This window comes from Banduia mediterranea (assembly GCF_031846245.1).
Classification (GTDB): domain Bacteria; phylum Pseudomonadota; class Gammaproteobacteria; order Nevskiales; family Nevskiaceae; genus Banduia; species Banduia mediterranea.
Genome location: NZ_JAVRIC010000027.1, coordinates 1 through 55,620 on the forward strand (window position 1 = coordinate 1; position 55,620 = coordinate 55,620).

General features: G+C 63.7%; 57 protein-coding genes and 3 pseudogenes. 27 read left to right on the forward strand and 33 right to left on the reverse strand.

The genetic code is table 11. From position 1 onward, the window contains the following. Nucleotides 1-65 precede the first annotated feature (65 nt). Together RM530_RS15675 and RM530_RS15680 are read left to right on the forward strand one after the other, a co-directional pair. A complete protein-coding gene (locus RM530_RS15675; RefSeq protein ID WP_311366201.1) occupies nt 66-347 on the forward strand; it encodes an antitoxin of toxin-antitoxin stability system in 282 nt (93 codons plus the stop codon). Then, nucleotides 344-645 (forward strand): annotated as a pseudogene (locus RM530_RS15680) (type II toxin-antitoxin system RelE/ParE family toxin). The gene RM530_RS15675 and the pseudogene RM530_RS15680 overlap by 4 nt, the downstream one beginning before the upstream one ends. Before the next feature lie 10 nt (nt 646-655). Here the strand turns inward: RM530_RS15680 and hslU are convergent. The 5 genes from hslU to dapF form a co-directional block, all read right to left on the reverse strand. Beyond that, nucleotides 656-1,981 carry an ATP-dependent protease ATPase subunit HslU gene (gene hslU, locus RM530_RS15685; protein WP_349256261.1) on the reverse strand — a complete coding sequence of 442 codons (1,326 nt, stop codon included), beginning with the start codon at nt 1,979-1,981 and terminating at the stop codon, nt 656-658. A 97-nt stretch (nt 1,982-2,078) separates the two neighbouring features. Beyond that, a complete protein-coding gene (gene hslV / locus RM530_RS15690) occupies nt 2,079-2,636 on the reverse strand; it encodes an ATP-dependent protease subunit HslV (protein ID WP_311366204.1) in 558 nt (185 codons plus the stop codon). A 71-nt stretch (nt 2,637-2,707) separates the two neighbouring features. Next, a complete protein-coding gene (xerC, locus tag RM530_RS15695; protein WP_311366205.1) occupies nt 2,708-3,601 on the reverse strand; it encodes a tyrosine recombinase XerC in 894 nt (297 codons plus the stop codon). Next, nucleotides 3,598-4,260 carry a DUF484 family protein gene (locus RM530_RS15700; RefSeq protein WP_311366206.1) on the reverse strand — a complete coding sequence of 221 codons (663 nt, stop codon included), beginning with the start codon at nt 4,258-4,260 and terminating at the stop codon, nt 3,598-3,600. The genes xerC and RM530_RS15700 overlap by 4 nt, the downstream gene beginning before the upstream one ends. Nucleotides 4,261-4,289: 29 nt before the next feature. Continuing rightward, nucleotides 4,290-5,129 carry a diaminopimelate epimerase gene (gene dapF, locus RM530_RS15705; RefSeq protein WP_311366207.1) on the reverse strand — a complete coding sequence of 280 codons (840 nt, stop codon included), beginning with the start codon at nt 5,127-5,129 and terminating at the stop codon, nt 4,290-4,292. 23 nt (nt 5,130-5,152) lie between these two features. Here dapF and RM530_RS15710 point away from each other — a divergent pair, with 23 nt between their 5' ends. Together RM530_RS15710 and RM530_RS15715 are read left to right on the forward strand one after the other, a co-directional pair. Next, on the forward strand, nt 5,153-5,560 hold the full coding sequence (locus RM530_RS15710) for a GFA family protein (RefSeq protein WP_311366208.1): 408 nt from the start codon (nt 5,153-5,155) through the stop codon (nt 5,558-5,560). A 117-nt stretch (nt 5,561-5,677) separates the two neighbouring features. After that, on the forward strand, nt 5,678-6,688 hold the full coding sequence (locus RM530_RS15715) for a ParM/StbA family protein (protein ID WP_311366209.1): 1,011 nt from the start codon (nt 5,678-5,680) through the stop codon (nt 6,686-6,688). 16 nt (nt 6,689-6,704) lie between these two features. On the opposite strand, the gene RM530_RS15720 is transcribed toward RM530_RS15715, so the two are convergent. Beyond that, the gene (locus RM530_RS15720) at nt 6,705-7,286 is read right to left on the reverse strand and encodes a Uma2 family endonuclease (protein WP_311366210.1); all 582 of its coding nucleotides are present in this window, start codon (nt 7,284-7,286) and stop codon (nt 6,705-6,707) included. Next, entirely contained in the window at nt 7,286-8,137 is an 852-nt protein-coding gene (locus tag RM530_RS15725; RefSeq protein ID WP_311366211.1) for an HAD family hydrolase, read from the reverse strand. Before RM530_RS15725 ends, RM530_RS15720 begins: the two co-directional genes overlap by 1 nt. Nucleotides 8,138-8,309: 172 nt before the next feature. Here RM530_RS15725 and RM530_RS15730 point away from each other — a divergent pair, with 172 nt between their 5' ends. Continuing rightward, the gene (locus RM530_RS15730) at nt 8,310-9,770 is read left to right on the forward strand and encodes an aldehyde dehydrogenase family protein (protein ID WP_311366212.1); all 1,461 of its coding nucleotides are present in this window, start codon (nt 8,310-8,312) and stop codon (nt 9,768-9,770) included. 4 nt (nt 9,771-9,774) lie between these two features. Here RM530_RS15730 and RM530_RS15735 read toward each other — a convergent pair whose 3' ends face one another. Further along, on the reverse strand, nt 9,775-10,455 hold the full coding sequence (locus RM530_RS15735; protein ID WP_311366213.1) for a response regulator: 681 nt from the start codon (nt 10,453-10,455) through the stop codon (nt 9,775-9,777). After that, a complete protein-coding gene (locus RM530_RS15740) occupies nt 10,452-11,921 on the reverse strand; it encodes an ATP-binding protein (RefSeq protein WP_311366214.1) in 1,470 nt (489 codons plus the stop codon). The genes RM530_RS15735 and RM530_RS15740 overlap by 4 nt, the downstream gene beginning before the upstream one ends. Nucleotides 11,922-11,992: 71 nt before the next feature. Here RM530_RS15740 and RM530_RS15745 point away from each other — a divergent pair, with 71 nt between their 5' ends. From RM530_RS15745 to RM530_RS15755, 3 genes are read left to right on the forward strand one after another with little or no spacing between them, the layout of a single operon-like run. After that, nucleotides 11,993-13,147 (forward strand): efflux RND transporter periplasmic adaptor subunit, encoded by a 1,155-nt coding sequence (locus RM530_RS15745; RefSeq protein ID WP_311366215.1) that lies wholly within the window; start codon nt 11,993-11,995, stop codon nt 13,145-13,147. Beyond that, a complete protein-coding gene (locus tag RM530_RS15750; RefSeq protein WP_311366216.1) occupies nt 13,144-15,075 on the forward strand; it encodes a MacB family efflux pump subunit in 1,932 nt (643 codons plus the stop codon). The genes RM530_RS15745 and RM530_RS15750 overlap by 4 nt, the downstream gene beginning before the upstream one ends. Then, nucleotides 15,072-16,445 carry an efflux transporter outer membrane subunit gene (locus RM530_RS15755; protein WP_311366217.1) on the forward strand — a complete coding sequence of 458 codons (1,374 nt, stop codon included), beginning with the start codon at nt 15,072-15,074 and terminating at the stop codon, nt 16,443-16,445. Before RM530_RS15750 ends, RM530_RS15755 begins: the two co-directional genes overlap by 4 nt. A 15-nt stretch (nt 16,446-16,460) precedes the next feature. On the opposite strand, the gene RM530_RS15760 is transcribed toward RM530_RS15755, so the two are convergent. The 3 genes and pseudogenes from RM530_RS15760 to arsC form a co-directional block, all read right to left on the reverse strand. Then, a complete protein-coding gene (locus tag RM530_RS15760; RefSeq protein ID WP_311366218.1) occupies nt 16,461-17,282 on the reverse strand; it encodes a class I SAM-dependent methyltransferase in 822 nt (273 codons plus the stop codon). A gap of 299 nt (nt 17,283-17,581) precedes the next feature. Beyond that, a pseudogene (locus RM530_RS15765) lies at nt 17,582-17,719 on the reverse strand (transposase); the annotation flags it as partial. A 76-nt stretch (nt 17,720-17,795) separates the two neighbouring features. Next, nucleotides 17,796-18,146 (reverse strand): arsenate reductase (glutaredoxin), encoded by a 351-nt coding sequence (gene arsC / locus RM530_RS15770; RefSeq protein WP_311366219.1) that lies wholly within the window; start codon nt 18,144-18,146, stop codon nt 17,796-17,798. 95 nt (nt 18,147-18,241) lie between these two features. Here arsC and RM530_RS15775 point away from each other — a divergent pair, with 95 nt between their 5' ends. Beyond that, nucleotides 18,242-19,216 (forward strand): SPFH domain-containing protein, encoded by a 975-nt coding sequence (locus RM530_RS15775; protein WP_311366220.1) that lies wholly within the window; start codon nt 18,242-18,244, stop codon nt 19,214-19,216. Next, a complete protein-coding gene (locus RM530_RS15780) occupies nt 19,213-19,647 on the forward strand; it encodes an NfeD family protein (protein ID WP_311366221.1) in 435 nt (144 codons plus the stop codon). The genes RM530_RS15775 and RM530_RS15780 overlap by 4 nt, the downstream gene beginning before the upstream one ends. Before the next feature lie 23 nt (nt 19,648-19,670). Here RM530_RS15780 and RM530_RS15785 read toward each other — a convergent pair whose 3' ends face one another. Next, complete coding sequence (locus tag RM530_RS15785; protein ID WP_311366222.1) at nt 19,671-21,008, reverse strand: MFS transporter; 1,338 nt, start codon at nt 21,006-21,008, stop codon at nt 19,671-19,673. Nucleotides 21,009-21,176: 168 nt separating this feature from the next. Between RM530_RS15785 and RM530_RS15790 the strand changes: the two genes are divergently transcribed. Beyond that, the gene (locus RM530_RS15790; protein ID WP_311366223.1) at nt 21,177-23,174 is read left to right on the forward strand and encodes a CocE/NonD family hydrolase; all 1,998 of its coding nucleotides are present in this window, start codon (nt 21,177-21,179) and stop codon (nt 23,172-23,174) included. Between the two features lie 143 nt (nt 23,175-23,317). Then, complete coding sequence (imuA, locus tag RM530_RS15795; RefSeq protein WP_311366224.1) at nt 23,318-23,932, forward strand: translesion DNA synthesis-associated protein ImuA; 615 nt, start codon at nt 23,318-23,320, stop codon at nt 23,930-23,932. A 72-nt stretch (nt 23,933-24,004) separates the two neighbouring features. On the opposite strand, the gene RM530_RS15800 is transcribed toward imuA, so the two are convergent. Further along, the gene (locus RM530_RS15800) at nt 24,005-25,663 is read right to left on the reverse strand and encodes a long-chain-fatty-acid--CoA ligase (RefSeq protein ID WP_311366225.1); all 1,659 of its coding nucleotides are present in this window, start codon (nt 25,661-25,663) and stop codon (nt 24,005-24,007) included. 96 nt (nt 25,664-25,759) lie between these two features. Next, the gene (locus tag RM530_RS15805; RefSeq protein WP_311366226.1) at nt 25,760-27,076 is read right to left on the reverse strand and encodes a YihY/virulence factor BrkB family protein; all 1,317 of its coding nucleotides are present in this window, start codon (nt 27,074-27,076) and stop codon (nt 25,760-25,762) included. Nucleotides 27,077-27,194: 118 nt separating this feature from the next. Here RM530_RS15805 and recQ point away from each other — a divergent pair, with 118 nt between their 5' ends. The 6 genes from recQ to RM530_RS15835 all read left to right on the forward strand — a co-directional run bounded on the left by recQ (nt 27,195) and on the right by RM530_RS15835 (nt 31,640). Continuing rightward, on the forward strand, nt 27,195-29,051 hold the full coding sequence (gene recQ / locus RM530_RS15810; RefSeq protein ID WP_311366227.1) for a DNA helicase RecQ: 1,857 nt from the start codon (nt 27,195-27,197) through the stop codon (nt 29,049-29,051). Nucleotides 29,052-29,268: 217 nt separating this feature from the next. Then, nucleotides 29,269-29,799, forward strand: a complete 531-nt coding sequence (locus RM530_RS15815) for a hypothetical protein (protein WP_311366228.1) — start codon at nt 29,269-29,271, stop codon at nt 29,797-29,799. Nucleotides 29,800-29,850: 51 nt separating this feature from the next. Continuing rightward, nucleotides 29,851-30,201 carry a hypothetical protein gene (locus tag RM530_RS15820; protein ID WP_311366229.1) on the forward strand — a complete coding sequence of 117 codons (351 nt, stop codon included), beginning with the start codon at nt 29,851-29,853 and terminating at the stop codon, nt 30,199-30,201. Between the two features lie 355 nt (nt 30,202-30,556). Continuing rightward, a complete protein-coding gene (gene tnpA / locus RM530_RS15825; protein ID WP_311366230.1) occupies nt 30,557-30,874 on the forward strand; it encodes an IS66 family insertion sequence element accessory protein TnpA in 318 nt (105 codons plus the stop codon). Continuing rightward, entirely contained in the window at nt 30,858-31,226 is a 369-nt protein-coding gene (gene tnpB, locus RM530_RS15830; protein ID WP_311366231.1) for an IS66 family insertion sequence element accessory protein TnpB, read from the forward strand. Before tnpA ends, tnpB begins: the two co-directional genes overlap by 17 nt. A 69-nt stretch (nt 31,227-31,295) precedes the next feature. Then, a complete protein-coding gene (locus tag RM530_RS15835; protein WP_311366232.1) occupies nt 31,296-31,640 on the forward strand; it encodes an IS66 family transposase in 345 nt (114 codons plus the stop codon). A 486-nt stretch (nt 31,641-32,126) separates the two neighbouring features. Here RM530_RS15835 and RM530_RS15840 read toward each other — a convergent pair whose 3' ends face one another. The 5 genes from RM530_RS15840 to RM530_RS15860 form a co-directional block, all read right to left on the reverse strand. After that, nucleotides 32,127-32,246, reverse strand: a complete 120-nt coding sequence (locus RM530_RS15840) for a DUF2474 family protein (RefSeq protein WP_311366233.1) — start codon at nt 32,244-32,246, stop codon at nt 32,127-32,129. Between the two features lie 10 nt (nt 32,247-32,256). Then, on the reverse strand, nt 32,257-33,255 hold the full coding sequence (gene cydB, locus RM530_RS15845) for a cytochrome d ubiquinol oxidase subunit II (protein WP_311366234.1): 999 nt from the start codon (nt 33,253-33,255) through the stop codon (nt 32,257-32,259). Between the two features lie 9 nt (nt 33,256-33,264). Beyond that, nucleotides 33,265-34,677: a cytochrome ubiquinol oxidase subunit I gene (locus tag RM530_RS15850; protein ID WP_311366235.1), complete on the reverse strand. Its 1,413-nt coding sequence runs from the start codon at nt 34,675-34,677 to the stop codon at nt 33,265-33,267. Nucleotides 34,678-34,825: 148 nt separating this feature from the next. Continuing rightward, nucleotides 34,826-34,957 (reverse strand): hypothetical protein, encoded by a 132-nt coding sequence (locus tag RM530_RS15855; protein WP_311366236.1) that lies wholly within the window; start codon nt 34,955-34,957, stop codon nt 34,826-34,828. After that, a complete protein-coding gene (locus RM530_RS15860) occupies nt 34,954-35,349 on the reverse strand; it encodes a glycerophosphodiester phosphodiesterase family protein (protein WP_311366237.1) in 396 nt (131 codons plus the stop codon). The genes RM530_RS15855 and RM530_RS15860 overlap by 4 nt, the downstream gene beginning before the upstream one ends. An 85-nt stretch (nt 35,350-35,434) precedes the next feature. On the opposite strand from RM530_RS15860, the gene RM530_RS15865 reads away from it, so the two are divergent. The 3 genes from RM530_RS15865 to RM530_RS15875 are packed head-to-tail and all read left to right on the forward strand — an operon-like array spanning nt 35,435 to nt 39,054. After that, nucleotides 35,435-36,031 carry a lysoplasmalogenase family protein gene (locus RM530_RS15865; RefSeq protein WP_311366238.1) on the forward strand — a complete coding sequence of 199 codons (597 nt, stop codon included), beginning with the start codon at nt 35,435-35,437 and terminating at the stop codon, nt 36,029-36,031. 4 nt (nt 36,032-36,035) lie between these two features. After that, nucleotides 36,036-36,935, forward strand: a complete 900-nt coding sequence (locus RM530_RS15870) for a hypothetical protein (RefSeq protein ID WP_311366239.1) — start codon at nt 36,036-36,038, stop codon at nt 36,933-36,935. A 58-nt stretch (nt 36,936-36,993) separates the two neighbouring features. Further along, nucleotides 36,994-39,054 carry a M13 family metallopeptidase gene (locus tag RM530_RS15875; protein WP_311366240.1) on the forward strand — a complete coding sequence of 687 codons (2,061 nt, stop codon included), beginning with the start codon at nt 36,994-36,996 and terminating at the stop codon, nt 39,052-39,054. 65 nt (nt 39,055-39,119) lie between these two features. Here the strand turns inward: RM530_RS15875 and RM530_RS15880 are convergent, their stop codons facing one another. Then, a complete protein-coding gene (locus tag RM530_RS15880) occupies nt 39,120-39,449 on the reverse strand; it encodes an MGMT family protein (RefSeq protein ID WP_311366241.1) in 330 nt (109 codons plus the stop codon). Nucleotides 39,450-39,585: 136 nt separating this feature from the next. Here RM530_RS15880 and RM530_RS15885 point away from each other — a divergent pair, with 136 nt between their 5' ends. Continuing rightward, a complete protein-coding gene (locus RM530_RS15885) occupies nt 39,586-40,092 on the forward strand; it encodes a hypothetical protein (protein ID WP_311366242.1) in 507 nt (168 codons plus the stop codon). Between the two features lie 303 nt (nt 40,093-40,395). On the opposite strand, the gene RM530_RS15890 is transcribed toward RM530_RS15885, so the two are convergent. The 4 genes from RM530_RS15890 to RM530_RS15905 all read right to left on the reverse strand — a co-directional run bounded on the left by RM530_RS15890 (nt 40,396) and on the right by RM530_RS15905 (nt 44,021). Further along, complete coding sequence (locus RM530_RS15890; RefSeq protein WP_311366243.1) at nt 40,396-40,836, reverse strand: copper chaperone PCu(A)C; 441 nt, start codon at nt 40,834-40,836, stop codon at nt 40,396-40,398. Between the two features lie 568 nt (nt 40,837-41,404). Further along, entirely contained in the window at nt 41,405-42,514 is a 1,110-nt protein-coding gene (locus RM530_RS15895; protein WP_311366244.1) for an FAD-dependent oxidoreductase, read from the reverse strand. Between the two features lie 62 nt (nt 42,515-42,576). Next, entirely contained in the window at nt 42,577-42,918 is a 342-nt protein-coding gene (locus RM530_RS15900; protein WP_311366245.1) for a cupin domain-containing protein, read from the reverse strand. Nucleotides 42,919-43,124: 206 nt separating this feature from the next. Next, nucleotides 43,125-44,021, reverse strand: a complete 897-nt coding sequence (locus RM530_RS15905) for a PhzF family phenazine biosynthesis protein (RefSeq protein WP_311366246.1) — start codon at nt 44,019-44,021, stop codon at nt 43,125-43,127. 154 nt (nt 44,022-44,175) lie between these two features. Here RM530_RS15905 and RM530_RS15910 point away from each other — a divergent pair, with 154 nt between their 5' ends. The 3 genes from RM530_RS15910 (at nt 44,176) to RM530_RS15920 (ending at nt 48,849) form a co-directional block, all read left to right on the forward strand. Further along, the gene (locus tag RM530_RS15910) at nt 44,176-46,476 is read left to right on the forward strand and encodes a hypothetical protein (protein WP_311366247.1); all 2,301 of its coding nucleotides are present in this window, start codon (nt 44,176-44,178) and stop codon (nt 46,474-46,476) included. A gap of 90 nt (nt 46,477-46,566) precedes the next feature. Beyond that, complete coding sequence (locus RM530_RS15915) at nt 46,567-48,504, forward strand: M1 family metallopeptidase (protein WP_311366248.1); 1,938 nt, start codon at nt 46,567-46,569, stop codon at nt 48,502-48,504. Between the two features lie 129 nt (nt 48,505-48,633). Further along, the gene (locus tag RM530_RS15920; protein ID WP_311366249.1) at nt 48,634-48,849 is read left to right on the forward strand and encodes a hypothetical protein; all 216 of its coding nucleotides are present in this window, start codon (nt 48,634-48,636) and stop codon (nt 48,847-48,849) included. A 269-nt stretch (nt 48,850-49,118) separates the two neighbouring features. Here the strand turns inward: RM530_RS15920 and RM530_RS15925 are convergent, their stop codons facing one another. From RM530_RS15925 to RM530_RS15950, 6 genes are all read right to left on the reverse strand, one after another. After that, nucleotides 49,119-49,628 carry a DNA-deoxyinosine glycosylase gene (locus RM530_RS15925; protein ID WP_311366250.1) on the reverse strand — a complete coding sequence of 170 codons (510 nt, stop codon included), beginning with the start codon at nt 49,626-49,628 and terminating at the stop codon, nt 49,119-49,121. Nucleotides 49,629-49,638: 10 nt separating this feature from the next. Further along, complete coding sequence (locus RM530_RS15930; protein ID WP_311366251.1) at nt 49,639-49,914, reverse strand: hypothetical protein; 276 nt, start codon at nt 49,912-49,914, stop codon at nt 49,639-49,641. Between the two features lie 5 nt (nt 49,915-49,919). After that, nucleotides 49,920-50,255, reverse strand: a complete 336-nt coding sequence (locus RM530_RS15935) for a VOC family protein (RefSeq protein WP_311366252.1) — start codon at nt 50,253-50,255, stop codon at nt 49,920-49,922. Further along, complete coding sequence (locus RM530_RS15940) at nt 50,252-50,578, reverse strand: hypothetical protein (protein ID WP_311366253.1); 327 nt, start codon at nt 50,576-50,578, stop codon at nt 50,252-50,254. Before RM530_RS15940 ends, RM530_RS15935 begins: the two co-directional genes overlap by 4 nt. Nucleotides 50,579-50,739: 161 nt before the next feature. Continuing rightward, entirely contained in the window at nt 50,740-51,345 is a 606-nt protein-coding gene (locus RM530_RS15945) for an OmpW/AlkL family protein (RefSeq protein WP_311366254.1), read from the reverse strand. A 206-nt stretch (nt 51,346-51,551) separates the two neighbouring features. Further along, the gene (locus RM530_RS15950; RefSeq protein WP_311366255.1) at nt 51,552-51,728 is read right to left on the reverse strand and encodes a hypothetical protein; all 177 of its coding nucleotides are present in this window, start codon (nt 51,726-51,728) and stop codon (nt 51,552-51,554) included. A gap of 263 nt (nt 51,729-51,991) precedes the next feature. Between RM530_RS15950 and RM530_RS15955 the strand changes: the two are divergent. Together RM530_RS15955 and RM530_RS15960 are read left to right on the forward strand one after the other, a co-directional pair. Beyond that, nucleotides 51,992-52,513: pseudogene (locus RM530_RS15955) on the forward strand (transposase); the annotation flags it as partial. 280 nt (nt 52,514-52,793) lie between these two features. After that, nucleotides 52,794-53,993 (forward strand): hypothetical protein, encoded by a 1,200-nt coding sequence (locus RM530_RS15960; RefSeq protein WP_311366256.1) that lies wholly within the window; start codon nt 52,794-52,796, stop codon nt 53,991-53,993. Nucleotides 53,994-54,090: 97 nt separating this feature from the next. Here RM530_RS15960 and RM530_RS15965 read toward each other — a convergent pair whose 3' ends face one another. Both RM530_RS15965 and RM530_RS15970 read right to left on the reverse strand, forming a co-directional pair. Continuing rightward, a complete protein-coding gene (locus RM530_RS15965; RefSeq protein ID WP_311366257.1) occupies nt 54,091-54,915 on the reverse strand; it encodes an IS91 family transposase in 825 nt (274 codons plus the stop codon). Nucleotides 54,916-54,917: 2 nt separating this feature from the next. Next, nucleotides 54,918-55,620: tyrosine-type recombinase/integrase (locus RM530_RS15970; protein WP_311366258.1), on the reverse strand; the 703-nt coding region annotated here is incomplete at its 5' end.

The following is a 55,620-nucleotide window of genomic DNA, read 5'->3' on the forward strand; positions in this document are numbered from 1 at the left end:
TGTCAGCGTGCGCTTTATACTGACACGGTATATACCGTGTCAGTACCTTTACAAAGGAGCGCACCATGACGAAAGAAGCCGTTTTCACGATGAAGCTGGAACCGGAGTTGCGCGCCGACTTCATGGCCGAAGTGGCCGGCGAAGATCGGCCTGCCTCCCAGGTCATGCGCGAGCTAATGCGCGGCTACATTGAGCAGCGCCGCCAGGCCCGCGAATACGACGAATATCTGCGGCGCAAGGTAGAAGCTGGCCGTGCCTCAATGCGTGCCGGTCGAGGCCGGTCGAATGATGAGGTTGAAGCCGCGTTCGCTGCCAGGCGCAACCAGGTGGCGGCGAGTCAGGCGTGATAGTCGTCTGGACACTTGAAGCGGAACAAGACCGCGCCGACATTTGGGACCACATCGTGGCCGATAGCCCCGGCGCGGCTGTTCGCATGGATGAGCTTTTCAGCGATGCGGCCGCTCGACTTGCCGCGCATCCAAAGATGGGCAAAACGGGCAAGATTGCAGGCACCCGCGAGCTGATACCGCACGAAAGCTATAGGCTGGTGTATGAGATCGACGGGGCACGGTTTGGGTGCTGACCTTGGTGAATACCGCCCGTCAATGGCCGCCAGTTAAGGATAATCGTAACTACTCACCCTAGAGTGGACCCGTTACAGGATGTAGCGCGAAAGGTCTTCGTCGCCAGCCAGTGCCTGCAATTTGTCGTTGACGTAGGCGGCGTCGATCCTGAGCGTGTGACCATCGCGATCCGGTGCGTCGAAGGCGATTTCCTCCATCAGCCTTTCCATCACCGTGTGCAGGCGGCGCGCGCCGATGTTCTCGGTGGTTTCGTTGACCTGGAAGGCGACCTCGGCGACGCGGCGAATGCCGTCATCGGTGAAATCGACGGTGACGCCTTCGGTCAGCATCAATGCCTTGTACTGCTCGATCAGCGAGTGCGCCGGTTCGCGCAGGATGCGCTCGAAATCGCCGACCTTGAGCGCGTCGAGTTCCACGCGGATCGGCAGGCGGCCCTGCAATTCCGGAATCAGGTCCGAGGGCTTGGCCATGTGGAAGGCACCGCTGGCGATGAACAGCACATGGTCGGTGTTGATCGCGCCGTATTTGGTGGTCACATTGGCACCTTCCACCAGCGGCAGAAGATCGCGCTGCACGCCTTCGCGCGAGACATCGGCGCCGGCGTACTCGCCGCGTTTGCAGACCTTGTCGATTTCGTCGATGAAGACGATGCCGTTTTCCTCGGCGTTGTGCATCGCCTCGGCGCGGATGGCTTCTTCGTCGACGAGCTTGGCAGCTTCCTCGTCGATCAGCAGCGGCGTGGCCTCGCCGATCTTGATCCTGCGCGACTTGCTGCGGTTCTGGTTCATGTTCTGGAACATGGACTGCAGCTGCTGGGTCATTTCCTCCATGCCTGGCGGCCCCATGATCTCCATGCGCGGCGCGGACTGGCTCAGACGCAGTTCGATCTCCTTGTCGTCGAGCTTGCCCTCGCGCAACTGCTTGCGGAAGACCTGGCGCGCGGCGCTGTTTTCGTTCTGGCGCTGTTGCGCGGCTTCGTCGAAATCCTTGGGCGGCGGCACCAGAGCGTCGAGGATACGATCCTCAGCCGCGAGTTCGGCGCGGGCGTGCACGCGCTGCATCGCCTGTTCGCGGGTCTTCTTGATCGAGACATCGGCCAGATCGCGGATGATCGACTCCACATCCTTACCGACATAACCCACTTCGGTGAATTTCGTGGCCTCGACCTTCACGAACGGCGCGTTCGCCAACTTCGCGAGGCGGCGCGCAATCTCGGTCTTGCCGACGCCGGTCGGGCCGATCATGAGGATGTTCTTGGGCGTGATCTCGCCGCGCAGCTGTTCCGGCACCTGGCCTCGGCGCCAGCGGTTGCGCAGCGCGATGGCGACAGCGCGCTTGGCATCGGCCTGGCCGACGATGTGGCGATCCAGTTCCTGCACGATTTCGCGCGGGGTCATCATGCCGTTCTCGTCGGTCGGGTTGGCGGTCACGGGGGTGGTGAGAGTGTCCATGGCGTGCTCGTTGTTCGTGGGATGTGTCGGCGGCGCGGGGCGCTCAGGCCGACTCGGTGCCCGGCCTGTCGATCGATTCGATCGTCAGCGAATGATTGGTATAGATGCAGATGTCGGCGGCGATGTGCAGCGACTTCTCGCAGATTTCGCGGGCGGACAGTTCGGTGTTCTCGCTCAGGGCGATGGCGGCGGACTGCGCGAAGCTGCCGCCGGAACCGATGGCGATGACGCCGTGTTCGGGCTCCATCACGTCGCCGTTGCCGGTGATCATCAGCGAGGTCTCGGCGTCGGCCACCAGCAGCAAGGCTTCAAGGCGCCGCAGCATGCGGTCGGTGCGCCAGTCCTTGGCCATTTCGACGGCGGCGCGGGTGAGATTGCCGCCGTGCTTCTCCAGCTTGCCCTCGAAGCGCTCGAACAGGGTGAAGGCGTCGGCGGTGCCGCCAGCGAATCCGGCCATGACCTTGTCGCCGTAGAGCCGGCGCACCTTGCGCGCGTTGCCCTTGATCATGGTGTTGCCAAGGGAAACCTGGCCGTCACCGCCGAGTGCGACCTGATGGCCGCGGCGGACGCAAAGTATGGTGGTGCCGTCAAATTGTTGCATGGCGTTCGGGGGAGCCTGAAAACGAACTGCCAATGTGGGGGCCGCGACGGCTTCGTTCAAGTGCGGCGCGCTCAGCCCTTGCGCCGCGCGCGTGGGTGCGCCGCGTCATAAACCTTCGAAAGGTGCGAAAAATCGAGCTGGGTGTAGATCTGCGTGGTGGAAATGCTGGCGTGCCCCAGCAATTCCTGGACGGCGCGCAGATCGCCGCTGGATTCCAGCAGATGCGTGGCGAAGGAATGACGCAGGCGGTGCGGATGCACCCGTACGTCCAGACCCGCTCGCGCGCCGCGGGCCTGCACGCGCTGCTGGATGCTGCGCACGCTCATGCGCTGGCCGCGGCTGGAAATGAACAGCGCGGATTCGTCGCCGCGAAGCCAGTCGCCGCGGCGCTTCAGCCAATGCGCGATGGCCTGGTGCGCCATCGAGCCCACCGGCACGATGCGGGTCTTGCTGCCCTTGCCGGTGACACGAACCTCGTCGCCACCGAGCAGATCGTCCACATCCAGCGCCGCAAGTTCCGCCAGCCGCAGGCCGGAGGAATAGAACAGTTCCAGCAACGCGGTGTCGCGCAGGTTCAGGGCGTCGTCGCCGGTGGGCCTGAGCAGGTGCTCGACCTGATCCACCGACAGGGTCTTGGGCAGCGGCTTGTCGCGTTTCGGCGGGCGGATGCCGGCGGCCGGGTTGGCCTTGAGTTCGCCACGCTCCACCAATTCCCGCAGGAAGCTGCGCAGCGAGGACAGGTGGCGATGCACGCTCACGGGTTTGAGGCCCTTGCGGCGCAAGGCCATCACATAGGCGCGCACGCTGTGGGTGTCGATCTGGTCGGCGCGTTCGATGTCGCGCTCGATGCACAGTTGCGCGAATCCGGCCAGGTCGCGTCGCGCGGCAGCCACACTGTGCGCAGACAGGCGTCGCTCATCGCGCAGGACGTCGAGGTAACGTGCAATGTCCTCGCGCAGCGTCAACCGAGTCTCGCGCGCAGGGCGGCGGCCACGAGGTCCGCCGTCATTTCCAGAAAATACTTGCCCTGCTTGGGCTGGAAGCGATCCGCGTCGCGGGCGGCAAGGGCCAGCATGCCGAGATTGCGCTCCTTCTCCAGCGGCACGATCGCCGCCGACAACGGCAGCGGCCGTGCCTTGGGGAATAGCAGCTTCGCCCGCATTTCGCTGATCGGGCCGCAGTCGATCAACTTGGTGCGGAAGAAGTCATTGAAATGGCGGACGATCTGGCCGCTGGCGTCAAGCCGCGTGAGTCCGTCGATGTCCTGACGCAGCAGGGTCGGCGCGTGCACGCCGACGAAGACCTCGTCGACGCCGAAGTCGTCGCGCATCACCCGCGCCAGACTCGACACGACTGTTGCCAGCGTCGGCGCGCGCAGCAGTGCGCGCGCGAGGCGGTTGGCGGCATTGACGCGTTTTTCGTTCTCCTGCGCCGCGTCGACCAGACGCAGCAGGCGGTCTTCGAGCCGCGCGTTCTTGCCACGCAGGATCTCCACCTGGCGTTCGATCAGGGAAACGGCCGGCCCGCTGCCGTGGCGCACCTCCAGGGTCTCCAGCAGATGCGGATGCCGCAGCAGGAAATCCGGGCTGCGCTTGAGAAAGGCGATCACTGCTTCTTCGGACATAGCGGTGCCCGTCTCTGTCGCCTCGTCCTTCACTGATTGAACCACTCCAAATCCCCCGTGAATACCGTGCTTGCGGGTCCGGTCATGAAGACTGGCTGCCCTTCACCGTCCCACTCAATCTGCAGACTGCCACCTGGGAGTTGCACCGTCACGGCCTTACCGACGCGATCCCACAGGCGGGCGATCACCGCAGCGGCGCAGGCGCCGCTGCCGCAGGCCAGGGTTTCGCCGGCCCCGCGTTCATAGACGCGCAGGCGGAGGGTGTCGCGATCGACAATCTGCATGAAGCCGACGTTGGCCTGCTGCGGAAAGATCGCCTGCGTCTGCAAGCGCGGTCCCAGCGTGCGCACCGGCGCGGTGTCGAGATCGTCGACCAGGATCACCGCATGCGGATTGCCCATGCTCAGCGCGCCGAATTCCAGCGTGGCGCCATCCAGTTCGTGGCGATACCGCGTTTCGCGCTGCGTGGCCAGCATCGGAATATCGGCCGGTTCGAATCGCGGCGCGCCCATGTCCACACGAACCTGGCCATCCGCGAGCAACTGCAGCACCAGCACGCTGGATTGCGTGCGCACGCGGATCGTGTCGCGTTCGCTGAGTTTCTTGTCACGGACGAAGCGCGCCAGACAGCGTGCACCGTTGCCGCACTGGCCGGACTCGCTGCCGTCCGCGTTGTAGATGCGGTAATCGAAATCGATATCGGGCGCCGAGGCCGGCTCCACCACCAGAATCTGGTCGCAGCCCACGCCGAAGCGACGATCAGCGATGCGGCGCAGATCGTCCGCGCTGGGCACGAACGGCCGGCGCGTCGCGTCGATCACGACGAAGTCATTGCCGAGACCGTGCATTTTGGTGAAGGATTGCCTCATTCCCGAAAGCTTAACGCAGTCCCATGCCCACCGAGACCCTGGCCGTGCATCGCGGCGGCTGTCATTGTGGCGCCGTTCGATTCGAAGTCACGGCGCCGACCAAGCTCACCGTGCAGCGCTGCAACTGCTCGATCTGCCGGATGCACGATTTTCTGCACCTGATCGTGCCGCATGATCGGTTTTCGCTGCTGAGCGGTGAGGACCGGCTGAGTCGCTACACCTTCAACAGCGGTGTGGCGCAGCATCTGTTCTGCTCGATCTGCGGCGTGAAGTCGTTCTATGTGCCGCGCTCGAATCCGGACGGCTACTCGGTCAATCTGCGCTGTATCGATCCGTCCACGCTGGCGTCGGTACAGATCGAAGACTTCGACGGGCAGAACTGGGAAGCCAACGCCCAGGGGCTGGCGGCGCTGTCGAACCCGCACCGCTGAGCCCGGCATACGCGGTGGCGGCTTGGATTGCTCTGGTGCGCATGCTAGAAAGCGGGGCGCATCGTCCAGTGTCGCCCAGAACCTCAATAAACAGCATTACGTATCAGGGGCAGTCCAATGCAAGTCCTCGGTGTGGATATCGGCTTCGGATTCACCAAGGCCACCGATGGTCGTCAGTACCAGATCTTCAAGTCCGTGGTCGGGGAATCCACGGAAATCCAGTTCAATGAGCCGCTGTTGCAGGCCAATGCGCCTTATGCGCGCCATATCGAGGTCGGCGGCGAAGGCTATTTTCTGGGCGAACTCGCGGAGGCGCAGTCGCGCGGGCGCGGTTTCACGCTGGATCAGTCTCAGTTCCTGCAGAAGTACGCGCAGACACTGGCGCTGGGCGCCACCGCACCGCTGATCAGCGGCAACGATCCGGTGCGCATCGTGACCGGCCTGCCGATCAGCTTCTACCGAAAGTACAAGGACACGCTCACGCAGTTGCTGCAGCGGCGTCACAGCTTCAACCTGATCAAACCCAATGGCGAGCGCGAGGAGAAGGTGATCTCGGTGGAGCGCGTGCGCGTGATTCCGCAGCCCTTCGGCTCGATGTTCGATCTGATGCTCAACGACATCGGCAAGCCGGCCAGCCAGCGCTTCGTCACCGAGAAGATCGGCATCATCGACGTGGGCTTTCGTACCGCCGACTACACCATCAGCGACAAGACGCGCTATTCGGAACGCGGCTCGCAGTCCTCGGACGCCGGCATCTCGCTGGCCTTCTCGGCGATCGCCAATGCCCTGATGGAGAAGAGCGGTGTCAGCGTGGAGCTGTACCGGCTCTACGACGCGGTCGGCAAGGGTTCGATCAAGATCAAGGGCAAGCGCTACGACATCACCAAGCTGGTGCAGCAGGCCTTCAGCGGCCTCGCCTCGCGCATCGCCACCGAGGTCAACCGCCTGTGGGCGGACGACTGGGATATCGACGCGGTGGTGCTCACCGGCGGTGGCGGTGCGGTGCTCGCGCCCTACCTGCAATCACTGATCGAAGGCGAACTGATCCCGGTGCCGGCGGATCAGGACGCGCGGCTCAACAACGTGGCCGGCTACTACAAGTACGGCATGCACGTCTGGGGCAGCTAGCAGACTCCTGGCAGGCTCAGCTCGGTTCGAACAGCGGCTCCCAGAGGTCCCAGTCGATCTCCAGGCCAGGCACGGCCGCGACTTCGGTCTGGCCGCCGAGTTCGCGGATGTCGGCGGCGCCATAGCGCGCCCCGGCGTCCAGCCGGTAGATTGTCAGAATGCGGTCCACGGGATGGACCAACCAGTATTCGGGCACGCCGTAGCGTTCATACAGGGCGCGCTTGGTGATCTGGTCCGTGCTGGCGGTGCTCGGTGACAGGATTTCGACGACCCAGTCCGGCGTTCCGATCAGCCCCGCCGGCGTGATCTTGCTGCGATCGCAGACGACCAGCAAGTCCGGTTGCACGATGCTGTCGCTGGTGTCGGCGCTGTTGAAGCGAACATCGAAGGGCGCCGCTCGCACATGACACTGCTTGCCGCGCAACTGTGCGTGCACTTGCGCGAGGATTTCCGCGCTCAGGCTCTGATGCGCATCTGACGGACTCGGCGACATCCCGTAGGCCACGCCGTCGATGATCTCCCAGCGCTCATCTTCCGGAAACTTCAGATAGTCCGCGTAGGTGTAGTGTCGATCATCCTTGCGAATCGGCGTGCCCATCAATCTGCTCCGCGGTCGGTGCCGGTTTCGGCATTATCGACCGATGCGGCGCTGTCGACAAAGCGACGCGCCAGCGCCAACAGTTCCGGCAGACTCGCCACCACGGTATCCGGGTGATGTGGATGGCGCGGCGTTTCGGGAAAGATTTTGTCGATCCAGGCCTGATCCCAGCCGGCGCCGTTGTAGAACACCGAGGTCACGCCGGCCTCGTTGGCGGCGATCACGTCGGTGGTGCTGTCGCCCACGTACCAGCAGCCGTGATCGGCCGGCGCTCCCAGGTTGTCCAGCGCCTTGAGAATCAGATCGGGATGCGGCTTGCGCTGCACCACGTCATCGCCACAGACCAGGGTGTCGAACAGCTCATTCCAGCCGGTGCCGTCCACCATGTAGATTTCGTGCGCCATGAACTGGCGCGCGCGGTTCGACAGCACGCCCAGGCGTATCCCCAGCGCGGACAGCGCCGTCAAGTGTTGCCGCGCATCGGCCTCCAAGGGTTTGACCGCACCGAAGTGCTTGCCGTAACTCTTGTCGAACTCGCGATGGGCGATGCGCTTGGCCTCCTGATCCTCGCCGAACAGCAGCTCGAAAATGTCGGTGCGCGAGACGCGGCGCTCGGCCTTGATCTTGGGATGCAGGCGGCCATGCTCGCGGATGTACTTGACCAGTTTCGCGTCTTCCATGGTCTTGGACTGCGCGGGCGGCACCACGCGATCGTGCAAGCCGATCTCGACCAGGCGCGGCAGCACGTCGTCCACCGCGTGGTACATCGCGTCCATGGTGTCGACCAGGGTCGCGTGCCAGTCGAACAGGATCACGCGCGGTTTCGCGTGCGGCAGATGCAGGATGCTCATGCGTATTTCGGCGGACGGCTCTCTGGCGTCTACCTTACGCTTGCGGTGTCGCATCCGGAATGAACGAATGGCGTTCGGACGTGGCACCATTTGTCCTGAAGCGGCGCCCAGCCGCACCTATAATCGAACGATCGTTCAGGCTGAGCGTGAGCGGAAACGGAAGGAGCAGCCCATGAATACCGTAGTGAGCCATTTGCCCAATGCGGCGCCGGACACGACCGAACCCAGCGAGCAACCTGATCTGCAGGCCGCCTTCGCAAAACAGCGCGACACCGCGCTACGCCTGCGCACCTCCACACCGGCCGAGCGCATCGCCAAGATCAAGCGCCTGCTGGAAGCCGTGCAGTCCTACATGCCGCAGTGGTACGAAGCCGGCGAGGCGGATTTCAAGAAGCCGCCGGCCGAAATGGACCTCACCGAAATCCTGCCCGTGGTGTCCGAGGCGCGGGACGCGATGCGGCATCTCAAGAAGTGGATGAAGCCGCACAAGGTGCGGCCCACGCGGATGATGCTCGGCAACTCGGCCTGGGTGCAGTGCGAACCCAAGGGCCGCTGCCTGATCATCTCGCCGTGGAACTATCCGGTGAACCTCACCTTCGGTCCGCTGATCTCCGCGATCGCCGCCGGCAATACCGCGATCATCAAGCCTTCCGAGATGACGCCGCATCTGTCCGCGCTGATGGGCAAGATCGTGCGCGAGGTGTTTCCGGAAGATGAAGTGGCCCTGTTCGAAGGTGATGCCGGGACCTCGCAGGCGCTGCTGGATCTGCCGTTCGATCACATCTTCTTCACCGGCAGTCCGGCGATCGGCAAGGTCGTGATGGCGGCAGCGGCCAAGCACCTGAGCAGCGTGACCCTGGAACTCGGTGGCAAGTCGCCGACCATCGTCGACGAAACCGCCAATCTCAAGGCGGCCGCGCGCAACGTGCTGTGGGGCAAGTACACCAACAACGGCCAGACCTGCATCGCGCCCGATCACATCTACGTGCATGAAAGCGTGCGCGAGGCCTTCATCGGTCATTGCGTGCAGGCCCTGGAACAGGCCTACGGCAAGACCGCGGCGGATCAGTTGCAGAGTCGCTCGCTGGCGCGTGTGGTCAATCAACGCCACACGCAGCGCATTGGCGGGCTGCTGGATGACGCGCGCCAGCAGGGCGCCAAGGTGCTGTTCGGCGGCGATGTCCAGGTCAACGAGTGCTTCATCGCCCCGACCCTGCTCGGCGACATCCCGCGCAGCGCACGCATCATGGACGAGGAAATCTTCGGCCCGATCCTGCCGATCATCAGCTACACCGACCTGGATGCGGTGATCGCCGAGATCAACGCCCAGCCCAAGCCGCTGGCGCTGTACGTGTGGAGCAAGAGCGAACTCAACATCCACAAGCTGCTGCACAACACCAGCTCCGGCGGCGCCTGCATCAACATGACGGTGATGCAGTTCGTGCACGGCAATCTGCCGTTCGGCGGCGTCAACAATTCCGGCATCGGCAACGCGCACAGTGAGTACGGCTTCAAGGCGTTCTCGCATGAACGCGCAGTGCTGCGCGCACGCGTTCCGGCGGCCTTCCTGTTCTACCCGCCGTACACCAAGACGACCTCGAAAATCGTCAAGCTGTTGCTGAAGATCCTGTAGCCGCTCATTCGAGCTTGTAGCCGACGCCGTAGATCGAGCGGATCAGCTCGCGCTCCGGCGCGGCCTGCTGCAGCTTGCGACGCAGGTTCTTGATGTGACTGTCCACCGTGCGGTCGGTCACGACGCGGTGATCGTTGTAGAGCTGGTCCAGCAGCTGCTCACGCGAGAACACGCGGCCGGGCGCGCCAGCGAGCGTTCTGAGCAGACGAAATTCCACCGGCGTGAGGTCCAGGACCTTGCCGCCGACGCTGGCGCGAAACCGGGCCTCATCGATATCCAGGGCCGGTTCGTCCATCGCGCCATCGACTGCGAAATCGCGACGACGACGACGCAGGATCGCGCGCACGCGGGCCACGACCTCGCGCGGCGAGAACGGCTTGCAGACATAATCGTCCGCGCCGATTTCCAGCCCGAGCAGACGGTCGATCTCCTCGACGCGCGCCGTCACCATGATCACCGGCACGTCCGAGAAGCTGCGCAGCTCGCGACAGATGTCCAGTCCATCGCGGCCCGGTAGCATCAAGTCCAGCAGCACCAGCTCGTAGGTTTGCGCGCGCAGCGCCGGGATCGCCGCGAGACCGTCGTGCGCCAAGTCCACCTCGTAGCTGGCGGCGCGCAGATAGTCGGCCATCAGCCCGGCAAGCCTGACCTCGTCCTCCACAATCAGGATGCGCGCGGCATTCATGCCGGCACCGCCAGCGGCAGCGCGACGCGAATGCGCAGACCGCCGATGGGTGAGGCCAGCGCCTCGATGCTGCCTTGATGCGCTTCGGCGATGTTGCGACAGATCGCCAGCCCCAGTCCGGCGCCGCCGCTGGCGCGATTGCGCGAGCCTTCCACGCGAAAGAAGCGGTCGAACAACTGCTGCCGGGAGTCCTGCGGCACACCGGGGCCGCTGTCGTCGATGTCCACGGTTGCGAACAAGCCCTCGACGGACACACTGATGGAGACACGACCATTTTCGTCGACGTAGCGCTGGCAGTTCTCCAGCAGATTGGCGAACAGTTGCCGCAGCCGCGATTCGTCTGCGGACACCACGATCGGCGTCTCCGCAGCTGGTCCGTCCAGGGCGATCCCGCGGCTGAGCAGACGCCCGCGACAGGCGGCCGCCGTGACGTCTAGCACGTCGACAAGATCCACGGAGACCATTCGATACGCCAACGCACCGACATCCGCCAGCGACAGGTCGTAGAGGTCCATCACCAGCTTGGACAGCGTCGCCACCTCACCTTGCAGGGATTTCACGGAAGACTGCGTCAACGGGCGAACGCCGTCTTCGATCGCCTCCAGTTCCGCGCGCAGCAGCGACAGCGGCGTGCGCAGCTCGTGCGAGACATCGGCGATGAAGGCGCGGCGCAGTTGCTCATTGCGTTCCAGCGTCAGTGCCAGGCGGTTGAAGTCCTCACCAAGGCGGCCGATTTCGTCGCGGGTGGCGACGTCCACTCGGCTGCTGTAGTCACCGTCGGCCAGGCGTCGCGTGCTGGCGGCAATCCCGCGCACCGGACGCATCAGGCCCTGCGTGATCAGCACGGCCAGGATCGCCGCCAGCAGCACGATGGCGCCGCCGACGAACCAGCTGGCCAGGCGTTGCTGGCGCAGAAACCGCAAGTCGGCCGCTTCGGTGAGACTTTGAAACGGCATCAGCGCCAGCCAGCCGACGGTTTCGCCATCCATGACGACCGGCTGGCGCAGCGCGTCCGCCGTGAGTTCCGGGAACCCGGCCACCGACTGTCCGTCCGCATCGAGCAGGCCCAGCCGGAAATTGGCGCCGGTCAGTTCCGGCAACAAATCGGCGGTGTCCGGCGGACCACTGTCATCCGATGAGGGGCGCATCAGCCGGAACCAGTCGCGCCGGCTGTGTCGCAGATGGTTCCAGCCGCCGTATTCGCGATACTCGTCGGCCAGACGCGGCGCCAGGCGCTGCATGCGCTGCACGCCCACTTCGTTGAGATAACCGAGAAAGCCGCGCGTGAAGCTCAGACGCGCCGCCGCGCCCATCGCTGCCGCCACCAGCACACTCATGGCGAGCAGGGCGATGAACAGCTTGAGCGTCATGCCGGGACGGTAGCGCAAGGTCGGCCGGGTGATCGGGCGTGGGGTATTAGGGCCGCCGCGCGACGGCATGTGCAAGAAGCGCGGCGATGAATTCAAGATTTCTCCTCAATTGCTGCACATTCGGCAGCGATGCTGTATTCGACGAATTTCCCTTGCCGCGAGACCCGATGAACGCTTCTTCCAAGACCCGCCGCTGGCTGATCGCACTGGCCGTGATCCTCGTGCTGATGGCCGGCGGCTTCGCCGCGCACGCCTGGCTCGGCGGCAAGAAGGAAGCGCCACCACCGAGCAGCGTGGTGGAGATCGGCGATATCGAGCGCACCGTCACCGCCGTGGGTTCGCTGCAACCCAAGGAGTACGTCGACGTGGGCACGCAGGTGTCCGGACGGGTCGAGGCCGTGCATTTCGAAATCAATGATCGCGTCAAGAAAGGCGACCTGATCGCGGAGATCGACGCCAGCACCATCGAGGCGACGATCCAGAGCGACCGTGCCGACATCGAAAACCTGGAAGCGCAGCTCGCGCAGCAGCGCGCCGAGGCGGTGCTGGCGCAGCAGCAGTACGAGCGCAACCAGCGCATGGCCGAATCGCGTGCCGTCAGCCAGGACACCGTGGATCAGGCACAGGCGGCGCTGGCGGTAGCCCGTGCCAGCGTCAAGGCGACTCAGGCGCAGCTCAAGTCCGCCGCCGCCTCGCTGGCGCGCGATCTGACCAATCTCGGCTACACCAAGATCTTCGCGCCGATGGACGGCACCGTGGTTTCACAGACCACGCTGGAAGGCCAGACCGTGAACGCAAATCAGTCCACGCCGGTGATCGTGCAGGTGGCCAACCTCGACATCATGACGGTGTGGGCACAGGTCACCGAGGCCGACATCAACAAGATTCAGCCGGGCATGAAAGCTTATTTCACGACGCTGGGCATGCCGGAACGGCGCTGGTCCGGCACCGTGCGGCAGGTCCAGCCGACGCCGGAAATCGTCAACGACGTAGTGCTCTACAACGTGCTGATCGACGTGGCCAACAACGAACGCCTGTTGCTGCCGGACATGACGGTGCAGGTGTTCTTCGTGCTGGGCGAGGCGCATGGCGTGCCGGTGGTGCCGATCACCGCGCTGCGGCAGCGCGGACCGCAGCGCTACGAAGCCACGGTGCTGACACCGCAGGGCCCGCAGACGCGGGAAGTGACGATCGGCGTGACCAGCCGGCTGCTGGCCGAGGTCAAGTCCGGACTCGAGGTCGGCGACCGCGTCGTCACGGCGGCGCCGACAGGCGCACAACAGAACGAGCGCCGTCCGCGCATGATGGGCCCGCGCCTGTGAGCGAGCCGCTGCTCAAACTGGACGGCGTTGCCCGCGTCTACCGCAGCGGCGACACCCTGCTGCGCGCGCTCGACGACCTGAGCCTGGAAATCCAGGCCGGCGAGTTCGTTGCCATCATCGGGCAGTCCGGTTCCGGCAAGTCCACGCTGATGAATATCCTGGGCTGCCTCGACCGCCCCAGCGAAGGACGCTACCAGGTGCGCGGCATGGACGTGGCGCGCCTGGATGCGGATGAACTCGCGGCGCTGCGGCGGGATACCTTCGGCTTCGTGTTCCAGCGTTACAACCTGCTGCCCTCGATCTCGGCCGCGGAGAACGTGGAGCTGCCGTCGATCTATGCCGGCCGCAACAAGCGTGAGCGTGCCACGCGTGCACAGGCGTTGCTGGCCCGCCTGGGCCTCGGCGATCGCGGCCAGCACCGGCCGAACCAGCTCTCCGGCGGTCAGCAGCAGCGCGTGTCGATTGCGCGCGCGCTGATGAACGGCGCCGAGGTGATCCTGGCGGACGAACCCACCGGCGCGCTCGATTCGCACACCGGCGAGGAAGTGCTGGCCCTGCTCAAGGACCTGCACACCCAGGGTCACACCATCATCCTCATCACCCACGATGCGGACGTGGCCGCGCATGCGCAGCGCGTGATCCAGTTGCTGGATGGCCGCGTGCTTGACGACAGTGGTGTCTCGGCCGCCAATCCGGTGACGCTGGAGCGGCCCGCCGGAGCGCGCCATCCGCATTGGGCACCACAGTTGATGGAGGCCGTGAAGATGGCCTTGCGCTCGCTACGCGCCAACCTGTTCCGCAGCCTGCTGACACTGCTGGGTGTAGTCATCGGCGTGGCCGCGGTGGTGACCATGCTGGCCATCGGCAACGGCAGCAAGCAGGACGTGCTGCAACGGATCGAATCCATGGGCAGCAACCTGCTGCTGGTGCGGCCCGGCGCGCCGGGCACGCGTCCGTCCGGTGACGTGGCCACGCTGACCGTGGCCGATGCGCAGTCCCTGCGCGAGCTCGACAACGTGGCCTACGTCTCGCCGGAGCGCGAGACCAAAGCCACGCTGCGTTTCGGCAACGTGGACTACCGATCGGACATCTCCGGCGTATGGCCGGACTACCAGCACATGCAGGACTGGACGCTGTCCGCCGGCAGCTTCATCAACGATCAGGATGTGGCCGGCTATTCGGCCGTGGTGGTACTCGGCAAGACCGTGGCCGACAACCTGTTTCCGAACCGTCCGAACCCGGTGGGCGAATACGTACTGATCGGCAATTCGCCGTTCGAGGTGATCGGTGTACTCGCGCCCAAGGGCGCCAATGCCTTCGGCTCGGACATGGACGATGTCGCCCTGGTGCCGCTGAGCACCGGCTTCATCCGCCTGTTCGGCCAGCAGTACCTGCGTTCGATCAACCTCAAGATCGTCGACGCCGATCAGGCCGAAGCCACCGAGGAGGCGATCCGCCAGCGTCTGATGCAGCGTCACGGCAGCGAGGACTTCCAGATTCGCAGCACCGAATCGCTGATGGAAATGGTGTCGTCCGCGCAGGACACGCTGACGGTCATGCTCGGCGCCGTCGCCGCGATCTCGCTGCTGGTCGGCGGCATCGGCGTGATGAACATCATGCTGGTCAACGTCACCGAACGGACCCGCGAGATCGGCGTGCGCATGGCCACCGGCGCGCGCCGCAGCAACATCCTGCTGCAGTTCAATACCGAAGCCCTGGTGGTCTGCGGCATCGGCGGCCTCATCGGCGTCCTGTTCGGCTTCGGCGCCGGCATCATCGCCGGTTCGCTGGGCAGCAAGGTCGCCTTCACCGCCGCGCCGCCGCTGCTGGCGTTCGGCTCGGCTTTCGCCACCGGTCTGCTGTTCGGCTATCTGCCGGCGCGCAAGGCCGCCTACATGGACCCCGTCACCGCGCTGGCCTCCGAATGAACATGCGTTTCGCCTCCATCACGCTCACCGCCGGCCTGCTCTGCGCCTGCAGCCAGGTACCCGTCTACGAGCGGCCCCAGGCACCGATCGGTGCCGAATTCGAATCCGCCGCCGGCCTGCCGGATGCCGTCGCCCCGCAATGGTGGCGCAGCTTCGGTAGCCCGCAGCTGGACGCGCTCATCGAACAGGCCACGGCCAGCAATTTCGATCTGCGCGCCGCCGTGGCGCGCATCGACCAGGCGCGCGCATCGCTGCGCATCGGTTCGGCCGATCTGCTGCCGAACGCCTCGGCGTCCGGCTCCATTAGCAGTAATCGCCAGGAGCAGAACGGCCGTTGGGACAGCGGGGAATCCGACCAGGCTTCACTCAGCGTCGGTTACGAACTGGACCTCTGGGGAGGCAATCGGGCCGCACGTGAAGCCGCCTTGGCCCGCCTGGACGCCAGTCGCTGGAACCGCGCCGCCGTGGTTCTGGTGCTGCAGTCCGACGTCGCCACGAGCTATTTCCAGATTCTCGCATTGAGCGAACAGCTGGACATCGCGCGCCAGAACCTGGAGGCCGCGCAGGAACTGCTGGACCTGGTGCAGGTGCGCTACGACGCCGGTGCCGCCACCGCGCTGGAACTGGCCCAGCAAAAGACCACGCTGCTGTCGATTGCCGCCACCATTCCGAGCCTGCAGCAAAGCCTGGCCAGTGCCCGCAACGCGATGAAGGTTCTGCTCGGCGGTGAGCCGGGTTCGGAGCTTGCGGCCGCGCCCATCGCCGCGCTGACGGTGCCGGACCCCTCACCGGGTGTGCCCAGCGCCTTGCTCGAGCAGCGTCCCGAAATCCGCATCGCCGAGGCCAGCCTCATCGCCGCCAATGCCGACATCGGCGCCGCGCGTGCCGCACTGTTGCCGAGGGTCGAGCTTTCATTGTCGGCCGGCGTGTCCGGCGCACTGACCGGTGGCAGCAGCCAGTTCGTGTCGCTGGCCGGATCGCTGGCACAGACCCTGTTCAACGGTGGCGCGCTGCGCGCCCAGGTCCAGCTCAGCGAAGCGGCACAACAGGAACTGACGGCGAGCTACCTGCAAACCGTGCTGGAAAGCGTGAAGGAGGTCGAAGACAGCCTTGTCGCGCAGCGCACCGCCAGCGATCGCGCCGTGATTCTGGAACAGGCCGCCGAGCAGGCGCGCGAGGTCTACCGTCTTGCCCTGATTCGCTTCGAAGCCGGCAGCGAAGACCTGCTGACCCTGCTCGATGCGCAGCGCACGCGCCTGTCCGCCGAGGACAGCCTGGTGCAGGCGCGCTACAACCGGCTGCTGGCCGCCGCCCAGTTGTTCAAGGCCGTGGGCGGCGGTTGGGCCGAAGCAGCGCTGGACGAAACCTGAGAATGAGGTCTTCGCTCAGGGTTTGACGAACTTCAGCGTCATGCGGTCGCTTTCACCGATCGCCAGATAACGGTTCCTGTCCTCGTCGCCCAGACGCAATGACGGCGGCAGCGTCCACACACCCTTGGGGTGATCGGCCGAATCCTTGGGGTTGGCGTTGATCTCGGAGGTCTCCGCCAATTCGAAGCCGGCTTTCCGCGCCATCTCGATCACGTAGTCCTGGCGCATGTAGCCACTGGCCTCCTGATCGTCGAGCGAGCGGGCTTCCGGCAGGCGGTGCTCGACGATACCGAGCACGCCACCGGACTTGAGCGCGGTGAACATGGCCGACAATGCAGCCAGCACGTTCTCGTCACCACCGCCGCGCATGTACCAGTTGTGCACATTGCGGAACGTCAGCACCAGATCCGCGGTACCGGCCGGCGCGATCGACAGTTCGTCCGGCGGGCTGAAGCTGGTGAGCGTCACCTTGTCGTAGAGCGCCGGCGTGGCCGCCATCTTCTCGATGAACGTCTGCCGAGAATCCCGGAAGTACGAAGAGCTGGAATCGGCGCTGAAATGGGCCGCGTAGAACTTGCCATTCTCGCGCAGATACGGCGCCAGAATTTCGGTGTACCAGCCACCGTCCGGCCAGATTTCCACTACCGTCATGTCGTCCTTGATGCCGAGGAAACTCAGGGTTTCGTAGGGGTGCCGGTAATCATCTCGTTCAACATAGTTCGCCGTGCGCGTGTCGCTGGCAATCGCCTGTTCCAGAGCCTGGTCTTCGCCGTGGGCCACGCCGCAGACGGACGCTAGCAGCAACAGGCCGGCCAGGGGTTTACGGGTTAAGTTCATCGTGTTTGCTCCGGGCCAAGTAGGGGCAAGAGTTTGTTGTTCGACGCCAAGGGCGAGCCTGACCGCCGGACGATTATTCCAGCAAGCGATTGCACGCTTGGGTCAGCAACCATAGCCGATTCAGTCATGCGGGAACGTCACGGTCATTCCGGTCTCATCGAGGGCGACGTCACCGCCCTGAGCACAACCTGCCTGAGTCGTGCACAGAATGAGCTCAAGCTCTCGTTCCGAGCCTTTGAGCATGGTCCGAATGGTATAGCTCCCCCCCGCCCGCGTCCCGCCCAAATGGACGAAGTGCACGCCAAAGCTTCCGATCTCCATCGTTCCAAGGTGTCCGCCGACACACCTACCGCGGCGGCCACGTCCTTCACGCCTGCACTCTCCGGCGGTAGCAATCGCGCCACCGCCCGGTCCTTGAATCCTTGTCCGTATCGAGCCCCGTCATCATCCTTTCGCCCCCTCTATGGCTTTCCAATCGGGGCGACAACTATTCTGACGCGGGGGGGGGCGGCCTCAGAGGATGTCCAGCACGTTCTCTGGGGGCCTGCCGATGGCCGCCTTGCCGTTGTAGACCAGCACCGGGCGTTCGATCAGCCGCGGGTGTTCGGCCAGTACCGCCAGCCACTGCGCGTCGCTGTAGCCATTGTCACGCGACAGGCCCAGCTCGCCGAACAGCGCTTCCTGGGTGCGCATCAGCTGCAATGGCGAGATGTCCAGCAAATCGCAGATTTCGGCGAGTTCGGCCGCTGTCGGCGGCTGCTGGAGATATTCGACGATGTCGACGTCGATGCCGCGCGCCTGGACCAGCTCCAGAGCCTGTCGGGATTTGCTGCAACGTGGGTTGTGAAGAATCAGATTGCGCATGGGGCAGTTTGCATTTGAGCTTCGAACGGATCGCAAGCATAGGGGATTGGCGCAGCTGCGGACCGGGCTACAATCCGGCTTCAAAGGGGGCGGACATGGACACAATCGGGGTCTTGGACATGGGCACAATCGTGGCGATCGTGGTCGGGGTCTTTCTGCTGGTCACCGCCTGGCGCGGCGTGGTCACGGTGCCGCAGGGCACGGAGTACACGATCGAACGCTTCGGCCGCTATCGCGCCACCTTCGGGCCGGGCTTTCACTGGCTGGTGCCGTATGTGGATCGCATCGGTCACCGCATCAGCATGATGGAGCAGGTGCTGGACGTGCCCTCGCAGGAAGTCATCACCAAGGACAACGCCATGGTCGGGGTCGACGGCGTGGTGTTTTTCCAGGTGCTGGATGCGCCCAAGGCGGCCTACGAGGTACACAACCTGCAGAACGCGATCCTCAATCTGACGATGACCAATCTGCGTACGGTCATGGGCTCGATGGACCTGGATTCGCTGCTGAGCCAGCGCGACCACATCAACGCGCAACTGCTGACCGTGGTCGACGACGCCACCACGCCCTGGGGACTCAAGGTCACGCGCGTGGAGATCAAGGACATCCGCCCGCCAACCGATCTGGTCGACGCGATGGCGCGGCAGATGAAGGCGGAGCGTCTCAAGCGAGCCTCGATACTCGAAGCCGAAGGCGCGCGCCAGTCCGCGATCCTCAAGGCCGAGGGCGAGCGTCAGGCGCAGATTCTGGCTGCCGAGGCCGAGAAGCAGGAGCAGATCCTGGAGGCCGAAGGCCGCAAGGAAGCCGCGTTCCGTGACGCCGAGGCACGCGAGCGCGCGGCCGAGGCCGAAGCCAACGCGACCACGATGGTCTCGCAGGCGATCGAGAAAGGCGATATCCAGGCGATCAACTATTTCGTGGCCAACAACTACATCGAGGCGCTGCGCATGATCGCCACCAGCCCCAACGAAAAGCTGGTGCTGATGCCGCTGGAGGCCAGCAATGTGATCGGCGCCCTGGGCGGTATCACCGAATTGACCAAGAAGCTCGGTGGCGGAGGCGGGCAGTGACGTTCGAGTTCTGGCATTGGCTGGCGCTGGGATTCGCGCTGCTGGTGCTGGAGATGTTTCTGCCGACCGAGTTCATCCTGCTGTGGGTGGGCGCCGCGGCGATCGTGGTCGGCGGCGTGTCCTGGCTGGCTCCGACGCTGGACTGGACACTGGCGTTCGTGCTCTGGGGTGTGCTGTCGGTGGCGGCGGTGCTGGCCTGGCGCAAGCTCAAGCCGCTGAGCTTCGTCAGCGAGCGGCCCACCTTGAACCGTCGCGGCGAATCCTATGTGGGCCGGGTGTTCACGCTGGACGAGCCGATCGTCAACGGTGTCGGCAAGCTGCGTGTCGACGATAGCCATTGGCGCGTCAGCGGGCCGGAGTGCGCCACTGGCGATACCGTTTGTGTGGTCGCTGCGGACGGCGCTACGCTGCGTATTGAAAAACTGGCCTGAACGGTCGGCTGTGGGATCCGGGCCTACTGCGGGCGCTCGGCGCGTGCCGCCGCAAGCAGCAGCGCGGCGCCGAACACGGCGCAGGCCGTGGCCGCAGGCGCGTAGCTGTCGAAAACATCGTGGACGAAGCTGAACAGATAGGGGCCGACGGCGGTGCCGGCAACCACCAGCGACATCACGAACCCGGAGATTGCGCCGAGGTGCTGTCGTCCGAAGAAACGTGGCCAGGCCAGGCTCGAGGTGATGCCGAACATGCCCTGCATCATGCCGATGCCGACGATCACCAGCAGCATGGACCGGGTCTCGGTCAGCGTGGCAAGCGCCAGGGACAGCACGACAATGCCGGCCATTTGCACCATCGCCAGGTATTTGAGCTTGATGTAGTCGCTGAGCCAGCTGCCGACGAACTCGAAACTCACGGCGATGAAGGCGGCCGGAATGAAGACGCCGACCGCGCGTTCACGGCTGATACCGGCCTCACCGAAGATCGACACCACGTGGAAGGTGCAGGCCGTGAGCAGCAGGCCGCAGAGCACCGCGCTCAGCGCGAACACCCAGAAACTGTAGGTGCGACGCGCCTCGAACAGCGTGAACGAACGTCCGGCATCGGTCTCCGCATGGGTCTTGCGCGCCTTGAGCGCGAGATTGCCGTCGGGCCGCAGACCGTGGTCCTCGGGTCGCGCACGGAAGGTGATGAATGCGAACAGCGCGAATCCGGCGAGCACCAGCGCCAGCATCCGCCAGGCCCATTGCCAGCCGCCGTGCTGAATCAGCGCTTCGAGAACCCGCGGTGTCGACGAGAAGCCGAACGCCACCGAGACGCCGAGCACGGCATTGGCGAGGCCGCGGCGTTTCTCGAACCACTCCATCGCCATGTTGCGCGAAGCCAGCGTCAGGGCGCCCTGCCCGAAGAAGCGCAACAGGAAAAAGCCGACCGTCATGACCAGGAACGCGGCAGTCCCGGAATGGCTTTGCGGAAGCAGCGAGGCGAGGGTGGTGCTTGCGATCGGCGACACGCTCAGGCCGGCCAGGACCAGCGCGAGCATCAATGCGGCACCGACCGCCAGCCAGCGCCCACCATGGCGGTCGTAGGCGCGTCCGACGCGCGACAGCAGCAGGGCGCTGCCGATGGTGCCCACCAGATAGGCCAGGCTCAGCAGATTGCGTGACAGCCCGTGCGCCTCGATCAGGAAATCGGTGAATACCGAGACACCCACGGTCTGGCCGGGCGCGCTCATCAGCACGCCCAGCGTGGCGCCGATCAGGATCACCCAGCCGTAGAAGAAGGGCAGGCGCACGGGGTCGTACGGGAAACGGCCGATGCGACTGGCCGTGCCGCGTGTGGATGGGGGGCTTTCCAAGGGCTTGCGGAGGGGAAGTGGGAGCGATGGACTCGCAGGCCTGGCATTGTCGGGAGGTCTGGTATCACTGTGCAAGCTGTTTGCGTGGCGCGGTCTGTCCTTGCGGCGCAAGGTGGAACTGGGCGAAAAGCGGATCACGTTTTCGTTCCCTGCCATCAGGAATCTGCCATGCATGCATTCATGCCGACCCGGTTGCTCTGCTGTCTCGCGACCGTCCTTCTGTTGCAAGCCTGTGGTTCCAGCGACGACGTCGATGGTGGCACCAACGGCGGTGGTGAGGTGTTCGTGGATCAGGCCTGCGATGCGCCAGCGGCGGCCAGCGCCACCTCGTATTCGTTCACCAGCCCGGTGCCGCAGGACGTGGATCCGAGTGTCGATCCCCTGCCGACCACCGAAATCTTTCTGACGGTGATGCTGCCCGAACGCTGCGAAGGCGAGGTCTTTCCGCTGGTGCTGCAGACGCACGGCTACGGTGGCTCACGGCGCACCGAGCTGGCAGCCGACGGCGCCCTGTACCCAGAGCACGCGGGGCTGACCTCGATCGATGAAATGACCCAGGCCTTGGCCTATCACAACTACGTGGTGGTGAGCTGGGATCAGCGCGGACACGGTGAAAGCCAGCCGCGCAATGGCGGCGGCTATGCGCGACTCAACAGCCCGGACATGGAAACTGTGGATGCCCGGGCCCTGCTCGATTGGCTCTATGATCGCGCCGAGGAATTCCACCTGTGGCGCCAGGACGACACGGGCATCGCCAAGGATCTGAAAGTCGGCACACTCGGTTACAGCTATGGCGGCGCCGCGCAGTTGCCGCTGGCGGCGCTGGATCGGCGCATCGACACGATCGTGCCGATCGCCACCTGGAACAACCTGCTGTATTCGCTGGCCGCCGGTGGCGCGCTCAAGCAATCCTGGATTCAGCTGCTGTGCCTGTTCGCCGTGGTGCCTTCGGACGGGGCGGTGGTCGGCACCATCAATACGCCAGCGGTGAACACCATGTGCAACAGTGCGGCGGTGCGCCAGCCGCTGTCGTTCAATGTTCGTACTTATGACGATCTGATCGAGCGCATCGGCCGCGATTTGGCCTCGCCGCATCCGGTGACCGAGGATGAATTCATCGGTTTGTTCGACCAGGGCATGGGCTATTTCCGTCGCCAGCAGGCCACAGGCGAGCCCTGGGGCCATGGCGAGTCGGAAGCGAAACTGAGACCGGTGCCGGCGCTGTTTCTGCAGGGCAATCGCGACGGCCTGTTCAATCTGACGGAAGCCTACGTGAACTGGCGCTACTTCCGCGAGGCCGGAGGCGATACCCGGCTGATCAGCATGGAAAGCGGCCATCTCTCGCCGTTCGCGCAACAGGTGGACGGCCCCGCCAATTGCGGCGGCGTGCAAGGCGTATATGCGATTCTCGCCTGGTATGACCATTACCTGAAAGGCTTCGACAGCGAGGAATTCGAGACGCTGCCCGACTTGTGCATCTCGGTACAGTCCTCGGTGAATGCCCCGGCCGGACCGGAAATCGGCGTTGCCCTGGACGAGATGCCGTTCGGCAGCCTGTCGGGCGTCGGCAGCCTGCCGGTCCAGGAGGATCAGGTGACGGTCGACATCCCCATGGGTGCAGGGCGGCCCACGTTCGTGTCCCTGGCGACGATTCCCGAGGACGATTACGTGCTGGCCGGCGTGCCGACTGTCGGTCGCATCACGGTCAGCCCCGGCATGGGGGCGACGCATGAAGCCATCGCGCTGATCGGTGTCGGTCTGCAAAGAAATGGAAAGCTGTATCTGATCGATGATCAGGTCACCGGTCTGCTCGAAGCTGAGCACAGCACCAACCGCTGGCTCGACGAGGGTGATCCGGTGATGCTGCCGGGACTCGGCGAAGTGCTGCAGGCCGGCGATGAAATCGGTCTGCTGTTCTTCGAACAGCAGACCCAGTATTCGGTGTTGCTGTCGCTGACTTCGCTGACCACGACCGTACCGGGCGGGCTGATCAGCTATCTGGCCGCGCTGCCCTTCCCCCATCCGCTCGCAGACGTGCTGGTGCCGGTCGTCAATGTGCTGACCAATCCCAATCCCTATCACGCGGAGCTGGAAGACGTTCGCATACCGGTGTTCAAGCCTGGTGTGTATGCCAACAGCCAGTGGCGTCTGCCGCCCGACGGCTGAGTGGCCGGATGGTTCGGAACGATATTTCGAGCATTGCCGCAGACTTAGCGCGAATGCCGTTTCGGAGCACTTGACGCTTCGTAGGGTTCGGCGCAAAAGTACTTTTCATATGAAAAGGTATTTTTCGCCAAACGTGTGTTTCCATGAGTCGTGAACAAGCGCTGGCCGCGCTGCTCGACGACCCGAAGCTGTGGTGCGGCGGCGAACACGCCGGCCTGCGCACCGAGACCACCGGGCACCCCGATTTCGATCGTTTGTTGCCCGGCGGTGGCTGGCCGGTGGGCGCGCTGAGCGAGTTGTTGCTGCCGCACCCGGGCGTAGGCGAGTTGCAACTGGTGCTGCCCTGGCTTGCGCGCCTGACGCAGGCCGGCGGCCGTGCGGCTCTGGTTGGTCCGCCGCACCTGCCGTACGCGCCTGCATTGGCCGACGCCGGCGTCGTGCTGTCGAGGTTGCTGGTCGTGAATCCAGAAAGTGAAGGTGCCCGTCACTGGGCGGCGGAGCAGCTGTTGCGTGCAGCCTGTTTCGGCACGGTGCTGGCCTGGCCGGGGCGGCTCGACGGGCAGGACCTGCGCCGCTTGCAGCTGGCAGCAGAAACCGGCCACGCTATCGGCATTCTGTTCCGGGATCTCGGCCAGGAATCGCAGGCATCGCCTGCGGCTCTGCGTATCCGGCTTGAGTCGGTGGCCGGTGGCCTCAGTGCCCGCATTCTCAAGTGCCGCGGCCGCGTGCCCAGTCAGCCGTTTCGGTGGGCGGCGTGAGCGAAGAAGCAGGTTTCGCGCGAAGGCGCCAAGACGCAAAGGAAAAACGTTTTGGCGCCTTCGCAGCTTGGCCTATTCCCGCAGTTCCTTGCGCAGGATCTTGCCGACGTTCGATTTCGGCAATTCCTCACGGAATTCGACGAGTTTCGGCACCTTGTAGCCGGTGAGTCTTTCCTTGCAGTAGGTCTTGAGTGTTTCGACCGTCAGGCCCGGGTCCTTCTTGACCACGAAGACCTTGACCGCCTCGCCGGACTTGGTATCCGGCACGCCGACGCAGGCGCATTCCAGCACGCCAGGATGCATCGCCACCACGCCTTCGATCTCGTTCGGGAACACATTGAAGCCGGATACGATGATCATGTCCTTCTTGCGGTCGACGATCTTGAAGTAGCCCTTGTCGTCCATCACCGCGACATCGCCGGTGCGGAAATAGCCATCGGCGGTGAACGACTTGGCATTGTCTTCGGGCCGGTTCCAATAGCCCTGCATGACCTGCGGACCCTTGACGCACAACTCTCCGGGTTCCCCGGTCGGCACGATGTTGTCATCATCGTCGCGTAGCGACACGTCCGTGGACGGCAGCGGAACACCGATGGTGCCGTTGTAGTCCGGCTTGTCGAACGGATTGATGGTGACCGCCGGAGAAGTCTCGGTCAGGCCATAGGCTTCAGACAACGGTTTGCCGGTGACCTCCGCCCAACGCTTCGCGACCGCTTCCTGCACGGCGGCGCCGCCGCCCAGCGTCATCTTCAGCGAGGAAAAGTCCAACTCGGAAAATCCCGGCGTGTTGAGCAGTCCGTTGAACAGGGTGTTGACGCCGGTGAACGCGGTGAAGCGGTGCTTGGCCAGTTCCTTGACGAAGCCCGGCATGTCGCGCGGATTGGTGATCAGCACGCCCTTGGCACCGATGATGAAGTAGACCAGACAGTTCGCCGTCAATGCGAAGATGTGGTAGAGCGGCAGCGCGGTGATGATGATTTCCTGGCCGTCTTTGGCGAGATCGCCGATCCAGGTGCGGGCCTGCAGCACATTGGAGACAATATTGCCGTGGCTCAGAATCGCGCCCTTGGAAAGTCCGGTGGTGCCGCCGGTGTACTGCAGAAAGGCGATGTCTTCATGGGTCAGGGCAACACGCTTGTAGGCTTGCGCCTTGCCGCGTGCCAGTGCCGTACGCAGCGGAATCGTTCCGGGAATGTCCCAGGCTGGCACCATCTTCTTGATGCGCTTGACCACCAGATTGATCAGACTGCGCTTGGGGAAGGGCAGCAGGTCGCCGATCTGCGTGGTGATCACGTGCTCGACCTTGGTCTGGCCGATGACCTTCTGCAGCGTCGTGCAGAAGTTCTCGACGATCACGATCGCGCGCACGCCGGCGTCATTGAGCTGATGCTCGAGTTCGCGCGGTGTATACAGCGGGTTGACGTTGACCACCACCATACCGGCGCGCAGCACGCCGAACAGGGCAACCGGATACTGCAGCAGGTTGGGCAGCATGATCGCGACGCGATCACCCTTGTCCAGACCCAGCACATTCTGCAGGTAGGATGCGAAGTCCTGGGTCAGCCGATCGAGCTCGTCATAGCTGATGCTGTGATCGAGATTTTCGAACGCCGGCTTTTCCCGAAAGCGGGCGATGCTTTTCTCGACCAGGTCCACAACCGAGTTGTAGGCCGAACTGTCGATTTCGGCCGGTATGCCGGGCGGATATTCCTTGAGCCAGACTTTTTCCACGCGCTTTCCTCACCCATTTCGTTCTTGGCGGGCGTATCCCTACGGCCGCGTACAGAGTAGTGCCACTATAAGAAAAAAAGCACTCTCGTGGGAGGCTCAAGCTGCTTGTTCGATCAGCCAGTCGCGCACGCTGCGCTTGCCGTCACCTTCGGCGAAACCGCGCTCGGCGGCTGCGACCAGTGAGCGTATGTGTCGGCCGAATTCACTCTTGATCGGCAAGCCATCCGAATCGAAGCCGCTGCGAATCAGCAGCCACAGTTCGCCGAGGGTGAATCCGCCGAAATCGCGGGCCGGCATCAGTGTCGGCTGTTCCTGTTCCGCTTCGAGCAGAATCTTGTGATGCAGCAGAATCTGGACACAGATATCGACATGTTCGGGAGAGTTGCCCAATAGCTTCGCCAGTTCGTCGCGTTGCGGGCCGGGTTGGCCGTTCATGAAGCGCTGGCCAACGATGCCGACGATTGACAGCGCGAGATACTCCGATGAAAACGCCGACAGGAACGGCGTGTATGCGCTGGGCATCAGGTATTCGCGGCACTGCACGTAGAACGAGAGCTGGCAGCCGATCAGCAGGATCAGCCAGCCTACGTAGAGCCAGATCAACAGGAACACTACGATCGCGAAGCCGGAATAGATCGCGTTGTAGTTGGTGGCGCCGCTCACGAATGAAGCGAAGGCGAGACTGGCCGATTGCCACAGAATGCCGGCCAGCAGGGCACCCGCCAGCGCAGCGGTGAATCGCACACGGATGTTCGGGATGAAGGCGTAAAGGAAGGTGAAAGCCGCCACCACCAACAGATACGGTATGAACTGCGTGATCAGGAACACCAAAGGCCCGAGCACACCAAGGTTCAGCACCCACTGCGCGATGGCGCTGTTCTTGAGCGCGGTGGTGATGCCGATCGCCGAGAATACCAACACCGGCCCGACGATCAGCACCGAGAGATATTCGCCGAAGCGTTGTCCGAAGCTGCGCGGGCGTTTCAGCCGCCAGATGAAATTGAAGGCGCCCTCGACCTTCTGCAGCAGTGCAATCGCCGAATACAGCAGCAGGCTGACGCCCACCGACCCGAGCACGCTGACCTTGATGTTCTCGACAAAGCCGATGATGTTCTGGGTCACATCCGGCGCCTGGGGCCCCAGCGGGCGCAGGAACTCCAGCAGCATCGGTTCCAGCGCGTTGTGCACGCCGAAGGCCTTGAGCATCGAAAAGCTCAGGGCCAGCAGTGGCACCAGCGACAACAAGGTGGTGTAGACCAGGCTCATCGCCCGCATCGACAGCTGGCCTTCCATGAAGTCGCGCACCAGCGCGATCGAATAGCGGCCCAGCGTCAGCAGCACGCCCTCGATCCAGTTGGCGGGCTGCCGCTGCCAGAGTTGCAGGCGCAGGCGGTCGAGTAGCTTTTCGATCATTAGCCCAGTTTAGCCGGATTGAGTGTGGCAACCACTTGTGCTTCGGGCCTGCACTGATTCGGGCATGGACACGATGCACGGGTAGACTGGTGGCGATTTCGAATTCGACCGTGACACCTTGGACAGCCCCTCTTCCGACATTCACACCACGCTGAAGGCCCGCTTCGGCTTTGACGATTTTCGTCCCGGCCAGGAAGCGGTGGTACGCGATGTGCTCGCGCACCGCGACCTGCTCGCGGTGATGCCCACCGGTGGCGGCAAGTCGCTGTGCTTCCAGTTGCCGGCCGTGCTCGCGCCCGGCGTGATGATCGTGGTGTCGCCACTGATCGCGCTGATGCAGGATCAGGTGCGGCTGCTGACCAACAGCGGCATCGCGGCGACGTTTCTCAATTCCAGCCTGGCCGGTGCCGAGGCGGGCCAAAGGCTGCGTGATCTCGAAGGCGGGCGCTACAAGCTGCTGTACCTGGCGCCGGAACGCCTGATGCTGCCGGAGTTTCTGGATACCACGCTGCGGCGTCTCGTCGAAACCGTGGGCATCAGCGGCGTCACCGTGGACGAGGCACATTGCGTGTCGCAATGGGGCCATGATTTCCGGCCCGAGTATCGTCAGCTTGGCAGTCTGCGGGAACGTCTTCCGGGTGTTCCTATCCATGCCTTCACCGCCACCGCGACGCCGCGCGTGCGCGAAGACATCGTCGCCCAGCTAGGCCTGCGCGATGCCGCGGTGCACGTCGCCAGTTTTGATCGCCCGAACCTGTTTTATGCCGTTCGACCCAAGGGCAAGCGCAGTTATGGCGAATTGCTGGATCAGGCGCGCGGCGGCGGATCCGGCATCGTCTACTGCCTGTCGCGTCGGCGCGTCGATGAACTCGCGCACAAGCTGGTCGAGGACGGGGTGCGTGCCGTGCCCTACCACGCCGGCCTCAATGCGGAAACACGTCGCGATAACCAGGACGCCTTCATCCGCGACGATGCCCAGGTGGTGGTGGCGACGATCGCCTTCGGTATGGGTATCAACAAGCCCGATGTCCGCTGGGTCACACATCACGATCTGCCGATGACGGTGGAGGGCTACTACCAGGAAGCCGGTCGAGCCGGGCGTGATGGCGAGCCCGCCCGTTGCACGCTGTTGTTTTCACCGAACGACATTCGCACCGTTGAATTCCTGATCGACAAGAAGCGCGACCCTCACAGCGGCGAACCGCTCGAAGACGAGCAACGCAAGGCGCGCACACAGTTGCGCAAGGTGCTGGGCTACGCCGAATCGGGCGAATGCCGTCGCGCCATCCAGCTGCGTTATTTCGGAGAGGACTACAACGGCCCTTGTGGGCAATGCGACAACTGTACCGAGCCGCGCGAAACCGTGGACTGGACCGTGCAGGCCCAGCAGTTTCTGTCCGCGGTGGCGCGCCTGGCGCAGCGGGGGCAGCGCTTCGGCGGGGCGCACATCATTGACATCCTGCGGGGCTCCACGCGCGAACGCATTCTGCAGAACGGACATGATCAGCTCAGCGTCTATGGCATCGGCAAGGCGCACGACGTGGATCAGTGGCGGGTGCTGGCGCGCACCCTGGTACATCAGCAATTGCTCGCAGAATCCGGCGACGCCTATCCGGTGTTGTCGCTGGTGCCGGACAGCCGCAGTGTGCTGCGCGGCGAACGTCAGGTGCATCTCGTCCTGCCCGAAAAGCCCCCGCGCCGCAGCCGCCGTGAACGCGGTCGCGAACGCGACGAGGCCGGCTTGCCGAGTGATGTCGACATGGAACTGTTCGAGGCGCTACGCAGTCTGCGCAAGCGTCTCGCCGACGAACAGGGCGTTCCGCCGTATGTCGTGTTCAGCGATGCGAGCCTGCGCATGATGATCGAACAGCGTCCGAAAACCCTGGGCGCCTTCGCCGAAATCAGCGGCGTCGGTCAGGCCAAGCTGGACCGTTATGGCGAGCCGTTTACCGCGCTCATTCGCGAGCAGGGCTGACGGCTCAGCCGCCGATTGTGCAGCGGTTGCCGGCGCCCATTCCCGGCTGAATATTCCCAGGTTGACACCGCCGCCATCGAGCGATATGGTGCACTGCACAAATTGCTGCAGAGCAACAAAACAAAACGTCTCAAGTTGTTGGGTGCAGCGAAAGGGGTCGGGCCAGCCGACTGTCAAATTGGTCAATTATTTGAAATTCGAAACTCAGGAGTTTGAGATGAATCTGGAAACCGTGATGAATGACGTGAAGTCGAAGATGGTTGTTGTGCAGGGCCGTGCCCAGGATGTCGCCGAAGTGTCCGTGGACACTTTCAAGCAGGCCAGTGACGTGGTACTCAACGGTGTGCAGGTGCTGGTCAAGACCCACACCGAAACCGCCACCGAACTGTTCGGCTACAGCAAGGCCAGCTTCGAGAAGGCCAAGGCCGACGGGATCGCGGCCGTGGTTTCCAACCCGGTCATCTACATGCCGGAAGGTCGCGAGAAGGTGGTTGCGGCATTCAATGACACGCTGACCACGTTCACCAAGACCGGTGAAGATCTGGCCAAGGTGATTCTGAATGGCTATGAGGGTGTGAGCTCCCGAATGCAGGGTGAAGCCCCGGCCGTGAAGAGGGCCAGGAAGTCCGTTCGCAAGGCGAGCGCTTCGACCAAGAAGACCGCGACCAAGGCCAAGAAGACCACCGCCAGCAAGGCGCGCAGCGCCAGGAAGTCTGCTGATGCGACGATCGACGGCGCCACATCCTAGGCGACGGGTTCCGGGCGTGCGGGGCCGCGTCGGGCCTGTTGATGTGCTGCCTTGCAGGTCGAAATCGAAGATGGGGAGGCACTGCGCCTTCCCATCTTTTTTCGTGTAAGGAGGTTAAAGATGTTGGAGCGCGTGAAGGAAGCCAGCATTGCCAGTCGCCAGCGCTGGCCTGAAGTCTGCGAAGGCGCGGAAGCACTGCTGGGCTATGAGCTGGGACTGTGGTTGCGATTGCCTGCACCGCTGCGCGAACGGCTGGCCGTTGCGCGACGTGCGCGCAATCTGCCGGAGTTGCTCGAAGATCAGCTCGATCTGATTCCGGCAGATCGACAACGTTGGGCCGCAGCGCATCATGAGCGCGTGCGCCGCTGGCGTTCATTGCGTGCCGCGATTACTCACGGATAGTGCGGTCGACAAAGTCCAGGAGCGTGGGCGGCAGAAACGCGCGCGGCTGCGGCTTCGCCCCTTCGGTCATCTTCGCCGCCGATTTTGGGCCAGTAGTCCCCGCTACTGTCCCAAAATCGCCATCCCAACCTGACTCGGAAGGGCTTTGCCTCGCCTGCACGGTTCCTATCGCCCACACTCCTAGGCTGGCCCGACGCCAGCGGGCTGGCTAGACGGCGACCACGAACAGCCCGATCACGCAGACGATGCCGTCGAACCAGAGTAAGCGTTCAAACCACGGCGTTATATTCGCGCGGATCATCGGCCATTAGCCTGCACGCATCGACTGAAACGGAGCGATGCGATGGAAACAGGAATGGGCAGAGTTCGTTACGTCCGACGCAGCGAGTCGGACTGGCGCCGGCTGATTGAGGAGTGGGCGCAAAGCGGGCAGAGCCAAGAAGCGTTCTGCCGCACGCGTGGGCTTGCGCTGAGCACGCTGGGCAACTGGCGGCGCAAGCTCAAGGCCGGGTCGGCGGCGTCGCCCGAATCGCCGCCGCGTGAAGCCGCCGGCTTTATCGAGCTGACGGCACCGGTGGCGTCGGAAAAGGAATCGCCCGCCTGGGATGTGGAGCTGAGCCTGGGAGAAGGGACGGTACTGCGCCTGCGGTGCACGCATGCTCACGGTCGGTGAGCGTCGCATCTGGCTGTATCGGCAACCGACGGACATGCGTCGCTCGTTCGATGGCTTGAGCGCGATGGTGCGCCGGCAACTGGGGAGAGAGCCCAGCGACGGTGCGTGGTACGCCTTCATCAACCGCCGGCGCACGCAGATCAAAGTGCTGGCGTTCGAATCGGGCGGCTACTGCGTGTGGAGCAAGCGCCTGGAGCAGGGCCAGTTCGGAGCGGCCGATGAGGCTGACGAACCGATGAGTCCGGCGCAGTTTCTGGCCTTGCTCGAAGGTCTGGACTGGCGGCTCGTGCGGCGGCGAAAGCGTTATGAAAAGCCTGGAGAAAAGCTCGCGAACGACGCCGTGCGATGGTAAAATTCTGTCACAGAATCAAAAGGATGAATCGGCTTGTCGGTTGCTGCCGCACCACCGGATAAAGACGCTGTGATTGCCGATTTGACGGCCCAGGTGGCGTCACTGCAACAACAGCTGGACTGGTTCAAACGCCAGCTGTTCGGCGAAAAGAGCGAAAAGCGTTTGGACGTTTCGTCCTCGATGCAGGCCGATCTTTTGGCAGCGCTGGAGGTGCCCACCGAGGCGATCCCGCCGGCGCCGGTGGACACCATCACCTACACGCGCCGTCAGAAACAGCGCGATCCCGACATCGTCACCGACAGCGGTCTGCACTTCGATGCCTCGAGGTCGGGGTCAGGAGGTCGGGGTCAGGTCTTGCGCCTTGACGCAGCCCGCCGATCCACACCTCGCGCGACCCGGCTTACCGTCGAGTAGTCGAGTAGTGCTACTCGAAGTGCGCACCGATCTGCGGAAGTTGTCGGTGTCCGCTCTTGTAGGCGTCGCGACCTTCGTCATTGAGGAAGATTGCTTGACGGGCATTGCCGCGCGCCATCACATGTGATGGATCGCGCCGGGGAATTCGATACGCAGAGGGCGGGCTATGCGGGGGAACGTAGCGAAGCCAAAGAAATTTGGCAAGGAACAAGACCTGACCCCGACGTTCCCAGACCTGACCCCGACGTTAAGGAACAAGACCTGACCCCGACGTTAGACCTGACCCCGACGTTGACCCCGACGTTCCGACGTTCGCGCCTGCCGAGTCATCGAACTCACGCCGCGTGAATGGAAAGTCCGCTTCGCCGACAATCCGCTCCGATCAGACATTGAGCGTGGGGGCAACTACGCTGCGGTTTGAACGCTTACAGACGTTTTGCGAGCGTGCCACCGCCGCAGCCCGCCAGCGTGCTTCGGCGCCGATGATCACGGGGCGAGCAGCAGGCGCAGCAGATAGGCGATCACGCCCACCGCCAGCACGCCAGAGATCCACAGGCCGGCGAACCACAACAGGCGTCGCCACAAGGGCGTTTGATCACCCGCCATCGGCACGAACTCAGTGGTAACCGGCGTCCGGATCGACCTTGCCGCGGAAGACCCAGTAGGAATAGGTGGTGTAGGCGATGATGATCGGCAGCAGCACGGCGGCACCGACCAGCATGAACACCTGGCTGCTGTGGGGCGCGGCGGCGTCCCAGATGGTGATGCGATTGGGCACCATGTACGGAAAGATGCTGACCATGAGACCGGCGAAGGTCAGCCCGAACAGCGCCAGCGCGATCAGGAACGGGGCGTAGTCGCGGCGCTTGCGCAACGCCCAGAACAACGCAAACGCAGCAATCGCGGTCAGCAAGGGTATCTGCGAGGTCAGCAGGATCGCCGGGAAATCGAACCAGCGGTGGTAGTAGCTCTCCTCGAGAAACACGGTGGCCAGACTTACCGCGAAGATGCATAGCAGCATGCCGATTCCATACCCGCGCGCCAGGCGGAACGCCTTGTCCTGCAGGTTGCCACGCGTCTTCATGATCAACCAGCAGGCACCGAGCAGCGAATAGCCTACGACCACGGAAAGGCCGGTCAGCAGGGAAAATGGCGTCAGCCAGTCCCACCAGCCGCCCGAGTACTCGCGCCCGTCGATATCCACACCCTGCAGGATCGCGCCAAGCGTGATGCCTTGCGCCAGCGCGGCTACGAAGGAGCCACCGGTGAACGCCGTCTCCCAGAACACGCGCAGGCGCTCGGTGCGCCAGCGGTATTCGAAGGCCACGCCGCGAAAGATCAGGCCCAGCAGCATCGCGGTCACCGGAGCGTACACCGCAGGCATCAGGATCGCGTAAGCCAGCGGAAAGGCGGCAAACAGGGCGCCGCCGCCGAGGATCAACCAGGTTTCGTTGCCATCCCAGACCGGCGCGACGGAGTTCATCATCACGTCGCGGTCCTGGCGTTTGCGGAAGAACGGAAACAGGATCGCAAGGCCAAGGTCGAAGCCGTCGAGGATCACATAGGCGAGGATGGCGATACCGATCAGGCCGATCCAGACGATGGTCAGGTCCATGGGCGTGTCCTAGCGGCTGAGGTTCGAAGGGCCTTCGGCGGGCCCCGGCATCAGGCCGGCTGCCCGTTTGGGCACGGCCGGACTCGGTTCGGGTTCGTCGGTCTGCGGCGCATGTCCCATCAATCGCAACATGTAGAACGTGCCGGCCGCAAATACCGCGAAATAGATCAGCACGAAGGCGATCAGCGAGGCCGCCAGCGCCGGTGCGGCGACCGGCGAGGCCGAGTCGGCCGTCAGCAGATGGCCGTAGACCGTGTACGGTTGGCGGCCGACCTCGGTGGTGATCCAGCCGGCGACCACGGCGATGAAGCCGGCCGGCCCCATCAGCAGCGCCGTGCGCAACAACAGGGGCTGCGAATAGAGTTTCCCGAACAGGCGCGACAGCAACGCCCAGGCGCCGAGTCCGACCATCAGGAAGCCCAGACCCACCATCACCCGGAACGACCAGAACACCACCGGTACCGGCGGCCACAGTTCTCGCGGCACGGTGTCCAGACCCTCCATCGGCGCGTTCAAATCATGCTTCAGGATCAGCGACCCGAGATGCGGAATGCCCAGCGCGTACTTGAGTTCACCGGCCTGCTGGTCGGGCAGGCCGAACAGATACAGCGGCGCGCCGTCGGGATGGCTTTCGTAGTGCCCCTCCATCGCCATGATCTTGACCGGCTGATGTTCCAGCGTATTGAGACCGTGTGCATCCCCCGCCAGGACCTGGATCGGGCCGACGATCACCAGCATCCACATCGCCATCGAAAACATGGTGCGCGCACCGACGTTGTCGTGATCGCGCAACAGGTGCCAGGCGCCGACCGCGCCGACCACCAGCGCGGTGGTCAGGTACGCCGCGATCAGCATGTGCACCAAGCGGTACGGGAACGAAGGCGTGAAGATGATCGCCAGCCAGCTCTCCGGCACGAACTGGCCGACCTCGTTGATGGAAAAGCCCTGCGGCGTCTGCATCCAGGAATTCACCGCGAGTATCCAGAACGCGGAGAAGAAGGTGCCGATGGCGACCGCAAGGGTCGCCACGTAGTGCAGTCGCGGGCCGACCTTCGTCGTGCCGAACAGCATCACGCCGAGGAAGCCGGCTTCGAGGAAGAAGGCCGACAGCACTTCGTAGGCCATCAGTGGACCGACCACCGGCCCGGCCTTGTCCGAGAACACCGACCAGTTGGTTCCGAACTGGTAGGACATCACCAGGCCCGAGACCACGCCCATGCCGAAGGCGATCGCGAAGATCTTCACCCAGTACTTGAACAGGTCCATGTAGACCTGCCGTTTGGTCAGCAGCCACAGGCCCTCCAGAACGGCGAGATAACTCGCGACACCGATCGAAAACGCCGGAAAGATGATGTGAAACGCGACCGTGAACGCGAACTGGAAGCGCGCGAGCAGCAGGGCATCCGGGAAGAACGAACTCACCTTCGCACCTCATGTCGATAACAGAAGTGGGGCACCCGCTCGGGCGCCGACACATGCGGATGCGTATTGTGCCCGCCGCGCGGGCTCAACGCTCGCACAGGAAACTGTGCGGCCATGATCCCGATTGTGCGCCCCTCAGCGCAAGTGCCTATGGTGCCGCCCGGTCTCCGGCGCCAGTCGGCGCGCCGTCGCGCAGCTCGACCATTCGGTCCGGAAAATTGCTGAATGCGCCGTCTACGCACAGCGCGATCATGCGCTGCAGATCTTCTTCCGAGTTCACGGTGTACGGGTGTACGTCCAGGCCCAGGGCATGCGCGTCAGGGAACGCCGGTGAAACGACTGGATCAGCACCTGGCGGCGCCGCATCGCCGCTTCGAGCAGCTCGTAGTCACGCAGCCGACCGAGCAGGATCTGCTCGATGCAGTCGGCGCCCATGTCGATGGCCAGATCATAGGCCGCGAAGCTGTGTTCCGGTGCATAAGCGCAGGCGCCGCGATGCGCGATGACCAGCGGCACGCTGTCCGTGGCCGGCGGCGATTGCGAAGCGGAATCATTGCCGCACGCCACCAGGCCAAGAAAAAGCCCGGCGCAGTCATTGGCGCCGGGCTCTTTCTTGGCCTGGATGGAACCTTCGCCATCCACCCATGGATACCGGATCAGGCCTGCGGTCACGTGGACAGGCTCCGCTCATGGCAAGCTTTGCGCCTGCCAATGCATGACTGCCCACATGGTCTTGATTCTGCACCTCGCTATCGCCGTGAGCGCATCGCTCGCGATCCTTGTCGACTGGCGCGGACATCGTCCGGCGTTTCTGGCGCTCAAGCCGCTGACCACCTTGCTGGTCGTGGCCCTGGCCGCCACAAATACCACGGGCATGGAGAACCTGGTCCTGCTGGCGGCGCTGCTGCTGTGCCTGCTGGGCGACATCGCGATCATGCAGGAGACGCAGCGCGGCTTCCTGGGCGGACTGCTGAGCTTTCTGCTGGCGCACCTGATCCTGATCGCGCTATTCCTTCACCGCGCGGACGCAATGCCGCTGCTGGCCATGCACTATGCGGTGCCGCTGGCCGTCTGCGTATTCGCGGCAATCGGCGCCGCACTGGTGCCGGCGCTGCGACAGATCGACCGGCCGGCGGCGCTGGTCTACACCGCCGTATTGCTGACGATGTCGTTCGCGGCATTTCGGTTCTCGACGCTGGCCGGGTTTGGCGCGGCGATGTTCGTGCTCTCTGACGCCGTGCTCGCCTACAAGACCTTCCGGCATGATTCACGCATCGCGCAGGCCATCGTACTGACGACGTACTGGCTGGCCATCACCCTGATCGTTGATGCATTCCCAGCCTCCCTGATCTGAAACCATGTCCTCGAAACGTCTGCCACGTTCACTGGCCGCGGCGCTGCTGGGCCTGCAGGCTGCGTGCTCCGCCCAACCGACGCACGGTCCGGAATGCCGGCTGCAGAACCCGGCGCTGGATGAGCTCAGCGGTCTCGTGGCCGCCGGCAACGGCGACTACTACTGGGGCCTCAACGACAGCGGGGGGCAGCCCTGGCTGTTCCGCGTGGGTCCCTGCGGCGAGGACCTCGGCCACGTCGAAATCCAAGGCGTGCGCAACCATGACTGGGAAGACATCGCCTTTTTCGACGATCACGGAACGCCGAGCATTCTGATCGCCGACATCGGCGACAATCTGGCGCGGCGCAAGCGCGTACAGTTGTATGCCGTAGTGGAACCCGGTCCGGAGACTCGGTCCACCGCGATTGCCTGGCAGCAGGATTTCACCTACCCGGAGGGCCCGCGCGATGCCGAATCGCTCGCCGTGGACCCGCGAAGCGGCGACATCCTGGTGCTGTCCAAGCGCGAGGATCCGCAACATCTGTTTCGCGTGCCGCGCGCAGACGGGGTGGTGGTCGCTCAGGACCTGGGTCCCATCGAAACGATACAGACCAAGCTCACGCTCAACTGGTTGCGCGGCATGGTCTACCAGCTCTATGGCTCCCTGCCCACGGCGCTGGACATCTCCCGCGATGGCCGCCGCATCGCGGTGCTGACATTGACCGAACTGTTCGTCTGGACGCGCCAGGGTGACGAGGACTGGGCGGAGCTGATGAATCGCGAGCCGTATCACTACGTGGTACCGGCAAGCTTGGAACAGGCCGAATCGATGGCAATCACAGCTGAGGGCGACACGATCGTGATCTCGTCCGAAAAGGCCGGTTCGCCGATGATTCGCATCGAGGTCTCCGACGCGGTGCCTTGAGGACCACGGACGGACTGCTACTATTTTGGAATTATCGACCTATTTCAATGGAATTTACATGAAACGACTGACTTTCGGCGTGCTGTGCGCGCTCAGTCTCCTGGCCTGCGGCGGCCAGAACAACAACGCTGCACCCGCCAACGAACCCGCCGCAAAGCAGCCCCAGGCGCTGTCGTCCGGCATCGACACCGCCAACTTCGACAAGAGCGTGCGACCGCAGGACGACCTGTTCCGCTACGTCAACGGACACTGGCTGGAGACCACCGAGATTCCGGCCGACAAGTCCAACTATGGCGCGTTCTCGGCGCTGGCGGACCAAGCCGAGAAGGATCTGCGCGCCATCATCGAGGAATCCGCCGCCAAGGCCGACAAGACCGACGGCAGCAATGAGCAGAAGGTGGGCGATCTCTACGAATCGTTCATGGACGAAGCCGCGCTTGAAACCAAGGGCGCCGAACCGCTCAAGGACGAACTGGCCGCGATCGATTCGATCGACGACAAGGCCCAGTTGCCGGCGGCGTTCGCGCAACTGTCCAAGCTCGGCGTGCGCACACCGATGGGTTTCTACATCAACCAGGATGCCAAGGATTCGACCCAGTACATCGCCTGGTTCGCGCAGACCGGCCTCGGCTTGCCGGACCGCGACTACTATCTGTCCGACGATGCCAAATTCGTCGCGATCCGCGAGGCCTACGTCGCGCACATGAGCACGATGCTGTCCGGTCTCGGCATCGTCGACGCGCAGCCTGCCGCCGAGCAGATCCTGGCGTTCGAGACCCAGCTCGCCACCACGCAGTGGACGCGCGTGGACTCGCGGGACGACGACAAGACCTACAATCCGTATGAGGTCGCCAAGCTCGCCGAACTGACACCGGGACTGGACTGGTCCGGCTATCTCGACGCCGCCGGTATCGACAGCGATCGCGTCATCGTGATGCAGCCGTCGGCCTACGAAGGCATGGCCAAACTGATCGCCGAAACCCCGATGCCGCAGATCAGAAGCTACCTGAAGTGGCATCTGCTCACCGCCTACGCACCCTATCTTTCCAAGACCTTCGTCGACGAGGATTTTGCGTTCTACGGCAAGACCCTGCGTGGTATCGAGGAACTGTCGCCACGCTGGAAGCGGGGCGTCGGCACGGTCGAAGACGCGCTCGGCGAAGTGGTCGGCAAGATCTATGTGGAACGCCACTTTCCGCCCGAAGCCAAGGCGCGCATGGAAAAGCTGGTGGACAACCTCAAGCTCGCCTATCGCGAAAGCATCTCCGACATCGACTGGATGAGCGAGGAAACCAAGGCCAAGGCACTGGAGAAACTCTCCAGGTTCACCACCAAGATCGGCTATCCCGACAAGTGGAAGGACTACGACGCGCTCAAGATCAAGGCCGGCGATCTGGTCGGCAACGTGATGCAGGCCAACACCTTCGCGTTCCAGCGCGATGTCGACAAGCTCGGCCAGCCGATTGACCGCGACGAATGGCACATGACGCCGCAGACGGTCAACGCCTACTACAACCCGAGCATGAACGAGATCGTGTTTCCGGCCGCGATCCTGCAGCCGCCGTTCTTCAACTTCGAGGCCGAAGACGCCGTCAACTACGGCGGTATCGGCGCGGTGATCGGCCACGAGATCGGCCACGGCTTCGACGACCAGGGCTCCAAGTACGACGGCGACGGCAATCTCAAGTCATGGTGGACCGATGCCGACCGCGAGAAGTTCGAAACCCGTACCAAGGCTCTGATCTCCCAGTACGACAACTACTGCCCACTCGAAGGCCAGTGCGTGCAGGGTGCGCTGACGATCGGCGAGAACATCGGCGATCTCGGCGGCCTCTCGATCGGCTACAAGGCCTATCACCTGGCACTGGGCGAAGAATCCGGACCCGAGATCGACGGATTCAGCGCCGACCAGCGCGTGTTCATGGGCTGGGCGCAGGTGTGGCGCCGCAAGTACCGCGAGGCCGAGCTTCTCAACCGCCTCAAGACCGATCCGCATTCACCCAGCGAATACCGCTGCAACGGCGTGGCCAAGAATGTCGACGCGTTCTACAAGGCCTTTGACGTCAAACCCAGCGACGCGCTGTACCTGCCGCCGGAGCAGCGCGTCACGATCTGGTAGCGCGCGGCAAGTTCTGTTCAAGAATTCGGGCCGGCGCAAGCCGGCCCTTTTTCATGCCTTTGAATTCAGTCCAGCAGCGGCGAATCATGGCCCCGCCAGCGGTATCGGCCCAGATCGACACGGCCCGCCCTCAGTTCCACGCCCTCCGCCATCAGCAGCGCGCACTGCCGCTCGAAGGCCGCGCTGCCCGGTTCGAAGGCAATGCGGCCATCGGCGCGCAGGATGCGGTACCACGGCAGCGCCAGTTCATCCGGCGCATTGCGCAGTGCCGCCGCAGTGCGCCGCGCGCCACGCGCAAGACCGGCCATCGCCGCGATCTGGCCGTAACTGGCAACCCGACCGGGCGGTACCGCAGCGATCGTGTCCCACAAGCGCTGGTCCCAGTGGCTAGTCAATGTTGTGATTTCCCGACGTCACTCGAATTCGGCCTGGCCTTTCGTGGATCCCGCCATTTCGGACAAGCCTCAGGCTTGAGCCGCAATCGCCCCCCGGTTAAGCCCGAATTCACGGCGCCAATGCGAGCGTTTGCTCATGTCCGTACTTACCTCAAGATGCGACGCGCGCGACACGCCACCGGATATACCGACCGCTGCACTGATCGCCACCGCCGTGCTGATGAGTCTGTTTCACGGCCCGGCATTTCCGGCGTCGTTCGATGACGAAAATGCGGCCGCAGATCAGCGGGCTCCCGTCTTTGTTGGCAATGGCGTACTCTACGCGCAGGCTGGGTCCGTTGAAGGGGCCGTTCCGGATGACGCAAGCATTCCCGAACGCGACGAACGCATGATTCGGCAGTACTTCGAGCGCGATCCGATCGACTCCGTTGGCAGTTCGGCCTTGCCACCGGGATGGCGCCAACAGGCACGGCCGGGGCAGATTTTATCGATTGCCGTATCCGCTCATGCGCAGCCGCTGCCCGCGGATTTGACGCTGGCACTCGGCCAAAGCATGGAAGGCCTTGCCTACATGCGGATCGAGAACATGGTTTTACGTGTCGCGACATCGGATCAGCGAGTGCTGGATACCTTCGAGCTGTAGCTCGCCTGTCGCGAATCGCTTGGCCGGTTGGTGCACGCCCCCCCGATGCACCGCCGACCTGGGGCGGCCACTTCGGTGGTCGCCCCAAACTTTTTGGGGCTCCGGAAAACGTGCGATTGGATGGTTGCGGATGAGGGCCGATACGATTCAGCATCGGTTCACCCAAGTCGGCGCAAGCTGAGCGTGACGGTCGAGTCCCCCTACGCGATCTGTCTCAACAAGCGACGTACCTCCCCCCCGATACGTCGTTCGGGCGACCGGTTCCCCCCAACCGGTCGCCTTTTTCTTTTGTGCCTTGTGCGCTTACGGCGCCTCCCGGCTGACCGGCACTTCGAGGCTCAGGGTCTGTCCATCGTCGAAGCTCAGGGCGATTGCAAAGCGCTTGCCGTCGACCAGCGGCTGAGTCAGCCCCATCAGCATCAGATGCATTCCGCCCGGTCGCAGCTCGATGCTGTCACCGGCGGGGATCTCGGGGCCGCCTTGGACCGCGCGCATCTGCATCATTCCATCGATCTCGCTGACGGTGTGTACTTCCGCCCGCTGCGCCGCCTCGCTCCGGACCTCGACGAGTCTCACCGCCGTATCGCCACGATTGTGCAGACGCATGTAGACGGCACCGACCTCGGCCCCCGGCGGGGTGGCTCGCGCCCAGACCCGATCGGCGGTCAGGGCGGCATTCGGCGCCTCGCCGCTGCAGGCCACCAGAAGCAGGGCCAGGGCGGCCAGAGCGGGTTGAAACCTCATCATGAACCTCGAACAGGTCGAAAACGGACCCGGCATCTTAGGTCAATGCTCTCGTGCAAGCATCACCCGCCCGGCACCAGGGGCGCTTAAGCCGAGGTTCAGAAAGAAGCGTGCAATCTAGCGCCAGACGGTTTCGCTTCCCCCCAACGATCCGTCTACGTGTGTGGCATCCCCCCGGTGCTCACACCAAGGGCGACCGGACCCCCCGCTGGTCGCCCTTATCTTTGGGAGCCGTTGCAGACGCCGAAGACTCCCCCTGAACCGTGTCCAGTCACGCCTTCGTCGACGACGATTCCTGCGCTTCTCGAAATCTCCGAAATCAACCGATTTTTTCAGGCTCGATTCATCCAATCAGGCGCAATCTACTTGCGACGGCACCGGCTCCCTCCCCCGAACGGTCCGTCCCCTACGTGACGCACCCCCCGATGCGTCACTGCCCCTAAGGGCGATCGGTTCCCCGGCTGATCGCCCTTATCTTTTTCGCGCTAATGCCCCCAACGGTCATGCCGCAGGCGAGGGCAGGTCGGCATCACGCCGCGCGTGATTCACATTAAGAGCCGCGCTGCGCTCATCGCAGCGGCACCGGCTCCACGTCGTGATCCTGACCCAGCAGCATCCTGCGTAGACCGTCGAGCACCAGCGGGCGCGCCAGGCGCAAGGCCGGCAACAGCCGTCGGGCGACCGTGGCACCGGCGCCCTCGGCTGCCGCGAACCGGCTGATTCGGCGAATTCCGGCAACCACCGGCATTACGGCGTGACGCCGCAATCGCGTGTACGATTCCAGCCGGCCTTGCGCCGCAAGTGCGGCGAAAACCCAGGCGTCCTCGATACCGAGATTCATGCCGCGCGCGCCGATCGGCGAGTGCAGATGCGCCGCATCGCCAGCGAGGAATGCCGCGCCCTGCTGCCACGAGGCGGCCACGCGATGGCTCACGGTGAAATCCGAGGCCCACAGGGTTTCGCCAGCATGGCTGCCTGCCGGAAAATCCCTGAGCAGTTCGCGTCGATTCGATATCACGCGCCACACATCGCCCTCGATTCTCAGCAGAAACTGGAACCCGCGTTCGAACAGGCGAATGTGCGCTTCGTCGGCCGCCAGAGGCGTGCGCAGGCGTAGATCACTGAGCACCCAGGGCGTCGCCAGCGCGGCCCCGCCAAAACGAATGCCCAGGGACTCGCGCACGCGGCTGTGCGCGCCGTCGGCGCCCAACACGGCGGCCGCCGGGAACGATTCCATGCGGCCATCCGCGTAGCGCAGCCAGGCGCTGTCGCGGTTGTCGCTGGCGCCCTTGTCGAAACGCAGGAACTGCACGCCACGCTCGACGGCGATTCCACGTGATTCGAGCGCTTCGACCAGCACCGCCTCGGTCCGGGCCTGCGGCAGGACCAGCAGGCCCGGAGGCTCCGCCGATCTCTTCGGAAGATCGACCCGAATCCGCCGGTGTTCGCCCTGCCAGAGATTGCCGGCGAGGGCGCGGTGGCCAAGCTCGGTGAGGCTTGAGCTGACGCCGGTGCGACGCAACAACTCCAGGCTGCGCCGATTGACGACCAGCGCCTTGGATTGCTGCGAGGGCATAGCCGCGCGGTCGATCACACGCACACGAACGCCGCGCTCGTGCAGAAACAGGGCAGCCGCCAGACCGGTGGGGCCGGCGCCGACAATCAGGATCGGTTTCATGTTCGCGCCCGGTGAAGTGTGCCCGACATACTATCTGCCACGCTCCGTGCGCCGGGCGCCGCCTATTCGCCGTCCCAGTATTCGCGCTGCACCGCCAGATCGAGCACGGTCTCGAAGTGGCGCGCCGAGGCATCACCGCCCGGCGGGCTTCCGGCGAACACCGCCAGCTTGTTCGAATCCGGATAGACCATGACGTCGGGATCGTTCATCGTTGAGAAGATCAGATATTCAAGCGGTTCGGCGCCGTCATTGTCGATGCGGTGCGCGTGCCCCGCGCCGGCCGGTAGCGCCAGATAGTCACCCGGCCGCAACGGCAGGACGTCGTCACCGACCCGTGCTGTCCCGCTCCCGGACAGCGCGTACACGGCTTCCTCGTTGGCAAGGTGGAAATGGCGCGTGGCCACGCCGACTTCCCGGGCGGCACACGCATGTGGCTGCAGCCCAGCGCGCGACCGCCGGCGGCACGCGACAGAGAACGCCTGTCGCTTTCGAAGCGCTCACCCTGAATCGAGTGCCGGAGCGGCACAGTTGCCAGGGAAACCCGATTGGGATGCGCCGGATCCTTCATTGTTGACCCTCCACGATCATCATCGCCGATTGTCGGAGACAATCAGTACAGCAATTTGCCTTCGAGGACGCGTACGCTGTGGCCGCCCACGCGCACCGCGCAGACTTCGTTGTCTCGCTTGTCGGCCTCCGCGTAGAGCTTGCTCGGTCGCCCCATTTCCAGCCCCTGCTGCATCAGCCAGCTCCAGCTGCCACTGCGCTCACCGTTCTCGCTGGCCAGCGCGCCCGCCAGCGCGACCGCAGCCGAACCGGTGGCCGGATCTTCCATCACGCCGGAACCGGGCGCGAACATGCGCAGCCGCCAATCGTCTTCCTGACCGCGCGCGTAGACCAGCACATGATCGGCCCAGGCCTTGGACAGGTGTTCCCGCCACAGCACCAGATCGAAACTCACCGAGGCCAGTACCTCCGGCGAACACAGCGGAACCATCAGATAAGGCACGCCGCAGCTCACGCTGCGCGGCCCCGCCGGCTCGGCCAGAATGTCCTGCGTCTTCAGGCCCAGCATCGCGGCCAGCACCTCGACCGGCGGCGCATCGGGGCCGTAGAGCGGAAGCTGAGCCACACTGAGTTGGCCGAAGCTGGGGAAGCCCTCGCGACGGACCACGCGCACCGTCACCGGACCCACGGCTTCGTCGAGCACGAAGCTGACGTCCTCGCCCTGCGGCGCGCGCCCGAGTTCGGCCAGCAGACAGGCCGTACCCACGGTCGGGTGGCCGGCAAACGGCAGTTCCTTGTTCGGTGTGAAGATTCGCGCGCGCGCCAGTGCTTCCTCACAGGTGGGCGCCTGCACGAACACGGTTTCCGACAGATTGAATTCGCGCGCGATGCGCTGCATCTGCCGCGTATGCAGCGCATCGGCGTCGAGCACCACGGCCAGCGGATTGCCGGCGTAGGGCTGATCGGAAAAAACGTCGAGGACGAAATATCGCAAAGCCATGCGGGTCACGTGGCCATGTTCGGGGGCGTGCACGATAGCCCCTGGATTGTGACCGGACAAACCGTGCCGCCGCCGTGGCGCCTAATGGCAGGGGTCCGGGCGAAGGCCGCGCCTATAGTCGGTGACGCCTCGATGACAGCCCGGACCGTCAACAATGAACACTCTGCGTCAAATCCGTGGTCGCAGCCTTTGCACGGCGGCACTGTTCGTGCTGACCGCCTGCGGCGGCTCGCCTTCACCGGAGACCACCAGCGCCCCTGTGACGCCGCCCGACAATGGCCCGGTGACCCCGCAGCAGCAGACGATCCATTCCGTCGCCAGCGGCTGTTACGCCATTCAATCGCCGCGCAGCGGCAAGTACCTGCGCAAGGACGCGGACGGCAGCTATCAACTCAGCGCCGGTAACGCCGAGCAGGCGACCGCGTTCCGGTTGCGCGCCACCGCGCTCGGGCGCTATCTGCTGTACGACCCCGATACCGAATTCCTGAGCATTCGTGACGGCGTGGCGCTTATCGGCGACGGCAGCGCCCTGCTGGTGGATGCCGCGGGGGATCTGCTTTACGGCGTCGGCGATACGCTGGGAATACTCGATATGCTCAACCCGATCGGCGACATCATCAACGACGCCGGCTCGGCCGTCAGCGGACTGGGCACGGTACTGGCCGAATTCAGCGGCCCCAATGCCTTGGTGCAGTCGATGGGATTCGCCTGGGACAACGCGGAGTGGACGCTGGAAGAGCCAACGGAAGATGTGTTCACGCTGAGATCCACCAGCATGGATCTGCTGCTGGCCGTGGAACCGAATTCCACCGGCCTGAGCCTTGCGCCGCAGTACGGTAGCGGCGACGGCTACGAACAGTTCGCGCTCACCGAAACCGCGGGCTGCGCGGACTTCCCGGAAGCCGGACTTGGTGCCAATGGCACGCCAAAGCTGCTCAACGACGACGGCACCGTATTCGGCTACGTCGATTCGCACTCGCATGTCTCGGCCTTCGAATTTCTCGGTGGCATGATCGAGTCGGGCGAGCCGTTCCATCGCTTCGGTGTCACGCATGCTCTGGACGATTGCATCCTGGAACATGGCCCCCTGGGCCTCACCGGCGTGGTGGAGGAGGCTCTGAGCGGCAAGGTCGGGCACGACACGCGCGGCTGGCCAAAGTTTCCGTACTGGCCGAATCAGCAGTCCTACGCGCACCATCAAACGTATTACATGTGGATCAAGCGCGCCTGGATGGGCGGGCTGCGGATCATGGTCAATCATCTGGTCGCCAACGAACTGATTTGCGAAATCTGGCCGATCAAGGAGAACGACTGCGACGAAATGACCAATCTGCGCCTGCAGCGCCAACGCATGTACGAAATGCAGGACTACATCGACGCCCAGGAAGGTGGTCCCGGCAAGGGCTGGTTCCGCATCGTCACCGATCCCTATGAAGCCCGCGCGGTGATCGAGGACGGCAAGCTGGCGGTGGTGCTGGGTATCGAGGCCTGGAAGCTGTTCGGCTGCGGTCTCGACTTCAACTACTCGCGCTGTACCACCGCCGATATCGACGCCGGCATCAAGGAGTTCTACGACCTGGGTGTGCGCAGCATCTTCCCGGTGGTCGGCTTCAACAACGGCTTCAGCGGCGCCGGCATCTATCCGCCGTCCGAGGTGTTCCTGAACGTCGGCAACTTGGTCGAGACCGGCCAATGGCTGGATGCGATGACCTGCCCGGAGGAGGGCCATACGGCAAACCTCGCGCGCATTCCGGAAGTCCCGGGCGACAACATCGTTGCCGGCGCGATCAATCAGGTCCTCGGCTATGCGCTGCCGATCTACCCGGAAGGCCCGCACTGCAATCCGCGGCCGCTGTCATCGCTCGGCGAATACTTGGTCAGCAGTCTGATGGACAAGGGCATCCTGGTCGAGACCGACCACCTCGGCTACACCGCGCGCTATCAGACCATCGAAATGGCCGAGGCGCGGGGCATGCCCGTGATCTCCAGCCACTCCCGTTCGGGGGGCGAAAACACCGAACAGCAGGCGCGGCGCATCTGGGCCACGGGCGGCATGGTCAACACCCTGCCGCGCGACTGGAACGTGTACGAACTCATCGAGGAGATGCAGCGGCAGGTCGAGTTTCACAGCGATGACCATTACTTCGGCCTGGGCTATGGCGCCGACAACAACGGTCTGGCCCTGCAACCGGCGCCACGACCCGACACCGCCGAGAAACCGTTCGAATATCCGTTTACCTCCTACGACGGCCGCGTTGTCTTCGACCACCAAGTCACCGGCGAACGGGTCTATGACATCAATGTCGATGGGGTGGCGCACTACGGTCTGTACCCGGACTACTTCGCCGACCTGCGCAATCAGGAGGGCGGCGAGGAAGTCATGAAGTACTTCTACCGGTCGGCGGAGGCTTACCTGCGAATGTGGCAGCGAGCGTACGAGGCGGGAACGCACTGAGCTGCGTGCTGGGCCTTGCCGCGGGTGGCGTGGGAGCAAGGGACCAGCACTGGGCTATGATCTCCGTTTGTCTTTTGGGACCATCCAACCATGCGATCCAAGCCAATGCCGCGCCTAGCCGGCTGTCTGCTGCTGTCCACTTTGTGGCTGACGGGCTGCGGCAAGAGTGAATCCGAACCTGCGGCCGAAACCAGTCCGGCTGCGGTCGAGGCGGTGATACCCGAATTCGAATTCGATACCCGGCGCGACTACCAGTCCTACGCCGAGCCCGCAGCCTATGTCACCCAGCATCTCGATCTCGATCTGAAGGTGGACTTCGACACCAAGACGCTGTCCGGAACAGCGACACTGGATCTGCAGCGCAAGGGCGGTGGCGACCTGGTTCTCGATACTCGCGATCTCGATATCGAATCGGTGGAGGCGGCGAACGGCGACAGCGAATGGGCGGACACGGAGTTCACGCTCGGCGAGTCCGATGAGGTGCTGGGCACCCCGCTGCGCATCAGCATGCCGGCGGACGCCGACCGCGTTCGCATCCACTATGTCACCAGTCCGGACGCCTCCGGCCTGCAATGGCTCGGCGCCGAACTGACGGCCGACGAAGAACAGCCCTTCCTGTTCACACAGTCGCAGGCGATTCATGCACGGTCCTGGATTCCGATGCAGGACACGCCAGGCATTCGCATGACCTACCAGGCACACATCACGACGCCGGACACCGTGCTGGCACTGATGAGCGCCAACAACGAACCCGACGCGGACATGGACGGCGACTACAGCTTCGAAATGCCGCAGCCGATCCCCTCGTACCTGATGGCCCTGTCGGTGGGCGATCTGCGCTTCGCCAAGCTCGGTGCACGCACAGGCATCTATGCGGAACCCTCGGTGATCGACGCGGCCGCAGCGGAATTCGAGGACACGCAGTCGATGCTGGAAACCGCGGAGGGCCTGTACGGCCCGTACCGCTGGGGCCGCTACGATCTGCTGATCCTGCCGCCGAGCTTCCCCTATGGCGGCATGGAGAATCCGCGACTGACCTTTGCCACGCCCACGGTCATTGCCGGCGACAAATCGCTGGTGTCCCTGGTCGCGCATGAACTCGCGCATTCCTGGTCCGGCAACCTGGTCACCAACGCGACCTGGCGCGATTTCTGGCTCAACGAAGGCACCACCACCTATGTGACCAACCGCATCATGGAAGCGCTGTACGGCAAAAAGCGCGCACAGATGGAGATGGCGCTGGAAGGCCAGGAACTGAAAGCCGCGATGAAGACACTGTCGGACGCGAGCAAGCCGCTGGCAAGCGATCCGCGCGACAAGGATCCGGACGACGCGTCTTCAGCCATCGCCTACAACCGCGGCGCCCTGTTCCACTACAACCTGGAGCAGACCTTCGGCCGCGAAACCTACGATCGCTTCCTCGCCTCGTGGTTCGACGGCCACGCCTTCCAGAGCGTTACCACCGAGGATTTCCTGAAGTTCCTGAACAGCGAACTGATCGAAAAGCATCCCGGCACGTTCAGCCTCGCCAAGGCCAAGCAGTGGATTTACTCGCCGGAACTTCCGGAGGACACGATCTGGCCGGAATCCGACGCGTTCGAGTCCGTGGATGCGCAGCGCAAGGCCTGGCTCGCCGGCGAAATTTCCGTGGAAGATATCCAAGCGGACGACTGGACCGTCCAGCAGTGGCAGCGCTTCATCTCCTCGCTTCCCGAGGGCATGAGCACGGAGCAGCTGGCCGCCCTCGATCAGCGCTTCCACCTCACGCAAACCCGCAACAAGATGATCGCCCGAGAATGGTTCATCGTCGCGGTGAAGCATCAGTACAAACCGGCGTACCCGGCCATCGAAGCCCACCTCAAGAGCGTCGGTCGCATGTTGCTGATCACGCCGATCTACAAGGCCCTGGCCGAAACCGAGGACGGGCGCAAATTCGCCGAACGCGTCTACGCCGAGGCCCGACCCAACTACCACCCGATCTCACGCGCCTCCGTGGACAAGGTGCTGAGGGAGGATAAGGCCTTGTAACGGCGCCCTTTCCAGCCTCAGGCGGACATATTGAAGAAACCGTCTTTGCCGCAATCCCGAAATTGTTGCGGCGCAGCAATCAATCCGTTATGCTGCGCCGCAACAACTGCAACCGATGTGGTAAAGATCATGACTTTCGACGCATTGACACTCGTCATTTGGAGTGCTGTCGCGGTTCCGGTGCTCGTCGGCCTAGGAATGTGGGGAATGACCTCGCTGCTGATGATGTCGCGCACGCTCAAGCCCAGGCGGGCAGTTCCGCGCCTTCCAAAACTGTCTATTCAGGTCAAGCTGCACTGGAACCACGCCGCGTCCAATGACGATGGCGCGCAACAGGCCGCCTGACCCACTTTTAGGTCTCGCGATTCTGAACGAGCCTAAGGGCCATGCCGCGAGCGGCACCCTGCAGAATGAATCGCCTGCGGCATGGCCATTCCCCTCACCCACCGCTCGCAGTCGCGGGCGGCCCCCCTCTCTCTCTCTCTCTCTCTCTCTCTCTCTCTCTCTCCCGCAAGCGGGCTAGGGTAGTTCGGCATCACACCGCACGTGATTCACGTTGAACACCGACTGTCCGTCGGCCGTGCGGGCTCAATCGAACGCGGCACTCCTGCCGCTCAGCTGTAGTCCAGCAAACTTCGCCATCGGGCGAGTTTGAGTGCCCGCGACTGGCTGGCGTTGGCCGGACTGGTGGACGGCAAGGCCAGCACCGTCACATCCCTGGGCACACCGTCAGTTGCAAGCAGATGGCGACGCAGAGCTTCATGCGCCTTGCCGCCATTGGTTGCGACCACACGCAGCTGTGGGTGCGCAACGAAGAACGCGGCGAAGTCATTCGGCACCTCGCTGTGCCGCAGGATCGCCGAGTCCAGACTTCCGGGTCGTTCACAGTGCTGCAGCACATCCCAGACCGCAACGCCGCTGGCCTTGAGCCGCTCGACGCGATCGGCGTACGGCCGTGCCGGCCCGGCGTCGAACAGCTCGCCCATGAATGACCAGAACAGATTGTACGGATGGGCGTAGTACTGCCCTGCGCGTAGCGACACCACACCCGGCATCGAGCCCAGGATCAGGATGCGTGCATCCGCGGCCGCAATCGGCGCAAAGCTGCTGAGCCGCGCGGACAAGCCGGGCCTCTCAGGCACGCCCGGCGCGACGCACCGCGACCTTGCCAAGTACCACCCAGTCGAGATCGCCTTCACCGTGTGCGACCGCGCCTTTGGCGACCAGGGCTTCGACCGGCGCCTGTGAACGATTCCAGACGGTGACTTGATGACGTCCTCGTGGATGCTCGACGTGACGTTTGAGTATCAAGCCCCCGTCGCGTTCGGCGCCGTCCAGGGCATCGGCAGGCGTTTCGACCGCGATCCAGCCGGTCCCGCGCGCCGGGCCCGAGAAATCGTAGACGGCCATGGAAATCACGCCGGCAAAGCTCGTGTCTGCGGCACGCAAGCGAATATATAGCGCTTATAGCGCTGAGGATTCGGCTGGCGTATCGTCCGCGACCAATCGAACACGAACGTATAGAAGTCCGCAGCCGCCTCCGCCGCGGGACTCAGCAATTCGTGCCAGACGAAGCCCTGGCTTGCCGGCGCTGCCGCTTCAGCGGATGCGTCGTTTGCGGTCTCCGCAGCCGCAGCGGCCGGTGCTTGCGATTCCTCGGCGACCCAGGTGGTCGACTCGGCCTCGTCCCGATCCTGCCCGCAGCCGACCAGCAGACCGACGGGCAGTAGCGCAATGCGCGCAAGCCTCACATGAACCGTCCACCGACGATATGACCATCGTCACCCAGGCGCGCGAAGTAGCGGCTGTTGTTGGTGCGGAATTCCTTGGTGGCCAGTGCGCCCGGCAGCAGCAGGCTGACGTCCGGATAGCGGTCGCGAAACTGTTCCGGCGTCGGTCGCTGCGCGATGAAGGCGTCGAAGGCCTCCATGTCCGTCACATAACCTTCGACCGGGCCGAACATGGGCTCTCCGGTCGGATCAGCGCTGGCGTCCTGAGTGGCGTCGGTGCGACATGCGGCGGCGGAAACGACCAGCGTCAGCACGCCCACCGCGACCAAGGCTCTGCGAACCATGGCTTTGCCTCCTCATCTGCGATCGAGCACGCAATCTAACGGATCGCGCCTGAATGCCGCCACACACGCGATCCGACGAAGCCGCCGCCACCCGAATACAGCGGCGCGGCGGCCTGCCCCGGCCGCCGCGCCGTGCCCGCTTCGGTCATTTGCAGCAAGGATCAGAAGCGATAGCCGAGATTGACGCCGTAGACCAACGGATCGATTTCGACCGTGCCGAGCTTGGCCCCGGCTAGGCTGGCATCGGTATCGATGTCGATATAGCGAACGTCGATACCGAGCACCCAGTTGCGCACCAGCGCGAAGTCGACGCCGATCTGCGCGGCGAGCCCGAAGCTGTCGTCGAGATCGAGGTCGGCGCCGCCGTCGATCTTCTCGTCGAAGAAAATCGTGTAGTTGAGGCCGGCACCGACGTACGGGTCGATACCGGTCCCCGGCAAAAAGTGGTATTGCAGCGTGACGGTCGGCGGCAGGTGCTTGGTGCTGGCGATCTTGTCGCCGTCCAGCTCGATATCGTGCTTGAACGGAATTGCGCCGAGCACATCGAGCACGAGGTTCGGCGTGAACGCGTAATCGAGATTCAGGCTCAGCTGCGCCGCGCTGTCGACCGACAGGTCCGCACCGCCGACCTCGACGCCGCTGTCGGATTTCGGATCGACGTTGTGAACGCCGACGCGCACGGTCCAGGGGCCTTCGGCATTCGCAGCCGAAACGGCAAACAGGCTGGATACTGCGAGCACGGCACCGAGGAAGGTTCTTGTGGTCATGTTGGGACTCCGCAGTTGATGACATCAATACGATGCGGAGCGCATTGTTCCCCCTGAGGCCCGGACGAACCTTGATGCCTGTCAATGCGATATACGATGCCCGGGTGCAGACATCGGATCGACGGCGCCCACCTCATGGCCGCTTCCTCGGCGCTGCATTGCTGATGGCAAGCCCGTCGAACCATTGAGGGGCGCGGCACCCAGCTCTAATGCACCTTGCGTGACATCGCGCGGCGACGTTCGGCGTCGGGCATCGCCTTGGCATTACCCTTCTCGGGTCGCAATGGTCCTCGCTCCTTGCCTTTGGCAGCGGCCTGCTTCTTGGCTTCCATCGCTTCCTTGAGCACTTGCTGCAGGGGCTTGCGATTAAGTTTGTCACTCATGTTCGAAGGCTCGCAGCAGATAATAAGAAACGGGACCGACACCGCAACCCAAACGACCGTTTCCTGTTTTGTCAGAAAAGCCAACAACCTAGAGCCTCTTGCGAAATTCCCGAACGAGGCTGATTTTCTCACCGGCGATTTCGGTGAAAAAGAGAGGCGCGGGTGTTGCCATTGAAGGCATGATGGGAGTGTCAAAGTCACAGCACACCCGCTCAATGAATACTGCCCTGCGCGGAGGCCTGACGCAATTCCATCGTCGTTTCCAGCAGGAGCTGGTGCCCTTGGTGGAAGCCGATCTGCCCACGGCCTGCGACGTGGGCACCCAGCGCAACAGCCACGGCTTCAAGACCACCTGGATCGGCTACAAGCTGCACCTGGACGTGGCCGACGGCATGATCCCGATCTCGGCGGTGCTCACCTCGGCCAGCGTGCACGACTCGCAGGCGGCGATCCCGTTGGCGACGATGAGTGCGCAGCGCGTGACCCACCTCTACGACCCGATGGATGCCGCCTGCTGCAGCCCGATCATCCGCGCGCACAGTCAAGGCATGGGCCATGTGCCGTTGATCGATCACAACCCGCGCCGTGGCGAGAAGATCGAGTTCGCGCCCCATGAAGCCCAGCGCTACAAAGAACGCAGCACCGTCGAGCGCGTCAATGCGCGTCTCAAGGATGACTTCGGTGCCGCACGCGTCAACGTGCGGGGCCCCGCCAAGGTGATGACCCACCTGATGTTCGGCGTGCTGGTCCTCACCGCCGATCAATTGCTGCGATGGGTCACGTAGCCCCTGGCGTCGGACCCCATCCACACCCTCCGCGCGCGATGGCGCCGGGTTCACCGCGCCCGCCAAACCGAGACATGGACACTTCTTGACCCCATCGATATCCGGATTTCAGTCAAAGGCTTCCGGATTGGTTGCAACTTGACCAGCGCGCGGCTGGCGCAAGCTCTCAACCCAACTTCAGCGGGAATTTCGCAAGACCTTCATGTTATACATCTTATTGGCAGATTAGGCGTCATCCTGATATATAATAAGCGTTGGGCAGCAATGAAGCGGCGGGTGCATGACTGAAGGCCTAACCCCATCAGAAAAGCTCGTCGCCGAGCTGTGCCAGAAATCGTTCCTAAGGCTCTGGACTCACCCAAACCCGGTCGGAAAAAAGGGAAAGGAGCTGTGTGACTGTTTGATCGTTTGTGGACCTCACGTTGTCATCATTTCAGTCAAGGAATGCGACTACGTTGATACAGGGGACAAAACAGGCTGGGAAAGATGGGAAAAGCGAGCAATTGCCAAATCCGCAGATCAAATTTGGGGCGCTGAGCGCTGGCTAATGTCAGTTGATACATTCCAGCGCAAAGATGGCCGAACAGTTTCGCTCCCACCAAGCGGAGACAGAAGGTTTCATAGAATCTCCGTGTCTCTGGGTGGTAAAGGGCAAGTCTTTATCAAATGGGGAGACCTAGGGAACGGCTTCGTTCATGTGTGTGATGAAGTTAGCGTTGGCGTTTTGTTTGGAGAGCTTGACACGATTACTGACTTTGTCGCGTTCTTAGATCAAAGCGAACGCTTTGTTGCGAGCGGTGTTTCTCCTATTTTCGGAGGTGGAGGCATCGAGGATTTGGTGGCGCTGTATATTTCCTGGGGCCACACCTTCGAATTGCCAGATGAGCTCTCAGGCACCCCTGACAGCATGATTCTTATGAACGATCTTTGGTCTGGTCTCAAGGAGTCGGACGATCACAAAGCAATGAAAGAAGATCTGAAAGAATCTTATCTTTGGGATCGCCTCATTGAACATTACGCCGCCGACCTCCTGACAGATGGCATGTTTGACTTCAACAGTCGAGAGCTAACTGATGATCAGTCGGCACTGGTAGCGATGGCACTCCAGCCCCGAGGGCATCGAGCAAATCTAGCCGAAGCATTCGCCGAATTCCTCACCCAAGGAGAGCGGAAAATAGCGTCTCGCGCAGCCTTGGGCGATCGAAACACGGCGTTCGTATTTCTACTCGGACCAAGTTCTGACCGTGAGATGCGCGTCAGAGAACTTGCATTAAGGTGTCTCGTCATAAGGGGAACGATGCCCGGAGTTATCACAGTGGTTGGGATCGCTACGGATCAGCCAGGCACGTCTGAGATTGGTTACTCATCTGACATCGTGTACATGCATCTGCCTGAGTGGTCGGAAGACGACGCAAAGAAAGTGGATGGAATTCAGCGTGATCTCGGCTATTTCAAGAATGCTAATGTCGTCAAAGGGTAGCAATCGAGGGTTGCCGCCCAACGAATAGGGATAGATCGCGCGCAGCCGCGATCTATCCCGGGTTGAACAAGCCCGGACCCAAAATCAGGTGAGACGCTTAATAGAGGGGAAAGCTTTTCCGGCGTGCGGTGGAGCGGAAGGTGACGGTGCCGGCGCTGTCGTCGTAGTCGACCAGATCGCGCTCGCGGATGACGCCGCGATAGAGGTAACGCGACAGATATTCGAGCGCCGGTTCGCCGCTGCCGACGCTGCGGCAATCGACGACCCACCTGGGCGGCAGGCCGACGGGGATCGACACTCCGGCCTCGTGCAAGGCACGCAGCAGCTTGGCGCGAAACACGCGGGCCAGGGCGAACTCGTTGAACAGATAGCGGCCCTGGACCTTGCGCCATTGCCGGCGCGCCGCGTCGATGCCGCCGCCGGGCACGACGACGTGCACATGCGGATGCAGATCGAGCCGGCGATTGTGGGTGTGCAGCACCGCGCACTGGCCGAGCTCGGCTTTGAGCTGGTGTGCGCCAAAGCCTTTGACGGTGCCCGCTGCGGCCTTGAACAGGGCCGCATACACCGCGCGGGGCTGTGCGTGCGCCAGTGGGCGCAAGCCCGCCGGCAGGGTGAAGGTGATCATGAAGTAGTCCACCGGCAGGAGCTTGGCGCGCTGGCGTTCGAGCCAGGCCGTGGTGCTGTGGTTCTGGCAGGCCGGACAGCTGCGATGGCCGCAGGAGCGCAGGGTTTCGCGCGAGCCGGTGCAGTCCACACAGCGCCAGTCCAGTGCGCCGAGCGCACCGGAGCGGCAGGCGGTGATCGCGGCCATCGCGCGCTGCTGGTGCGCCTGCAGGCGCACGCCATACTGCGCCATCAACGCTGCACGCCCCGCCTCGAAGACGTCCGCCAGACGCAGCGAGGGAATCGACCGGGCCATGGTCAGCTCCGGCGCTGGCGACGCAGACTGTCGCGCAGCTGCCCCATCAGGCTGTCGATCAGCACGGCCCGATCATCGCGGCACTTGTCGGTCATGTGCACGTAGCGTGCGGTGGTCTTGGGGCAGGCGTGGCCGAGCAGCTCCTGCACGCCGCGCAGATTCAGTCCGACTTCGATCAGGTGGGTGGCATAGGCATGGCGCAGGCTGTGAATAGAAACCTGCTTGCGGATGCCGCAATCGGCGACGACACGGGAAAACGCCTTCTGCGTGCTGCCACGGTCCATGGCGCCGGCCTCCGGCGCGCCGCCGAACGCCGTACCCGGAAACAGCAGCTGCGGATGGCGGTGATCGCGCCAGTAGCGCCGCAGGCAGATCAGCGTCAGCGCCGGCAGCACGACGAAACGGTCCTTGCGGCCCTTGCCGGCGCGCACGTGCATCTGGCTGCGGGCGCTGTCGATGTCGCCGACGCGCAGGCGCAAGCTCTCGCCCAGACGCAGGCCCAGGCTGTACGTCGTCAGCCAGAAGGTCTGGTAGCGCCGCTCGCGCGTGGCCAGGATGATCCGCGCAATCTCGCCCTGCGTGAGCACGTCCGGTAGCGACTGCACCTTGGGCGGCTTGAGCATGTCCACCCACGTCCACTCGCGGCCCAGCACGTGCTGATAGAAAAACTGCAGGCCGCAGCGCTCGATCTTGACCAGACTCCAT

Excerpts from the sequence above, each read along its gene's own strand:
- RM530_RS15675 (WP_311366201.1), top strand. The coding sequence starts at position 66 with ATGACGAAAGAAGCCGTTTTCACGATGAAGCTGGAACCGGAGTTGCGC.
- hslU (WP_349256261.1), bottom strand. The coding sequence starts at position 1,981 with ATGACCCCGCGCGAAATCGTGCAGGAACTGGATCGCCACATCGTCGGC.
- hslV (WP_311366204.1), bottom strand. The coding sequence starts at position 2,636 with ATGCAACAATTTGACGGCACCACCATACTTTGCGTCCGCCGCGGCCAT.
- RM530_RS15700 (WP_311366206.1), bottom strand. The coding sequence starts at position 4,260 with ATGTCCGAAGAAGCAGTGATCGCCTTTCTCAAGCGCAGCCCGGATTTC.
- dapF (WP_311366207.1), bottom strand. The coding sequence starts at position 5,129 with ATGAGGCAATCCTTCACCAAAATGCACGGTCTCGGCAATGACTTCGTC.
- RM530_RS15710 (WP_311366208.1), top strand. The coding sequence starts at position 5,153 with ATGCCCACCGAGACCCTGGCCGTGCATCGCGGCGGCTGTCATTGTGGC.
- RM530_RS15715 (WP_311366209.1), top strand. The coding sequence starts at position 5,678 with ATGCAAGTCCTCGGTGTGGATATCGGCTTCGGATTCACCAAGGCCACC.
- RM530_RS15720 (WP_311366210.1), bottom strand. The coding sequence starts at position 7,286 with ATGGGCACGCCGATTCGCAAGGATGATCGACACTACACCTACGCGGAC.
- RM530_RS15725 (WP_311366211.1), bottom strand. The coding sequence starts at position 8,137 with ATGAGCATCCTGCATCTGCCGCACGCGAAACCGCGCGTGATCCTGTTC.
- RM530_RS15730 (WP_311366212.1), top strand. The coding sequence starts at position 8,310 with ATGAATACCGTAGTGAGCCATTTGCCCAATGCGGCGCCGGACACGACC.
- RM530_RS15735 (WP_311366213.1), bottom strand. The coding sequence starts at position 10,455 with ATGAATGCCGCGCGCATCCTGATTGTGGAGGACGAGGTCAGGCTTGCC.
- RM530_RS15745 (WP_311366215.1), top strand. The coding sequence starts at position 11,993 with ATGAACGCTTCTTCCAAGACCCGCCGCTGGCTGATCGCACTGGCCGTG.
- RM530_RS15755 (WP_311366217.1), top strand. The coding sequence starts at position 15,072 with ATGAACATGCGTTTCGCCTCCATCACGCTCACCGCCGGCCTGCTCTGC.
- RM530_RS15760 (WP_311366218.1), bottom strand. The coding sequence starts at position 17,282 with ATGAACTTAACCCGTAAACCCCTGGCCGGCCTGTTGCTGCTAGCGTCC.
- arsC (WP_311366219.1), bottom strand. The coding sequence starts at position 18,146 with ATGCGCAATCTGATTCTTCACAACCCACGTTGCAGCAAATCCCGACAG.
- RM530_RS15775 (WP_311366220.1), top strand. The coding sequence starts at position 18,242 with ATGGACACAATCGGGGTCTTGGACATGGGCACAATCGTGGCGATCGTG.
- RM530_RS15790 (WP_311366223.1), top strand. The coding sequence starts at position 21,177 with ATGCATGCATTCATGCCGACCCGGTTGCTCTGCTGTCTCGCGACCGTC.
- imuA (WP_311366224.1), top strand. The coding sequence starts at position 23,318 with ATGAGTCGTGAACAAGCGCTGGCCGCGCTGCTCGACGACCCGAAGCTG.
- RM530_RS15805 (WP_311366226.1), bottom strand. The coding sequence starts at position 27,076 with ATGATCGAAAAGCTACTCGACCGCCTGCGCCTGCAACTCTGGCAGCGG.
- RM530_RS15815 (WP_311366228.1), top strand. The coding sequence starts at position 29,269 with ATGAATCTGGAAACCGTGATGAATGACGTGAAGTCGAAGATGGTTGTT.
- tnpA (WP_311366230.1), top strand. The coding sequence starts at position 30,557 with ATGGGCAGAGTTCGTTACGTCCGACGCAGCGAGTCGGACTGGCGCCGG.
- tnpB (WP_311366231.1), top strand. The coding sequence starts at position 30,858 with ATGCTCACGGTCGGTGAGCGTCGCATCTGGCTGTATCGGCAACCGACG.
- RM530_RS15840 (WP_311366233.1), bottom strand. The coding sequence starts at position 32,246 with ATGGCGGGTGATCAAACGCCCTTGTGGCGACGCCTGTTGTGGTTCGCC.
- cydB (WP_311366234.1), bottom strand. The coding sequence starts at position 33,255 with ATGGACCTGACCATCGTCTGGATCGGCCTGATCGGTATCGCCATCCTC.
- RM530_RS15870 (WP_311366239.1), top strand. The coding sequence starts at position 36,036 with ATGTCCTCGAAACGTCTGCCACGTTCACTGGCCGCGGCGCTGCTGGGC.
- RM530_RS15875 (WP_311366240.1), top strand. The coding sequence starts at position 36,994 with ATGAAACGACTGACTTTCGGCGTGCTGTGCGCGCTCAGTCTCCTGGCC.
- RM530_RS15885 (WP_311366242.1), top strand. The coding sequence starts at position 39,586 with ATGTCCGTACTTACCTCAAGATGCGACGCGCGCGACACGCCACCGGAT.
- RM530_RS15890 (WP_311366243.1), bottom strand. The coding sequence starts at position 40,836 with ATGAGGTTTCAACCCGCTCTGGCCGCCCTGGCCCTGCTTCTGGTGGCC.
- RM530_RS15895 (WP_311366244.1), bottom strand. The coding sequence starts at position 42,514 with ATGAAACCGATCCTGATTGTCGGCGCCGGCCCCACCGGTCTGGCGGCT.
- RM530_RS15905 (WP_311366246.1), bottom strand. The coding sequence starts at position 44,021 with ATGGCTTTGCGATATTTCGTCCTCGACGTTTTTTCCGATCAGCCCTAC.
- RM530_RS15910 (WP_311366247.1), top strand. The coding sequence starts at position 44,176 with ATGAACACTCTGCGTCAAATCCGTGGTCGCAGCCTTTGCACGGCGGCA.
- RM530_RS15915 (WP_311366248.1), top strand. The coding sequence starts at position 46,567 with ATGCGATCCAAGCCAATGCCGCGCCTAGCCGGCTGTCTGCTGCTGTCC.
- RM530_RS15920 (WP_311366249.1), top strand. The coding sequence starts at position 48,634 with ATGACTTTCGACGCATTGACACTCGTCATTTGGAGTGCTGTCGCGGTT.
- RM530_RS15930 (WP_311366251.1), bottom strand. The coding sequence starts at position 49,914 with ATGGCCGTCTACGATTTCTCGGGCCCGGCGCGCGGGACCGGCTGGATC.
- RM530_RS15940 (WP_311366253.1), bottom strand. The coding sequence starts at position 50,578 with ATGGTTCGCAGAGCCTTGGTCGCGGTGGGCGTGCTGACGCTGGTCGTT.
- RM530_RS15945 (WP_311366254.1), bottom strand. The coding sequence starts at position 51,345 with ATGACCACAAGAACCTTCCTCGGTGCCGTGCTCGCAGTATCCAGCCTG.
- RM530_RS15950 (WP_311366255.1), bottom strand. The coding sequence starts at position 51,728 with ATGAGTGACAAACTTAATCGCAAGCCCCTGCAGCAAGTGCTCAAGGAA.
- RM530_RS15960 (WP_311366256.1), top strand. The coding sequence starts at position 52,794 with ATGACTGAAGGCCTAACCCCATCAGAAAAGCTCGTCGCCGAGCTGTGC.
- RM530_RS15965 (WP_311366257.1), bottom strand. The coding sequence starts at position 54,915 with ATGGCCCGGTCGATTCCCTCGCTGCGTCTGGCGGACGTCTTCGAGGCG.